Raw genomic sequence first — 56,785 nt, 5'->3', positions numbered from 1 at the left:
TCCCCGGCGAGACCGTGGCGATCGTCGGGGAATCCGGCTCGGGCAAGTCGACGACGGCGACTGCCATCGTCGATCTGCTCCCCGGGACCGGCACGATCACCCACGGGTCGATCACTCTCGAAGGTCGCGAGCTCACCAAGCTCAGCCGTCGTGAGATGGAGCAGGTCCGTGGACGTGACGTCGGCTTCGTTCCGCAGGATCCGATGTCGAACCTCAACCCCGTCTGGAGCATCGGCTTCCAGGTGAAGGAGGCGGTCCGTGCGAACGGCATCGCGAAGGGGCGCCAGGCGGCCAACGATCGCACGGTGGAGGTCTTGAAGCAGGCCGGTCTCGCAGATGCAGAGCGCCGTCTCCACCAGTACCCGCATCAGTTCTCGGGAGGCATGCGCCAGCGTGCTCTCATCGGTATCGGACTCGCGGCCGACCCCAAGCTGCTGATCGCCGACGAGCCTACCTCGGCTCTCGACGTGACGGTGCAGCGCGTGATCCTCGATCACATGGCCTCGCTCACCCGCGACAAGGGCACCTCCGTGCTGCTGATCACCCACGACCTCGGTCTTGCGGCCGAACGTGCGGAGAAGATCATCGTCATGAGCGGCGGGAGCATCGTCGAGGCTGGCCCGAGCAGGCAGATCCTCGAGAATCCGCAGCATCCGTACACGAAGCGGCTCGTCGCTGCGGCTCCCAGCGTGGCCTCGCAGCGGATTCAGGCGGTTGTCGAGGACCGGGGCATCGAAACCCTCGAGGACCTCGCCGACATTCCGCCGGCGGTCCGTGTCGCGGGTCTCACGAAGGACTACAAGATCCGCCAGGGGAACTTCCGCAGCGAAGCGTTCCGCGCGGTGGACGATGTGTCGTTCGAGATCCCGAAGGGCAAGACGCTCGCTCTGGTCGGTGAGTCGGGCTCGGGGAAATCCACGGTCGCGAAGATGGTCTTGAAGCTCGAGGATCCGACGAGCGGCACCATCGAGATCGATGGGCAGGACGTCTCCGGTCTGTCGACCGCCCAGTCCTTCGGCCTGCGCCGCCGGATGCAGCCGGTCTTCCAGGATCCGTATGGTTCGCTCGACCCACTGCGCAACATCGGCAACACGATCGCGGAACCGCTGCAGATCCACGGTGTGGGAGACCGGGCGTCCCACCGTGAACGCGTCGAGGAGCTCCTCGATCAGGTGGCGCTTCCGCGCGCGCTCGCGACGCGGTATCCGAACGAGCTCTCGGGCGGTCAGCGGCAGCGTGTCGCGATCGCACGGGCGCTCGCGTTGAAGCCGGACATCGTCGTACTCGACGAGGCCGTCTCCGCTCTCGACGTGCTCGTTCAGGATCAGGTGCTGAAGCTCCTGGCCGATCTCCAATCGGAGCTCGACCTGACGTACTTGTTCATCACGCACGACCTCGCCGTCGTCCGCGTGTCGAGCGACCTCGTCTGTGTGATGGAGAGCGGAAAGATCGTCGAGCAGGGGACCGTCGACGAGATCTTTGCCAACCCGCAGCAGGAGTACACCGACCGCCTGCTCAAGGCGATCCCCGGGGCGTCGATCCCTCTCGGCGGTCGCTGACGGTGACCGAACCGCTGCATCCCGAGGGCGCGCGCACATATCGCGCGTCCTCGGGACTGGTCATCCTGATCCCGAGCACGCTACTCGCGCTCTTCCTTCTCGGCGACGCCGTCGTCCGGGGGAGTTGGGCGCAGATGCTGCTCCTCGCGCCTTGGGTGCTGCTCGCACTGTGGATCGTGTACGAGTTGAGCTACGTCTCCTCGGTCCGGGTGGAATCCGAGGGGGTCGTGGTGCAGAACATGCTGCGGCGGACCTGCTTCGGTTGGGCCAATGTGCGCGACATCGATCTTCGCTGGCAGCTCCAGTTCTCGCTCGACGACGGACGCGAGCTGACGTGCTACGGCGGCCCTGCTCGTGCACGGCCGCCGCGTCCGGCACGAGGCGATGAGGTCGAACCCAAGGCTCCGGCTGGCCTCCGCGCTCTCACGGACATTCGTGATCTCTGGGATGCGGCACCGCCCGCGCACACGTCGATCCGTCGCACCTGGGACGTCCCGGCGATCATCGCATTCGCCGTCATCGTGGTCTGGGCGGTCGGGGCGATCGTCGTCGTCAACGTCGGCTGAAGGGCATACGCGCCTGCCGTTCGAGGGTGCCTTTCCGCCATCGTGGACTTCCCTTTCGTGCGAACCGTTCACAGGTAGTCGGCGATATGGGTGGGTTCAATCGGTAACAAGTCCATCGGCGCCCGATTCCGTTGACTCGCTTCGACAGAATTGATACCCCTGAGAGACATCGATCAAAAGGGGGATTTTGCAATGAAGCAAAGAAAGTTCGTACTCGGTCTTGTCGCAGGCGCATCCGCGTTGGCGTTGGCATTGGGCGGCGCCAGTTCTGCCAGTGCGGCCGCCTTGGCCACGACGACCATCGGGACGAAGACTTCATCGACTTTGACGAACACTTTCGCGTCTACGCCCGCGCTTCCGGACAACTCCAAGATCACCGTGACGGCGAACTTCTCCAACCACGCTGCCAATAGTGTGAAGATCACCACTTACAGGATCTGCTATACGAGTGGCCCCGCGACGAGTATTACTGTCGCGCCCTACACCAGGAATTCGGGTGGCAATGCGGCCGGCGATACCACTCCGTGGCTCGTCGTCGCGAAGGGAAAGTGTCAGACGTGGACGGCGAACAAGGTGTACTACAAGCAGTCAGACGGCGAGGTCGTCCGCGTGGTTTCGCGAATCGGAACCACAATCGAGACCATCGCTGCGTGGTATCGCTGATCCTGGATCTGAACTGACCGGATGGCACCCGGAGAGGGCCGCCGTCAACCGGTGGGATGCCGAGAGCGGCATCCCACCGGTCCAACACTCAGCCCGGCAACCCGAACAACTCCGGCCACATCGACGCCGCCCACGGATACCCGACGAACGCGGCGGCGTCGATCACGAAGTGCGCCACGAGGAACGGCATCAGTCGGCCCGTGCGCTGGTACAGCCAGCCGAAGAGCAGCCCCATCACCAGATTCCCGATGAAGGCGGGGTATCCCTGGTAGAGGTGATAGCTCGCGCGGAGGATCGACGTGGAGATGATGATCGCCCACGGACTCCACCCGAGCTGCCGGAGCCGGGTGAAGAGATAGCCGAGCACGACGAACTCCTCCTGTAGGGAGGCTCGGGCGGCGGCCAGCAGCAAGACGGGAACGGTCCACCAGAAAGCGCCCACCCCTGCGGGGTCGATCGCGACCGTGAGCCCGAGGGCGCGGCCGGCGAGGTAGAGGCCGAGTCCGGGGACTCCGATGGCCAGGACGAGGAGCACCCCACGTCCGACATCCTTCGCGATCCCGGTGCCGTCCAGACCCAGTCGCGCCAGATGCGGGCGGCGGGACTGCCACAGCAGGAAGCACACCAGCAGCACGGGGACGAGCGAGAATCCGATGGCGAGCACCTGGTAGATCAGGTCGAAGATCTCCCTGTCGCTCCGCGAGGGATTGAGCTTCGCCACCTGATCGGCGATCGGCACATCGTCCGTGAGGCGGTACGCGAGCTGAACGATCGCGTAGACCGCGGACTGGCCGAGGCCCAGCGCCAGGACGATGGCGATCTCCCACCACAGTCGCGCGCGGGAGGGTGCGGGGGAGAGGTCGGGGAGGTCCCACGGAGCCTGCGGTCGGGTCACGATCTCGATGCTACGACCTGCTTTTCAGGAACAAGCCCTGAGCTTGCGTTATCCTGGAACGTCGGCTTCCCGGCGAAACCCCACATCTTTTAGGACACCTGCATGGCGCACGCCCTCCGTTCTGACCTCCGCAACGTCGCGATCGTCGCGCACGTCGACCACGGCAAGACCACTCTCGTCGACGCCATGCTGCGTCAGACGGGCTCCTTCGGCGAACACGCCCACGTCGATGAGCGCGCCATGGATTCGAACGACCTGGAACGTGAGAAGGGCATCACGATCCTCGCCAAGAACACGGCGATCACATACAAGGGCAAGCACGCCCAGGGCAAGGAGATCACGATCAACGTGATCGACACCCCCGGTCACGCCGACTTCGGTGGCGAGGTCGAGCGCGGCCTGTCCATGGTCGACGGTGTCGTGCTGCTGGTCGACGCGAGCGAGGGTCCGCTGCCGCAGACCCGCTTCGTGCTGCGCAAGGCGCTCGAGGCGAAGCTCCCCGTCATCCTGCTGGTCAACAAGACCGACCGTCCGGACGCCCGCATCGCGGAGGTCGAGGAAGAGGCGCACGACCTGCTGCTGGGTCTCGCCTCCGACCTGGTCGACGATGTGCCCGACCTCGATGTCGACGCGCTCCTCGACGTGCCGGTGGTCTACGCCTCCGGTCGTGCCGGTGCGGCATCGCAGAACCGTCCCGCCGACGGCTCGCTGCCGGACAACGACGACCTCGAGCCGCTGTTCGAGGCGATCCTCGAGCACGTTCCCGCTCCGGAGTACGACGACGAGCACCCGCTGCAGGCCTGGGTCACGAACCTCGACTCCAGCCCCTTCCTCGGCCGTCTGGCGCTGCTGCGCGTCTTCAACGGCACGCTGAAGAAGGGCCAGACCGTGGCCTGGGTCCGTTCCGACGGCACGCACCAGAACGCGCGTATCACCGAGCTCCTGAAGACCCGCGCGCTCGAGCGCTACCCCGCCGATTCCGCCGGTCCCGGCGACATCGTCGCCATCGCCGGCTTCGAGAACATCACGATCGGCGAGACCATCGCCGACCCCGAGGACGTGCGCCCGCTGCCGGCCATCACGGTCGACGACCCCGCCATCTCGATGACGATCGGCACCAACACCTCGCCCCTCATGGGCAAGGTCAAGGGGCACAAGCTCACTGCTCGCATGGTCAAGGACCGTCTCGACAAGGAGCTCATCGGAAACGTCTCGCTCAAGGTCGTCGACATCGGGCGTCCGGATGCGTGGGAGGTGCAGGGCCGTGGAGAGCTGGCCCTCGCCATCCTCGTCGAGAACATGCGTCGCGAAGGTTTCGAGCTCACCGTCGGCAAGCCGCAGGTGGTCACAAAGAAGATCGACGGCAAGACCTACGAGCCGTTCGAGCACCTCACGATCGACACTCCGGAGGAGCACCTCGGGGCGATCACCCAGCTGCTCGCGAACCGCAAGGGTCGCATGGAGAACATGACCAACCACGGCACCGGCTGGGTGCGCATGGAGTTCATCGTCCCGTCGCGCGGCCTCATCGGCTTCCGTAGCGAGTTCCTCACCACCACGCGTGGTACCGGAATCGCGAACGCGATCTCGCACGGGTACGAGCCGTGGGCCGGTTCCATCACGACGCGTCAGAACGGCTCCATCGTCGCCGACCGCCAGGGCGTCGTCACCCCGTTCGCGATGATCGCCCTGCAGGAGCGCATGTCGTTCTTCGTGCAGCCCACGCAGGAGGTCTACGAGGGAATGGTCATCGGCGAGAACTCCCGCGCCGACGACATGGACGTGAACATCACCAAGGAGAAGAAGCTCACCAACATGCGTGCGGCGAGCTCCGACACCTTCGAGTCGATGACGCCTCCGCGCCAGCTGACGCTGGAGGAGAGCCTCGAGTTCGCCCGCGACGACGAGTGCGTCGAGGTGACCCCCGAGGTCGTCCGCATCCGCAAGGTGAACCTCGACGCGAACACCCGCGCGCGGGAGACCGCTCGTCTGAAGCGTCAGGACGCGAACGTCTGAGACCACACTCGGCGAAGCTCCGAGTGAGAGGGCCTCGTGCCGCCGAAAGGCGTGCACGAGGCCCTCTTCTCATGTAAATCCCAGGTGAGGGATGGTTTTCGCTCAGGTTCGTGGTTCAGAGTGGATGACTTGCGCCTGGGACGAGCTCCCGATGAGTCTCCTGCAAGGGCGTACGACCACCCGAAAGTCGAACCCATGCTTCAGAAGACCCGTGCGCTTCGGCGCGCCTCTGCGGCGGCGTCCGCCCGTTCCGCCGCCCACCGCCCCATGACCCTCCTCGGCCTCGCCTCCGCCACCCTGGTCGGCATCACCCTCAGCGTCGGCCTCGCGTCCGCGCCGGCGGTCGGAGCCATCAACCCCGCGGTGGCCGTCACCGCCCCCGCGCTGGCCGGTGCAGAACCCCTCGCGCAGATCACCGAGGATGCGGCCGCCACGCTGGCGAAGGCGAAGGATGCCGCGACGGCGGCATCCACGCTGGAATCCGAGGTCGTCGCGTCCGGGCTCGACGTCGGCGCGGTGACGTCCGTCGACACCACCGACCTGCAGAAGGACATCGACAAACTCGACGACATCGACGTGACGCCGGTGCTCCTGGTGGGGGTCCTCGCCGACGAGGTCGAAGAGGAGACGGCGAACGTCGTCTCCGATACCGACGAGCTTCGGAGCGCGCTCACCGCTGCGCAGCAGAAGCAGGCCGAGGAGGAGGCAGCCAGGGTCGCGGCGGAGCAGGCCGCTGCGCAGGCCGCGGCGGAACAGCAGGCCGCAGCTGCTCTGGCCGCAGCCAACACTCCGGAAGGCGCCAAGGCAGCCGCGCAGCAGATCATGTCGAGCACCTACGGATGGGGCGGCGATCAGTTCTCCTGCCTGAACTCGCTGTGGAACAAGGAGTCCCGTTGGAACTACCAGGCGTACAACCCGAGCGGCGCCACCGGCATCCCGCAGGCCCTTCCCGGCAGCAAGATGTCGTCCGCGGGCTCCGACTGGCAGACGAACGCCGCCACCCAGGTCGCCTGGGGTCTCGGATACATCTCGTCGGTGTACGGAACGCCGTGCAGTGCGTGGTCGCATTCCCAGGCCATGAACTGGTACTGATCCCGGGTCATCCCGCCGAGGATTCTCTAGCCGAAGGCGGCCGTCGAGCGCTACGGTGACTCTGACGGCTGGGGGCGTCACGGATCCGAGGAGGAGAAGTGCTCGACCCGACGGCGTGGCGCGGCGTTCCGCAGGAGGTGTCCACCGGCATCCTGCCGGGATGGGATCGCGTCGAGGAGCTCCTACGCGAGGCGCACTCCCGCTACGCGGGCGAGCACTCGGGCGGCGTCGCCGACTACATCCCCGTGCTCGCGGAGGTGGATCCGGAACTGTTCGGGCTGGTGGTGATCGATGTCGGCGGCGGGCGGCACGACGCCGGCGATGCCCTGCACCCGTTCTCCATCCAGTCGATCTCGAAGATGTTCGTCTACGCACTGGCGATCCAGGAGCACGGCCACGAACGTGTGCGCGACATCGTCGGCGTGAACAACACCGGACTCGCGTTCAACTCCGTGATGGCGGTCGAGCTCAACGATGGGCACCCGATGAATCCGATGGTCAACGCGGGTGCCATCGCGACGACCGCGCTCATGCCGGGTCGGACAGCCGTCGAGCAGTGGGAGCGCGTGCGGGAAGGGCTCTCCGCCTTCGCCGGGCGACCGCTGAGCCTGGACGGCGTCGTGTACGCCTCGGAAGCGCAGACGAACGATCGCAATCGCGCGCTGGGGCGTCTGCTGCGCAGCTACGGTCGGCTCGAGGGGGATCCCGATGAGGTGGTCGACGTATATACGCGTCAGTGTGCTCTGGCCGTGACGGCTCACGATCTGGCGGTGATGGGGGCGACGCTCGCCGACGGGGGAGTCAACCCCGTCAGCGGTGAGCGGGTCGTCTCGGAAGAGGTGTGCCGAGACACCCTGGCCGTGGTCGCGTCGACAGGGCTGTACGAACGCTCCGGCGACTGGCTGTTCGAGATCGGGCTCCCGGCGAAGTCCGGCGTCTCCGGAGGCGTCGTCGCGGTCGCCCCCGGGAAGGGCGCGGTGGCCGGCTTCTCGCCACGGCTCGACGAGGCCGGAAACTCGATCCGATCGCAGATGGCGATCGGCTATCTGTCGCGCGTCCTGGGGTTGAACCTGTTCGCCTCCGCCCCGGCGCGCAGAGATCCACCCGCACCCTCGGCCGCACCGCAGGAGCACTCATGATCCAGCCGGTGCAGAGCCCGACCAAGACCTCGTGGCTGCCGATGGTCAGCCTGTTCCTCGCTCAGGTGCTGATGTCGTTCAACGTGGCGGCGCTGCCGATCTCGCTCGGCGGCATGGTGAGCGAATTCGGTGTTCCGCCCACGGTCGCGAGCACCACCATCGTCATGTACGGCCTCGCGGTGGCCGCCCTCGTGATGACCGGAGCGAAACTCGGCCAGCGGATCGGCTGGGTCGTCATCTTCCGGATCGTGATCGCGCTGTTCGCAGGCTCCTCGGTCATGATGATCTTCGCTCCCACCGTGTGGTGGGCGATCGCCGGCCAGGCGGTCGCGGGAGCAGCCGCGGCGATCATCGTGCCGTCGATCGTCGCACTCATCGCCGAGAACTACCGCGGACCGCAGCAGGCGACCGCCATCGGCGCGATCGGTTCGGCCCGCGCGATCTCGGGGGTGAGTGCCTTCCTCATCGGCGGCACCCTGGGAACGCTGGTCGGCTGGCGCCCGATGTTCTTCATCGTTCTGGGGATCGCCGTGGTGGTCTTCGCGCTGAGCTTCACCCTGCGCGGTGATCGCGGTGACGCCTCGATCCGCATCGACCTCGTGGCGTCGCTGCTGATCGGAGCGGCGATCGTGCTGCTGACGCTGGGTTTCAACAACCTGAACTCCTGGGGTGCCGTGGCGGCGACGACCGACGCTCCCTTCAACATCCTCGGCCTCTCGCCCGCTCCCGTGTTCATCGTCGTCGGCCTCGTGCTCGGCCAGGCGTTCTTCCTGTGGACGAGGAAGCGGATGGCGGAGGGGAAGGTGCCCCTGATCGACCTGAGCGTCCTCGGCTCTTCGCGGGAGCGGGCCGCCGTGTACGCCATGTTCATCGTGGTCGCGCTGGAGGCGTGCGTGAACTTCACGATCCCGCTCTACATCCAGATCGTGCAGGGCCGTACGCCGTTCGACACCTCCATGGCGATGATGCCGTTCAACCTCACCGTCTTCGTGACGGCCACCCTGGTGGTGCGACTGTACCGGCGCTTCCCTCCACGCACGATCGGTGTCGTGGGGTTCATCCTCACCACGGTCGCCCTGGTGTGGTTGTCGTTCGTCGTGAACAACAACTGGGAGACGATCCCGACCATCGTCGGGCTCATCGTGTTCGGCATCGGTCAGGGCGCGCTCGTCACGCTGGTGTTCAACGTGCTCGTGACCGCGGCCCCCGCCGAGCTCGCCGGTGACGTCGGGTCGCTGCGCGGCACCACCCAGAACCTCGCATCGGCGGTCGGCACCGCGCTGGCGGGCGCACTTCTGGTGTCGCTCCTCGGACTCAGTGTCGGTCGTGCCGTGGTCGAGCACCCCGAGCTGCCCCCGTCGCTCGTCGCCCAGGTCGACATGGACAATCTCAACTTCATCAGCAACGACGACCTGCGCGTCGCGCTCGAAGCGACCGACGCGACGCCCGCGCAGATCGACGCGGCGGTCGTAGTGAACGAGGAATCGCGTCTCGGCACGCTCAAGCTCGGCCTGCTGCTGCTGGCGGGGGTCAGCGCGCTGGCGATCCTCCCGGCCTCGCGGCTGCCGCAATACCGGCCGCACGAGATCCCCGACCCGTCTCCGGCCGCCGGTCCGGAATGACGGTCAGCGGAGCTCGGATACGAGCACGGCGCTGGTTCCCGATGCGGTCGCCTCGAAGATGTGCGGGGCATCGCCGGGGTACGTGAGATAGTCGCCGGGGTTCAGCAGCACCGGTTCACCCGCCGGGCCGATCCGCGCCTGCCCGGCCATCAGGATCACGTGCTCGATCGTCCCGGGGTGATGAGGATCGGAACGGCGGGCATCGCCGGGCTCGGCCTGGATCAGGTAGACGTCACGGCGGGCTCCCGGCGGGCTCGCCGACAGCAGTGTCGCACTGTACGCCGCGGCGGAGGAGGGGACGCCGGCGAGATCGTCGGCGCGGATGAGCGTCGGTGCGTTCGCCTGCTGATCGACCAGCACGGCGAAGGGCACGCCCAGCGCGACGCCGAGAGCCCACAGCGTCTCGACGCTGGGGTTGCCGGCGCCGCTCTCGAGCTGGGAGACGGTCGCCTTGGAGATGCCGGCGCGTCGAGCGAGCTCGGAGACCGACAGGCCTGCGGTCTCTCGCTCCCGGCGCAGGGTGCGGGCGATACGTGTGCGAAGTTCCTCCATGTGTTCATCATGTCAAACGTTCGTTCGCTTGACTATCCGATCTCGACTGTTCAGAATTATGATCATGTGTTCAGCGAAGCGAACGACAATGCGCGGGATGCCTGATGACCGCGGAGCGTGAGGTCTGGCGCGAAGCGCTCGGGGTCGTCATCGCGACCAGTGCGTACGGTGTCTCGTTCGGTGCGCTCGCCGTGGCATCGGGCCTCGACGTCTGGCAGACCTGTGTGCTGAGTCTGCTGATGTTCACGGGCGGATCGCAGTTCGCCTTCGTGGGCGTCTTCACGGCCGGGGGGCTTGCGGCCCTGCCATCGGCGGTCGCTTCGGCGGCACTCCTCGGCGTCCGCAACGTCGCCTACGGCATGCGGATGTCACCGATCGTCGGGGGAGGTCCCGTCCGTAAGGCGGCGGCCGCCCATTTCACGATCGACGAGTCGACGGCGGTGGCGATATCGCAGGGCGACCCACGGCTGCGACAGGTCGGCTTCTGGGTGACCGGGATCGGCATCTTCGTCGGCTGGAACATCACCACCCTCATCGGAGCGCTGGTGGGGGATGTGCTCGGAGATCCTCGGACATGGGGGCTGGATGCGGCGGCAGCCGCCGCCTTTCTGGCCCTGCTCTGGCCTCGTCTCCAGCAGCGCCAGGCCATCGCGGTCGGCATCGCCGCGGCGGTCGTCGCCGCGGCCCTCACTCCGTTCCTGATGCCCGGCCTGCCCGTGCTCGTCGCCGCGGTCGTCGCTATCGCGGTCGGCTGGTTCAACTGGATGGGGCGTCCGACCGCGCCGGGCCGCCCATCGTCGGGTGCGGGGTCGGAGGTGAGCTCATGAGCCTGTGGAGCGCGATCCTCCTCGCAGCGTTGATCTGTCTGGCGCTGAAGGCCGCCGGCTACCTCGTTCCTCCCCGGGTGCTCGAGGCGCCACGCACGGCCCGCATCTCGGATCTTCTGACGGTCGCGCTGCTGGCCGCCCTCGTGGCCGTCCAGACCCTCGGCGATGGGCAGGCGATCATCGTGGATGCACGTGTGCCCGCACTGCTGGTCGCCGGTGGGCTCCTGTGGTTGCGGCAGTCGTTCCTCGTGGTCGTCGTGGCGGCCGCGCTGGTCGCCGCCCTGCTGCGCCTGTTCGGCCTCGCCGGCTGATGCTGCGCCCCTCCGCCTGTTCGGCGGGGCCTCGTCGGTAAGATCGACAGGTGCGCGTGAGCTGGATGTCGAGAGTGTTGTCATGGATCGCTGCCGCCCTCGTGGGCGGTGTCTACGGCATCGCCGGCGCCATCAGCCACAGTGTGATGTGGGGCCCGATCCCGATCGGCATGATCGTGGCCGCCATCGCCTGCGCGGCCATCCTCATCGCCGTCCGCGCTCTGACCCACGACAGGGGCGCGGCCGTGGCCGCCGGTCTCGGGATGATCGGCATGCTGGTGCTGATCTCCGGCGAAGGGCCCGGAGGGTCCGTCGTGGTCCCGGCCTCGTTCGCCGGACAGATCTGGACCTATCTGGTCGCCGGAATCGTGCTGCTGGTCGTCGCGTGGCCGTCCGTTCGGCGTCTTCCCGTTCGCACCGAGGGGCCAGCCGCGCAGGAACCCGAGCCCCGCGAGTCGTAGACTGAGGGGGTGACGTATGTGATCGCCCTCCCGTGCGTCGATGTCAAGGATCGCGCCTGCATCGACGAGTGCCCCGTTGACTGCATCTACGAGGGCGAACGCTCGCTCTACATCCACCCTGACGAGTGCGTCGACTGCGGTGCCTGCGAGCCGGTGTGCCCGGTCGAAGCCATCTACTACGAAGACGACCTTCCCGACGAGTGGCAGGACTACTACAAGGCCAACGTCGAGTTCTTCGACGAGATCGGGTCGCCCGGAGGTGCAGCCAAGGTCGGCGTGTACGCGTTCGACCACCCGATCATCGCCGCTCTCCCGCCGCAGGGCGAGTAGGCGCATTCCGTGAGCGTCCGCGACCTCGCCGACTACCCGTGGGATGCCGTCATCCCGTTCCGTGAGCGTGCCGCGCGGCATCCGGACGGTCTGATCGACCTCTCGGTCGGTTCTCCCGTCGACCCGACTCCCGAGATCATCCGGCGCGCACTGGCGGAAGCCACGGACGCCCATGCCTACCCGCAGACGGTCGGAACGCCGAGCCTGCGCGAAGCCATCGTCGAGTGGTACGCGCGACGCCGGGGGGTGCCCGACCTCCGTGTCGACAACGTTCTTCCCACGATCGGCTCGAAGGAGCTCGTCGCACTGCTGCCGACCCTGCTCGGTCTCGGCGACGGCGACATCGTCGTCCACCCCCGCGTGGCCTACCCGACCTATGAGGTGGGCGCCCGCGTCGTGGGGGCGACGCCGCTGCCCGCGGATGATCCGGAGGAGTGGCCGGAGGGTACGAAGCTCATCTGGATCAACACCCCGGGCAATCCGGACGGGCGCACCTGGACCGTGAGCGAACTCGCCGCCGCCGTGCGTCGTGCCCGTGAACTCGGTGCCGTGCTCGCGAGCGATGAATGCTACGCGGAACTCGGCTGGGACGGCGAGTGGGCGACCGAGCCGATCCCCTCCATCCTCGACCCGCGGGTGACGGACGGGAGTCGAGCGAACCTGCTCAGCGTGTACTCCTTGAGCAAGCAATCGAACCTCGCCGGGTACCGCGCAGCCTTCGTGGCCGGATGCGCACGCATCGTCGGCGAGCTTCTCACAGCGCGCAAGCACCTCGGTCTCATGCCGCCGGCGCCGGTGCAGCACGCGATGGCGGTCGCCCTCGGCGACGACGAACACGTGGCGGAGCAGAAGGAGCTCTACCGCGTCAGGCGCGACGCCCTGCGTCCTGCTCTGGAGGCGGCGGGCTTCCGCATCGACGGCTCCGAAGCAGGACTCTATCTCTGGGTGACGGAGGGGCGCGATGCCTGGGAGTCGATGGAGCGACTCGCCGCTCTCGGCATCCTCGCCGGTCCCGGGCCCTTCTACGGCGCCGACTCCGGGGAGCACGTCCGGCTGGCGCTCACGGCGCCGACCGCGCACGTCAGAGAGGCGGCGCGCCGACTCTCTGACGGCGATATATAGGTTCTCTCCCTGAAATGGGCTTCCCTTTGGCGGATGTCACAGTAGGCCTGCGCGACTACTAGGCTGTAAAGGCGATTCGGTCGTGACCCGACCTGGCGCTTCAGCGCCGTGAGATCGCCAGTTCAGGCTTGATCAAGATCTTGTCCGACAGCACCGCGACGAGCGGGCTCGGACACTACGAGGAGGTCCGCGTGAGTGCAGCGGCAGACCAGACGGCGAAGCTGACGATCGGCGACACGACCGCCGAATTCCCGGTGCTGCGCGGCACGGCGGGGCACGACAGCATCGATTTCTCCACGCTGACGCGGCAGACGGGGTACACGGGCCTGGACTACGGGTTCGTGAACACGGCCTCCACGAAGTCCGAGATCACGTTCATCGACGGCGACAAGGGCATCCTGCGGTATCGCGGGTATCCGATCGAGCAGCTCGCGGGCTCCACCAGCTACCTCGAGGTGGCCTGGCTGCTCATCTACGGCGAGCTGCCGTCCGCCTCCGAACTCGCGGAGTTCGACGAGAAGATCCGTCGCCACACTCTGCTGCACGAAGACCTCAAGCGCTTCTTCTCGGCGCTGCCGCACACGGCGCACCCGATGTCCGTGCTGTCTTCGGCGGTCGCCGCGCTGTCGACGTACTACGAAGGTCAGACCGACCCGCACAACCCGGAGCACGTCGAGCTGAACATGGTGCGCATGCTCGCCAAGCTCCCCGTGATCGCGGCGTACGCGCACAAGAAGAGCGTGGGCCAGGCCTTCCTCTACCCGGACAACTCGCTGAGCTTCGTCGACAACTTCCTGAAGCTGAACTTCGGCGTGCACAGCGAGGAGTACGAGGTCAACCCGGTGATGTCGAAGGCTCTCGAGCTGCTCCTCATCCTGCACGAAGACCACGAGCAGAATGCCTCGACGTCGACCGTCCGCCTGGTCGGATCCACCGGTGCGAACCAGTTCGCCTCGGTCTCCGCCGGCATCCAGGCGCTCTCCGGCCCGCTGCACGGCGGCGCGAACGAGGCCGTGCTGACGATGCTCGGTCAGATCCGCGACTCCGGCCAGAGTGTCTCGCGCTTCGTCGAGCGGGTGAAGAACAAGGAAGAAGGCGTGAAGCTGATGGGCTTCGGGCACCGGGTGTACAAGAACTACGACCCGCGCGCCAAGCTCGTCAAGGACGCGGCCGACGAGGTGCTCTCGTCGCTCGGAGTGACCGACCCGCTGCTCGATCTCGCGAAGGAGCTCGAAGAGCTCGCGCTGGCCGACGACTACTTCCGCGAGCGTCGCCTGTACCCGAACGTCGACTTCTACACCGGTGTCATCTACAAGGCCATGGGCTTCCCGACCCGTATGTTCACGGTGCTGTTCGCCATCGGGCGCCTGCCCGGTTGGCTCGCGCAGTGGCGTGAGCTGCAGCTCGACCCCCAGACCAAGATCGGCCGCCCCCAGCAGCTGTACACAGGATCGCCGGAACGTCAGTTCCCCACGCGCTGAGCGCGTGACGAGAAAGCGCCCCCTCCGTCGAGACGGAGGGGGCGCTTTTCTGCGTGAGTGCTGCCGGTCGGTATCAGCGGCCCTGTGAACTGCGGCCGCCCTGGCGGGACTGGTTGCTCTGCGTGGAGTACCCGCCGCCCTGACCATTGCCGGATGCGCCGGAGCGGGGACGACGACGGCGACGCGACGGCGGGTTCGCCGCACCGTTCCTCTCGCCGCCCGCGGGGCGCTGCTTCGACGACTGGCGCTGCTGCTGCGGAGCCTGGACGGGCGCCGGACGCACGTGAGGTGCGCGCTCGGGAACCAGCGCGGTGACGGCAGCGGCCGTGACATCCTCCAGCGGGGCCGAGATGGCTGCCTTGCGCAGCAGATCCTTGACATCACGACGCTGCTCGGGGAGCACGACCGTCACCACGGTGCCGGCAGCCCCGGCGCGGGCGGTGCGGCCGGAACGGTGCAGGTACGCCTTGTGCTCGACGGGCGGGTCGACGTGGACGACGAGATCGACGTTGTCGACGTGCACGCCACGGGCGGCGACATCGGTCGCGACGAGCACGCGCACACCGCCGTCTTCCGGGGCCGCGGAGAACGCACCGAGGTTGCGCTCGCGGGCGTTCTGCGAGAGGTTGCCGTGCAGGTCGACCGCGGGGATCCCCGCGGCGGTGAGCTGCTTCGCGAGCTTCTTCGCCTGGTGCTTGGTGCGGGTGAAGAGGATGCGACGACCGGTGCCCGAGGCGAGCTCACGCACGAGGGCCGTCTTGTTGTCGGCCGAGTCGACGACCAGGACGCGGTGCGTCATCTCGCCGACGGGCACGCTCTCCTCGTCGACCTCATGGCTGACGGCGTTCGAGAGGAAGCGGCGGGCGAGGGTGTCGATGCCGCGGTCCAGCGTGGCGCTGAACAGCAGGCGCTGCCCACCGGCCGGCGTGGCCGTGAGGATGCGGGTGACGCCGGGGAGGAAGCCGAGGTCGGCCATGTGGTCGGCCTCGTCGAGCACGGTGACCTCGATCGCACTCAGGCGCACGACCTGCTGCTTCATGAGGTCTTCGAGTCGACCGGGGCAGGCCACGACGATGTCGACGCCGCCGCGAAGCGCCTGCTCCTGCGGGCGCTGGCTGACCCCGCCGAAGACGGTCGTGACGCGCAGGCCTGCGGCCTCCGCGAGAGGCGCGATGGTCGCGGCGATCTGGGTCGCGAGTTCACGGGTGGGCGCGAGGACGAGTCCGCGCGGAAGGCCGGCGCGACGCTGACCGCCCGAGGCGGCAAGGCGTGCGACGAGCGGCAGGGCGAAGGCGATGGTCTTGCCGCTGCCCGTGCGTCCGCGGCCCAGGAGGTCGCGTCCGGCGAGGGAGTCGGGAAGGGTGTCGCGCTGGATGGCGAATGCCTCGGTCTTGCCGGAATCGGCGAGAACGGCGGCGAGCTCGGCAGGAACGCCGAGTTCAAGGAAAGTAGACATGCAGAAACTCCGTCAGCGCACGAGTGAACGGCGCGAGATAGGGGGTGAGGTGGGCGACGGCGCAGGAATTGCGCATCGGTTCGCCGTTCGAAAGGCCAGCTCATGCTGGTGGTGGGAGCAGTTCCGCTCGCTTCGGTCCTCGGAGACCCCGTGACGACGACGATGTTGCGGGACCGGCGGTACGCGCAACGATGTCAGTCTACCAGTGCACGCATGCCGTCGGCTGCATGTCGCCTCCCGCGCGGGTCGTCGGCTCCGCGGAGACGGGCCGGAAGGCTGCTCTCAGGCGTGCAGAGCCTCGTTCAGGGTCACTCCGACACCGGCGCGACGGACGGCTTCCACCGCACCGCTGAGCGAGTTGCGGCGGAAGAGCAGGCCGTCCTGACCGGAGAGCTCCGCACCCTTGACGGTCTTGCGCCCGCCGTCGGCGGTCACGGGTCCGTCGACGAGGACGATCTTGGTGCCTGCGGTGACGTAGAGCCCCGCTTCGACGACACAGTCGTCACCGAGCGAGATGCCGATGCCCGCATTCGCGCCGAGCAGGGTGCGGGCACCGATCGACACCCGATGCGTTCCGCCACCCGAGAGGGTGCCCATGATGGAGGACCCTCCGCCGATGTCGCTGCCGTCTCCGACGACCACACCCTGCGAGATGCGGCCCTCGACCATCGATGCGCCGAGTGTGCCGGCATTGAAGTTGACGAATCCCTCGTGCATGACGGTCGTGCCGGGGGAGAGGTACGCCCCCAGGCGCACGCGGGAGGCATCGGCGATGCGGACGCCCGCCGGCTGCACATAGTCGGTCAGGCGGGGGAACTTGTCGAGCCCCTGCACCTGGATGCCCGCGCGCTGGAGCTGCGGGCGCAGGCGGGCGGCGTCAACGGGGAGGACGGGCCCGGCGTTGGTCCAGGCGACATTCGGAAGGTGTCCGAAGATGCCGTCGAGGTTCAGCTCGTTCGGGCGCACGACGAGATGCGACAGGGCATGCAGGCGCAGATAGGCGTCGGCGGTGGAGGCCGGTGCCGTGTCGAGGTCGATCTGCAGCTGCACCACCTCGATCGTGACGTCGCGTCGTTCGTCGCTCCCCGCGAGGGGTTCGAGCGCAGCGACAGCCACCTCGTCGGTCGTGACCGCACCGGTGTGCACCTCGGGGTACCAGGCGTCGAGAACCGTGCCGTCCCCGGCGATGGTGGTCAGGCCGATACCCCATACGGTGCGTGCGTCGCTCATCCCTCCACGCTATCGCGCTCCCGGGGCGACGACCGCACTCATGACGGGGTAAGTAGGCTGGACCCATGGTGCTCGATCTGACCGCGTCCTCCGTCGACCTCACCCGTGCGATCTGCGACATCCCGAGCGTCTCCGGCGACGAGAAGACACTCGCCGATGCGATCGAGGCCGCAGTGTCCCCGCTCGACCATCTGGAGGTCTTCCGCCACGGGAACACGATCGTCGCTCGTACCGACCGTGGCCGGGCACAGCGCGTCGCCATCGCCGGTCACATCGACACCGTGCCGATCAATGCGAACCTGCCCACGCGCGACATCGAGATCGACGGAGTCCCCTATCTCTGGGGCCGCGGCACGGTCGACATGAAGGCGGGCACCGCCGTGCAGCTGAAGCTCGCGGCCGAGCTGACCGACCCCGCGATCGACATCACGTGGATGTGGTACGACAACGAGGAGATCGAGGCGTCGAAGAACGGTCTCGGTCTGCTCGCCGCCGTGCGTCCCGACCTGTTCGAGGCGGACTTCGCGATCCTCGGCGAGCCGTCCAACGGTGAGGTGGAAGGCGGTTGCAACGGAACGCTCCGTGCGATCGTGCGCACCACCGGCGTGCGTGCTCACAGCGCGCGTGCCTGGATCGGCGAGAACGCGATCCACCGCGCGGCGCCCGTCCTCACGCGTCTGGCGGAGTACCGCGCCAAGGAGGTGCTGGTCGAGGGGCTGCTGTACCGCGAGAGCTTGAGCGCCGTGCGCATCGCGGGCGGCGTCGCGGGGAACGTCATCCCCGACGCCTGCGAGGTGGAGGTCAACTACCGGTTCGCGCCGAGCAAGTCTGCGGCCGATGCCGAGGCTCACCTCCGCGCAGTCCTCGCCGGCTTCGACGTCGAGATCACGGATGCCGCCGAGGGGGCGCGTCCCGGCCTCGACGCCGAGATCGCGAAGCAGTTCGTGGCGGCGGTCGGCGCCGAGCCGCGCCCGAAGTACGGGTGGACCGACGTCGCGCGATTCTCCGCGCTCGGGATCCCGGCTGTGAACTACGGGCCCGGCGACCCGCACCTCGCCCACCACGATGAGGAGCGTGTACCCCTCGCGCAGATCGACGCCGTGGAGCGGGGCCTGCGCGCATGGCTCACCTCGCACTGAGCGCAACGCGCCGCTGGGCGAAGGCGCCGGTCGCCGTGCGCGTGGCAGTCGTCTACCTCGGAGCCCGGGTCGTCACGACGGTGTTCCTGGTCATCGCCGCCTCACTGTCGACCTCGTCCTCGCGGTTCGGCGCGGAGGCGGGGATCATCGATTTCGTCCTCGGCTGGGACGCGCAATGGTACTGGTTGGTCGCCGAGAACGGCTACCCGACGGATCTGCCCCTCACCGACTCGGGTGACGTCGCCGAGAACGCCTGGGCGTTCATGCCGGTGTTCGCATATGCGGCCAAGGGGATCGGCATACTGCTCGGGTCCTGGGGTGCCGGTGCGCTCCTGCTCTCGCTCGTCGCCGGCTACCTGGCCTGTCTCGCGCTTCACCGCCTGCTTCGTGATCGCATCGGCAACTCCGCGGCGACGTGGGCCGTCGTGTTCTTCGCGGCGGGACCGATCGCGGCGATGTTCCAGGTGGGGTACGCCGAGACGCTGTTCCTGCTGCTGCTGTTCCTCGCCCTCGATGCGACGACGCGGCGCACCTATGCCTGGCTGTACATCCTGATCCCCGTGATGGCGTTCACACGACCCGGTGTCCTGGCCTTCGCCCTGTTCCTCGGGCTGCACGGACTGCTGCGGTGGATCCGACGTCGGCAGGATCCGCTCACCGGGCGCGAGATCGCACACATCCTCGCGCTCGGCGCGCTCGCGACTCTGTCCGGTTTCGCCTGGCAGGTGATCGCCGGCATCGCGACGGGGGATCCCGGTGCGTATCTCGCGACCGAGCTCGCGTGGCGCCAGCACTGGATCACCGGCGGAGTCGACGGTTTCATCCCGTTCGAAGGGTGGATCCAGGCATCGCAGTTCTGGTTCGCCCTCTGGGGGATGCCGCAGTGGTGGGGGCCGATCGTGCTGGTGCTGTCGGTCGTCGGCGCTGCTGCCGCACTCCTCTTCTCTTCGCAGGTGCGCGCTCTGGGCGCCGACATCCGTCTGTGGAGTGCGAGCTACCTGCTGTATCTGCTCGCGGTGTTCTTCCCGCAATCGAGCACGTTCCGCCTGCTTCTCCCCCTGAGCCCGCTCTGGGGAGCGGTCGCGGTGCCGCGATCACGGCTCTGGCGTGTCGGCGTGCTGGCCGCATGTCTCCTCGGGCAATGGTTCTGGATCTACCACGTGTATGCGCTCGGAAGCACGTTCTGGCAGGTGCCGTGAGGGTGAAGCTCGACCCAATTGTTGCTCCGTGACCTCCAGGTCCCGGTGACACCCGATAAACTCATCCCATACCACCGGAGGAAAGGGAGCCACGATGGCAGCGATGAAGCCGAGGACCGGAGACGGACCTATGGAAGCCGTGAAAGAAGGACGACTCATCATCGTGCGCGTTCCACTCGAAGGCGGCGGCCGCCTGGTCGTCTCCGTGAACGACGCCGAGGCCAAGGAGCTTCACGACGTGCTTGCCGCCGTCGTGGCACCGGCCTGATCGACCTGGGGTCCGCGTCGGCGGATCCGAAAGGGCGATGGATCCTCGGATCCATCGCCCTTTTCGCACGGTCTCGAGCCGCGCGGTCAGCCGCGTTCGGCGAGACTGATCAGCTGCAGCAGACCTTCGCCGGCGGGGGAGACCGTGGCGAGGACCGCCGAGGATTCCTGCGTCTCCTGCACGAGGGACCGGTAGGCGGAAGTGATCTCGTCGCGCTGGACCGGATCGGCGACGCGACCGCCGGCGAGCACGCGGGGCACGAGCACGAGTCCGCCGGTGCGCGCGAGACGCAGACCGTGTTCGACGTACTCGATGACATGCTCGGGGTCGGCGTCGACCAGCACGATGTCGTAGGAGTTCTCGTTCATGCGGGGGAGAACGTCGATCGCGCGGCCCGTGATGAAGCGGGCTCGGGTGGACGGCACCTTGGCATCGGAGAAGGCCTGTCGCGCCGCGGCGAGGTGCTCCGGTTCGTTGTCGATCGAGGTGAGGACCGCCTGGGGTGCGCCGCGCAGGAGCCAGAGACCGGAGACTCCGGCGCCGGTGCCGATCTCGACGATGGAGCGTGCCGAGGTCGCGGCCGCGAGCACGGCGATCTGCGAACCCACGGCGGCGCTGATCGGCATCGCTCCCAGTTCGACCGCATGCGCGCGTGCGCGGCTGATGGCGTCGGGTTCCACGATGGACTCGCGCAGGAAACGCGCGTTCGCGTCATGCTCGCTCATGGCCTGTTTCTCCCTGCCTGACTGTGATCCTCTCCAGAGTATTCGGTCGGCGAGTGCGGGGACCGCAGGCGCGGCGGTAGCCTGTAGAGATGACGTTCGGGCTCACCTTCGAGAAGCTGTTGCTGATCGGCCTCATCGCGGTTCTGATCATCGGCCCCGAACGTCTCCCGCGAGCCGCGGAGAGCTTCTCGCGCATGGTCCGCAAGGCCGGCGAGTATCTGCGCGCGACCAAGTCGAGGGTGCGCGAGGAGATGGGGCCGGAGATCGACGACGTCGACTGGCGCAAGCTCGACCCGCGCCAGTACGACCCGCGCCGGATCATCCGCGATGCGCTCATGGAAGAGCCCCAGCCGGCGACCCCGCTGCAGGCGGCCCAGACCATCGCGGAGCCGATCGCCGGAGCTGCGGCCGCGGCGACAACGGCTCCCGCGACCCGAGCCGTTCCGCAGGAGTTCAGTGCGTCGAACCGCCCTCCCTTCGACGCCGAAGCCACCTGACGGGAACGCTCGCCGATCGAGCGCGCAGGGCTCTGCGCGCTCGGCGCCTAGGAGATCTTCGAGCGGAGGGTGGCGATTTCGTCGTCCGTGAGCAGGCCCCGAGGGATCGCGGTCGCGGCCGAGGTGTCTCGCAGCTTCAACAGCACGGCGTCCTTGCCCACTCGCATCCTCTGGAAGGTGCGGTAGGCGATGTCGGAGCGACGACGGCCGCTGCCCATCTGCAGGCTGTCCTCTTCCAGCGATACCCACACGACGGTTCCGACGGGCATCGCGATCCGGACGGCGGTTCGCGCGCCCGATACGGACATCACGACGGCGAAACCCGCGAGCGCGACGATGATGACCGGCATCCATCCTGCTCCGAAGGGGCCCTGTTCCCCCGGACGGACGGGCGTGCCGAGGTTGAGGATGCTGAGCACGAGGGCTGCGGCGAGGGCGACCCACATGACGAGGGCTGCGGGTCGGGTCAGCGAGTAGATCGCTGCGTCCCGAGCCATTCGTCGCAGCAGACCCTCATCGACGGTCAGAGAGCGGGGAGGCATCGGTCCATCTTCCCACGCGTTCAGGTGAGCGACATCGGCAGCGATCGACCGGAGAGGCCCCTGCCCCGCCGCGCCAGGGTACTCGCGAGGTCGCGGATGGTCGTCGCCGCGACATCGTCGCTCTCGGTGGAGACGATCGGCTCGCCCGCGTCTCCGCCCTCGCGCAGAGCGGGGCTCAGGGGGATCGAGGCTAACAGTGGCACAGGGACTCCCGGTTCGGAGAGAGCCTCCGATACGGCGGCGCCTCCGCCCGAGCCGAACATGTCGATGACCGTTCCATCGGGCAGTGTGTACGGCGCCATGTTCTCGATGACGCCGATCACGCGCTGACCCGTCTGACGCGCGACGAGACCGCTGCGGATCGCCACCTCGGCGGCAGCGGTCTGCGGGGTGGTCACGACGAGAACTTCCGCATGGGGGAGGAGCTGGCCGATCGAGATCGCGATGTCGCCCGTCCCCGGCGGCATGTCGATGAGCAGGACGTCGAGGTCGCCGAAGAAGACGTCGGTGAGGAACTGCGAGACCGTGCGGTGCAGCATCGGCCCACGCCACGCCACCACCGATTCGCCGTCGCGGAGGAACATCCCGATCGAGATCGTCTTCACGCCGTGCGCGACCGGGGGGAGCATCAGGTCGTCGATGCGTGTCGGCTGCGTGCCCGCAGGGATGCCGAGGAGCCCGGGGATCGAGAACCCGTGCACGTCGGCGTCGACGAGACCGATGGACAGACCCTGCGCGGCGAGTGCGACGGCAAGGTTCGCGGTGACGGTGGACTTGCCCACACCCCCCTTGCCGCTGGAGACGAGGATCACACGGGTGAGGGAATCGGGCCCGAACGGCATGTGGCGTGCGGGCCTCCCGGCGCGGAGTTTCTCGGTGAGAACCTTGCGTTCTGCCGGCGTCATCACGCCGACCTCGACGTCCACCTCCGCGATGCCCGGAACGGACGCCGCGGCATCGCGGACGTCCGACTCGATCCGCGCCGCCGCTGGGCAGCCGACGATCGTGAGGACGATGCCGACGCGGGCTCGACCGCCGTCGACGGAGATGTCCCGGACCATGTCGAGATCCCCGATGGGTCGACGGAGCTCGGGATCCGTCACCGCGGCGACAGCCGCGCGGACACGCTCCGCCGCGGTCACGACGCGGCGCCGGATCGGGGCTTCTCCGGCGCGTCTTCGAGCTCGGCGAGAAGGGCTTTGAGCTCCTGGCGCAGCACGTCGCGCGTGACGACCTGCGAATTGCGTTCTTCGAGCGACATGCGCAGAGCCACGATCTCGCGGGCCAGGTACTCGGTGTCGGCCAGGTTGCGCTCCGCACGCTGGCGGTCCTGCTCGATCTGAACCCGGTCGCGGTCGTCCTGACGATTCTGCGCGAGCAGGATGAGCGGTGCGGCGTATGAGGCCTGCAGGGAGAGCATCAGGGTCAGTGCCGTGAAGCCGAGGGCGGCGTCGTCGAAGCGCAGCTCGTCCGGCATCAGCGTGTTCCAGACGATCCAGACCACACAGAACAGGCTGAGGATCAGCAGGAACGCGGGGGTCCCCATCGCGCGAGCCACCCACTCCGTGAAGCGCCCGAAGCGGTCGCGAGACGTCGCCCGGGGCCGTGTCGTGGTGCGGCCCGGCGCATCGAGGCGCGGAGAGCGGGGCATCAGCGCGTCTCCTTCGTCGGGGCGGCGGGGGTGGATCCAGGGACGGTGCTCGCAGCGGGGGAGGTGTCCTCGCTGTCATGCGAACGCCAGTCGTCCGGAAGGAGGTAGTCGAGGACGTCGTCGATGCTGATCGCTCCGACGAGGCGATGCGCCGCATCGATCACGGGGAGCGAGACGAGGTCGTAGCTCGCCAGCAGCCGTGCCACCTCGGCGGCGGAAGCGGTCACGGGCACGGGCTCGAGGCTGTCGTCGAGGATCGCGCCGAGTCGCTCATGCGGCGGGTAGCGCAGCATCCGCTGGAAGTGCACGAGCCCGAGCAGGCGCCCGGTCGGAGTCTCGAACGGCGGGAGGGTGACGAACACCGCGGCGGCCAGCGCGGGGTGCAGTTCGTGGCGGCGGATCAGCGCGAGCGCCTCGGCGACTGTGGCGTCGGCCGAGAGGATGATCGGCTCAGGCGTCATCAGACCGCCGGCGGTGTCCGGGCCGTAGCGCAGCAGCATCCTGACGTCTTCGGCTTCTTCCGGCTCCATGAGCTCCAGGAGCTGCTCCAGGCGGTCAGGCGCCAGCTGGGCGAGCAGGTCGGCCGCGTCGTCCGGTTCCATCTGGTCGAGGATGTCGGCGGCGCGTTCGTCTCCCAGACGGTCGAGGATGTGCACCTGTTCGTCTTCGGGCATCTCCTCGAGGGCATCGGCGAGGCGGTCGTCCGACAGCTCTTCGGCCACCTCGATCATGCGCTGCTGCGGAAGGTCGAGAAGCGTGTTGGCGAGATCGGCGGCATGCAGCTCGGAGTACGAGGCGACGAGCTGCTCAGCCGACTGCGACTCGCCGGGAGCGCGTTGCTCGGCGACCTCGCTCCATGCCGCGAACGTCGTCGGACCCTTCGCGAACGGGGAGGCACTGGTCTTCGGTCGGCGGAGGAAGAGCTGGCTGATCGCCCATTCGCCGAGGCGGTTCGGTTCGATCGCGATGTCCTCGATGACCGCGGTACCGCTGCCATCGACGAAGCTCACGCGTCGTCCCAGCATTTCGGCGAGCACGCGCACCTCGCCGGCCCGCGGGGAGAACCGCCGCACGTTGATCAGGCCCGTGGTGATGACCTGGCCGGAACGGATCGAGGTGACGCGTCCGATCGAGAGGAACACGTGGCGTCGTCCCGGGATCTCCACGACCAGGCCGATGACGCGGGGCGCCGCGGTACTTCGATACACGACGACGACATCTCGGACCTTGCCGAGCCGGTCGCCGACGGGATCGAAGACGGCGCACCCGGCAAGGCGCGCGGCGAAAACCCGTTGTGTGCTCACTTCTCCAGCGTAGTCGGCGGCTCGCGTCTCCGGCGGGTCGGCCGTGCCTCGGGCCGTCCGACGGCACGCGTGGAAGAATAGCCGGATGAGCATGCTGAACCGGCCCGCGAGCGGCACAGACACCGGCGAGATCGTCGCGTCGATGCGCGACTACGAGAGCGCGCAGAAGACGGTCTCGAAGCTGATCGCGGGGGAGGTGCCGGCGCGCGACATCGCCATCGTCGGTCAGAGCGTGCGCACGGTCGAACGCGTGACCGGCAAGCTCGGCTACGCCGCCGCCGCGCGCTCCGGGGCGATCAACGGTGTGTTGATCGGGCTCTTCCTCGCCGCCATCCTCGTGCTCGGCAACCCGGAGGTGCCGATCCAGCTCTTCCTCGGCTTCGTCCTCATCGGTGTCGCGGTCGGGATGATCCTCAGCCTGGTCACCTACGCGATCGTCCGTCGCCGGCGCGACTTCGCCAGCGTCACGCAGTTCGCGGCCGATCACTACGAGGTCACCGTGCTGTCCTCGTCGCTGGGCAAGGCCCGGCAGGTCCTCGGCGCGAACAAAGTGGCGCCCGTGCGACCGGCGGTCAACCTCGACGAGCCGCCGCGCTACGGCGAGCGGATCACGCCCGGCGCGACCTCGCCTGAGCCCGCCCCGGCACCCGGGGATCCCGTGATCCCGCCGCGCCCGGCCGACCCCGTCGCACCGCCGGTCGCCGACCCCGAACCCGAGACGACGCCCGAGCCCGGGTCCGCATCGGCGGGGACCGCCGCTCCGTCGACCGTGACCCCGGTCGAGCCGGACGCTGCTCCCGGCACTGACGGCATCCAGGGCGAACGGGCATGACGGCGACCTCCACGCTCTCCGTCTGATGGTCGAGATCCAGGTCGCGCTCCCGGCGGGACTCACCGCCGTGTCCGCCGACTGGACAGCCGGTGACAACGGGGCGACGGTGATCGTGGCCCACGGTGCAGGGACCGGCAAGGACCATCCGTTCCTCACCGGCTACGTCGATGCGCTGAGCGCGACGGGCTTCTCGACCCTCCGCTTCAACTTCCCGTATGTGGAGCAGGGGCGACGGATGCCGGGACCCGCCGCGCATGCGATCGCCACATGGAACGCCGTCGCGGCCTTCGCACGCGAGTCCGATCCCTCGGCGACCCTGTGGGCGACGGGCAAATCGTACGGCGGACGCATGGCGTCGATGGCGGTCGCCGAGGGCATGCGTGTCGACGGTCTCGTCTACCTCGGGTACCCGTTGCATCCGCCCGGACGTCCGGAGAAGCCACGGGTCGAGCATCTGCCGGGGATCACGGTCCCGCAGCTGTTCGTGGAGGGGACGAACGATCCCTTCATCCAGCCGATCTCGCAGTTCGAGGAGGCGATCGCGACCTGTCGGGATGCGCGCGTCGTCTGGATCGACGGAGGAGGACACACCTTCGAGGTGAAGGGCCGCAAGCGCCCCGCCGCGGAGATCGGGGCCGCACTCGCCCCGATCGTGGCGGAGTTCGCCCTCGGCGGCGCGGAGGAGTGAGGACCCTCGGTCGGACGCCCCCTCAGTCGATGAGCCTCGACAGCTCCTCGTCCGCGAGCACGCGCCCCACGGTCGAGATTCCCAGTGCGCTCATCCGCGGGTTCGATTCCGCGTAATACCATCCGAGCCCGAGCGCCTGCTGCAGCGCCCATCCCGCGCCGCGCCGCCACTCGAGGTCGTCGACAGCCAGGCCTTCGCGGAGCAGGTGTCGTCCCGGCGCGTCGAAGAGGTGCCAGGCGGCGACCAGGTCGAGTGCGGGATCCGCGGGACCGAAGTCTCCGCCGTCGAGCACACCGGCCAGGCGGGTATCGCCCTCGTGCTCCGCGACGAGGAGATTGAACGGCGTGAGGTCCCGGTGGCTCATCACCGGAGCGCTGGCGGACGGGAGCTCGCGCAGCACCGACCAGAGCCGCCCTGCGCGGGCCGCATCGAAGAGATGCGCACTCCGCCTCAGGCACGTCGCGACCCATTCGTCGTGGTCGCTGAGGACTCCGCCCCGGCCCCTGCCGTCGAACACACGGTCGCGCACGTCGACGGTGCGCAGCGCCCGGATGAGGGCGACCAGGTCGTGCGCGAGCGTCTCGGACGTGGAGGAGAGCACAGGATCCGCCGGGTCACCCTCGATCCACGTCTGCACAGCCCAGGCCGAGGCGAACTCCTCCGACGCGGAGGCGGTGCCGTAGGAGCGCGGCGCGGGGAACGGGCTCGACGCCGTGAACTCCTCGAGTGCTGCGGCCTCGCGGACGAGCTCGTGCGCCGCTGCACCGAGGAGGGGGAAGCGGGCGACGAGTCCGTCGCCCACCCGGATGATCCTGTTCACCGTGCCCGTCATGGGGACCGGTCGCAGGGTCTCGCCACGGAGCTCGGGGAAGCGGCGCGCGATCAGGTGCGCCGCGACCTCGGTCTCGAGTGCGAGCTCGCCCTCATGCATCCGTCGGTGTCAGCTCTGCAGTCGCGCCATCCACGCCTCGACCTCGTCGGCCGTGCGGGGGATGCCGGCCGAGAGGTTCACGGGGCCGTCGTCGGTCATCACGATGTCGTCCTCGATGCGCACGCCGATGCCACGGAGCTCGGCCGGCACGGTGAGGTCGTCGATCTGGAAGTAGAGTCCGGGTTCGATCGTGAACACCATGCCCGGGGCGAGGATGCCGTCGTAGTACATCTCGCGACGGGCCTGGGCGCAGTCGTGCACGTCGATGCCGAGGTGGTGCGAGGTGCCGTGCACCATGTACCGACGGTGCTGGCCGCCCTTGTCGGCATCCAGAGCCTCTTCGGCGGTGACGGGCAGCAGACCCCACTCGGCCGTCCGCTCGGCGATGACCTTCATGGCGGCTCCGTGCACGTCGCGGAAGCGTACGCCGACCTGAGCGGCGGCGAATGCCGCGTCGGCGGCCTCGCGCACCGTCTCGTAGACGCGCCGCTGCACGTCGGTGAACGTGCCGGAGACGGGCAGCGTGCGCGTGATGTCGGCGGTGTAGAGGCTGTCGGCCTCCACACCCGCATCCACCAGGATCAGGTCACCGGGAACCACGGTTCCGTCGTTGCGCGTCCAGTGCAGGTAGCAGGCGTGCGGGCCGGAGGCGGCGATCGTGTCGTAGCCCTCGCCGTTGCCGTCCTCGCGTGCGCGGCGGTGGAAGACGCCTTCCACGACGCGCTCGCCGCGTGCATGAGCCGTCGCGGCAGGAAGCTCGCGGATGATGTCGTCGAAGCCGTTCGCCGTGATCTCGACGGCGCGGCGCATCTCGGCGATCTCGAACTCGTCCTTGATGAGCCGCAGCTCCGAGACGAAGCGGGTGAGGGTCTCGTCCTCGTCGAGCACCAGCTCGCCCTCGACGGCTTCCCTGTCGTCCAGATGGGCGGTGGCGATGTCGAGGTCGGCGGCGACGCCGGCGAGGGACGGTCGCGGACCGATCCAGAACTCTCCGACCGTGGCGTCGGCGTAGAACTCCGTCGTCGTGCGGTCGGCGCGCTCGCGGAAGAAGAGGGTGATGTCGTGGCCGGTCTCGGTCGGTGCGAAGACGAGGACCGAGTCGGGCTCGGCATCCGATGCCCACCCGGTGAGGTGTGCGAAGGCGGAATGCGCGCGGAAGACGTAGTCGGTGTCGTTGCTGCGCTGCTTGAGAGAGCCGGCAGGGATCACGAGGTGCTTGCCGGGGAAGGCCGCGGAGACGGCGGCACGACGCGTGGCCGCGTACGACGCCTGGGCGCGCGGCGCGGGAAGCGTCTCCGGGCGTTCGGCCCAACCGGTCGAGATCGTGTCGAGGAAGCCCTGGGGGAAGGGCTGCTTGCGGTTGGTGGTGCCGTTGTCGACAGACGCTTCGACGGTGGGTTCTGCGATCGTGTCGCGCTCTCCTGTGCTCATCCCTCCAGTCTGTCACCTGGCGGGCGGGTGCGGGAGTCAGCCGGCGGGCTCGAGCTGCACGACCAGAGCGCGGTGGTCGCTGCCACCGGCATCGTCCAGCACGACCGACCCCGTCGGAGACCAGTTCTGCGACGCCATCACATGATCGATCGGGGCGCCGGCGAGGGCAGGGAGAGAGCTCGGCCAGGTACCCGTGAGGCCGTTGCCGGTGCGGGACGCGACATCGCGGCAGTAGCCGATATCTCCGCCCTCGACTCCGAGAGGGGCCATGTGGTCGATCGTCGCGTTGAAGTCACCGGCCAGGATGAAGTCGCCCTGGGGGCACTGATCCGCGATCCACTGCAGGTCGCTGCGCCACTGCTGCATCTCCTCCATGCGCGGCGCGACCGCGTGCACGGCGACGATGGTGGGGCCGGAGCCGTCGATCGGCATGAGCACGACGCTGGGCACCGAGCCGGTGTTGCTGGTGCCGTCCTTCGCCGACTCGATCACGGAGTACTCGCTGAGGTCCGGGGCGACCAGCACGGTCGTCTGCCACGACTGCGGCCCGTCCTGCACATCCGGGCGGAACTGCACGTGGTGCACCCACATCGGGTGTCCCTGCTCGCGGAGCATGATCGCGATGCGCTCGCCGACCGCCTCGGTCGTCTCGGGAAGGGCGACGATGTCGGCCCCCTGATCGAGGATCTGCTGGGCGATCACCTCGGCAGACACCGCTTCTCCCGCCGTGTTCCAGGTGAGCACGCGGACACTGTCCTCGGTCTTCTCCGGGAGTGGTGATCCCCCGAAACCGCGAACGGCACCGATCGCCGCGGTCGCGCCGGCGCCGAGCAGCGCAACGATCAGGACGGAGGCGGCGAATCCGCGGAGCGGACGGGCGAACAGGAGCAGGAGCGCGAGCACCGCGACGACGAGGAATCCGCCGAGCACGATGCCGCGCGCGGACACGAGCTGCGCGAACGGGTAGGTCTGCTCGAGACGGAAGAACTGCGGCCACACCACGACCGCCGTCGCGATCGCGAGCAGCACGGTGAAGAGGATCCCCAGGAGACGAAACATCCCCACCAGCCTAGGAGCGTCGCCTGTGAAGTCCCTGCCTCGACATCCGCTTCCGTGCGCCTCCGCGTCCGCGCGGGTCGCCGCTCGGTACGCTCGGAGGATGGCCACTTCGTCCCACGGATTCGCCGGTCCCGCCGACCTGCACCTGCACTCCAACCATTCCGATGGCACGGAGTCGCCGGCCGAGGTCGTCCGGCAGGCGCACGCGCACGGGGTGCGCACGCTCGCGCTGACCGATCACGACCGCTCGACCGGTTGGGGCGAGGCGGGAGACGCCGCCGTCGCACGGGGGATGACCTTCATCCCGGGGATGGAGCTCTCCGCGAAGCACGAGTGGCGCAGCGTGCATGTTCTCGGCTACCTCTTCGATCCGGAGGATGACGCGCTGCGGGCCGAGACCGATCGCATCCGCGGTGATCGGATCGGCCGTGCCGAGCGGATCGTCCGCAACATCGGGCGAGACTACGACCTGCAGTGGGACGACGTGGTGGCGCAGACGGCACTCGACGCGACGGTGGGGCGTCCGCACATCGCCGACGCCCTCGTCGCCCGGGGCATCGTGCGGGATCGGACCGAGGCGTTCGACGGCATCCTGCATCCACGGGAGGGGTACTACGAGCCGCACTACGCGCCCGATCCGCTGACCGCTGTGCGTCTGATCACCGAGGCGGGCGGAGTGGCGATCATCGCCCACCCCGTGACGGCGGGACGCGACCGCATGATGCCCGTGGCGTTCATCGAGCGCCTTGTCGATGCAGGCCTCGGCGGGTTCGAGATCGAGCATCGCGAGAACACGGAGGCAGGCAAGCGGCTGCTGCGAGAGATCGCCGCGAAGCACGACCTCATCATCACGGGCTCGAGCGACTATCACGGCGACGGCAAGCCCAACCGTCCCGGCGAGAACACCACCTCTGACGAGATGGTGGCCAGGCTCATAGCACGCGGCACGGGCACCGCCCCGCGTTTTCCCTGATCCTCGGCATTCTGGCGGTCATCTCCCGGCGACCTGTCGAGCGGGACCGATACCGTCCGAGGCATGCAGCGAGCGACTTCCCTCGAGCGACGCGTCGACGCGTGGGCTCATCGCCTCCTCCGCGATTCCCCGTCGAACGGCATCCGCGCCGGCCTGATCGAGTTCGCGGTGTTCGTCGTCAAGCAGGCGTGGGCGTGCATCTTCGGGGCGGCGCTGCTGGTCCTGATCGTCGCCGCGCGTCTGTGGTACCCCGACGATGCGGTGCTCGCCCGCAACGACGCACTCACCATCGCCGCTGTGCTCATCCAGGTGGCGATGCTCGTCTTCCGCCTGGAGAGCGGGCGTGAGCTGTGGGTCATCGTCCTGTTCCACATCACCGGCACCGCCATGGAGCTCTTCAAGACCGACGTGGGGTCGTGGGCGTATGCCGCGGACGGGATCCTCCGCATCGGCGGTGTCCCGCTGTTCAGCGGTTTCATGTATGCGGCGGTCGGGTCGTACATGGTGCGCGTCTATCGGCTGTTCGACCTCGGGTTCACGCGGTATCCGCGGCGATGGATGACGGCCGTCCTCGCAGCGGCGATCTACCTCAACTTCTTCACCCACCACTGGTGGTGGGATGCCCGCTGGGTGCTCCTGGCGGGAGTCGTGGCGCTCTGGCTGCCCACAGTGATGCACGCGCGGGTGTGGCGGCGCACGATCCGTCTGCCGCTCCTGGCCGTCTTCGGCGGGGTCGCGGTGTTCATCTATCTCGCGGAGAACATCGGCACGTGGGCGGGCGCATGGGCCTACCCGGATCAGGCCGGAGGCTGGCAGCCGGTCTCGTTGAGCAAGCTGAGCTCGTGGTTCCTGCTGATGATCATCTCGGTCGTGCTGGTCGCCTGGGTGTATCCGCCGCAGGTGCCGGCAGCCGTGCTGCGCACGGCCGACGAGGCACGCGCACAGGAGCCGGATGTCGGCGACCGACGGTGAACCCGCCGCAACCGGCTCTCGGCTTCCGCGTCCACACATGCGAGAGGGCGCATACGCCGGAGTGAACCCGGTGGATGCGCCCTCTCGGTGACGTGCTCAGGCCCCGGTGACGGGAGCCGCGCCGGCGCCGGAACCGCCACGGCGACGACGGCGACGACGTGCCGGAGCCGGCTTGCCGTCGTGGTGCTCCTTGCCCGCACCGTCATGCGTGCCCGCGCCCTCGGCACCGCGATCGGCGGCCGGTGCGGACTGCCCCTCGCCGGACGTCGACTCCGCAGCGCCTTCGGTGAAGGTCGAACCGACCGGAGTCGTGCTGTTGCGACGGCGACGACGGCGGCGGGTGCCGCTCTCATCGGTCCCCTCGGCGGCGGCGTCGGCCGCGCGCTCGGGGCGACGGGTGCGCTCGGTCTTCACGGACTCCGTCTTGGGCGCTGACACCAGGCGGCCCTTCGTGCCCTGGGGGATGTTGAGGTCCTCGTACAGATGCGGGCTGGACGAGTAGGTCTCGATGGGCTCGGGCTGGCCGAACTCGAGGGCGCGGTTGATCAGGGCCCACTTGTGCAGGTCTTCCCAGTCGACGAAGGTGACCGCGATGCCGGTCTTGCCCGCGCGGCCCGTACGGCCTGCGCGGTGCAGGTACGTCTTGTCCTCATCCGGGATCGTGTGGTTAATGACGTGCGTCACGTCATCGACGTCGATGCCTCGGGCGGCCACGTCGGTCGCGACCAGGACGTCGCGCTTGCCCGCCTTGAAGGCGGCCATCGAGCGCTCGCGCTGATCCTGACCCATGTCACCGTGCACGCCGCCCACATTGAAGCCGCGGTCGCTCAGCTCGTCGACGAGGCGCTGCGCCGCACGCTTGGTGCGGGTGAAGATCACGGTCTTTCCGCGACCCTCGGCCTGCAGGATGCGGGCGATGACCTCGTCCTTGTCCATCGAATGCGCACGGTAGACGAGGTGCTTGATGTTCGCCTGCGTGAGGCCCTCGTCGGGGTCGTTCGCACGGATGTGGATCGGGTTCGACATGAAGCGACGTGCGAGGGCGACGATCGGGCCGGGCATCGTCGCGGAGAACAGCTGCGTGTGACGGACGGCCGGGACTTTCTGGAAGATCTTCTCGATGTCGGCGAGGAAGCCGAGGTCGAGCATCTTGTCGGCCTCGTCGAGCACGACCTCGGTGGCGTGCGAGAGGTCGAGCAGGCGCTGACCGGCGAGGTCGATCAGTCGACCGGGCGTGCCGACCACGATCTGCGCGCCGGCCTTGAGCTGGTCGATCTGACCCTCGTAGGCCTTGCCGCCGTAGATGGCGACGACGCTGGTCGAGCGGTTGCTGGTGAGCAGGTCGATGTCTTCGTACACCTGCACCGCGAGCTCACGCGTCGGCACCACGATGAGTGCCTTGACGCCGTGCTCCGGGTCCTTGCCGAGGCGCTGGACGACGGGGATGCCGAAGCCGAAGGTCTTGCCTGTTCCCGTCTTGGCCTGACCGATGATGTCCTGGCCGGGAAGGCCGAGGGGGATGGTCTGCTCCTGGATGGGGAACGCGTCGACGATGCCCTTGGCGGCGAGTGCGTCGACGATGTCCTGATCGATGCCGAGATCGGCGAAAGTTGTCACTTTATTCAGATTGCCTGTCCGGCGAGCCTGCGGGATCGCCACGTTAACGGATCCACGCCGTCTCTTGTGCCACAGGCGCGGGGCCCCGCTCCGACGGCGGGGACACGCCCAGCCTACCCGAGGGGCGCCTCCGGCCAGGAAGGAGCGTTCGGCACGAGTATTGTGAACGTCGTGGTGGACTCGGGAGGACGACCTCGTGGTTAAGTGGTTCTGGCAGCGCGACGACGCGCCGCGACGCACCCTCGCGCTGCGCGGCAGAGGCGAGCAGGGGGATGCGACGCGCATCGATTTCGCCGAACTCGCCCCCGAGCTCAATCGGTTCCTCGGGCAGGCCGCCTATCTGCAACTGGGCTACTTCGAGACGCTGACGCGTCTCATCCGCGCCACGACCGCGCTCTCCGAGAAGGAGTCGCTGTCTCGTGCGGCAGGGGCCGCCTTGACCAAGCATCGGGGGATCGTGGAGCTCATCGCCGAGCACGGGGACGACCCCACGCAGCTGATGCTCCCGTTCCGGGAGAACCTCGACGCGTTCCGTCGAAAGACCATCGGCGCGCGCCCACGGGAGACGCTTCTCGCCGTGTACATCACCGCCGGAATGCTCGACGACTTCTATCTCGCGCTGGCGTCCAGCTACGGAGACACCGGGCGGCGCGTGGCGGAGATCCTCCGCGAGGACGACGCTCGACACGAGATCGTCGCCATCATCCAGGAGACGATCGAGAGCGACGAGGAGTGGCGTTCGCTGCTGTCGATGTGGGCGCGCCGCCTGGTCGGCGACACGATCCTCGTCTGCCGCTCTGCGCTGCGGCCCGAGCGTCTCGAGATCGACGAGGAGCGCATCGAACCGGTATACACCGAGCTCATGGGTGCGCACGCTCGTCGCATGGACGCGATGGGACTGGCGTCCTAGGCGACGCAGTTCGACGGGTCAGATGCCCAGCGCCGCCCTGCTCTGGGCGTCGGAGCGCTTGCGCATCCCGGTGATCGCCATGGTCGCCAGTGCGGCGACGACGGGAGCGCCGAGGACGCTCGCGAGCCACAGCCAGATACTGTCCTCGCCTACACCGGCCCACTGCAGGCCCGTGTAGGTGAGCGCCGATACGGCGGTGGCGATCGCCGGGGTCAGGGCGACGCCGCGCAGCTCGCGATCGCGGATCAGGAAGTGCGCGGCGATTCCCAGAGCGCACGCGCCGATGAGTGCGAGGAGGATGTACATCGCGCGGTCAGGCGACGAAGCCGACGCGGCGCGATTCTTCGGTGCCCAGCTCGATGTAGGCGAGGTTCGCGGTCGGGACGATGTAGGAGTTGCCCTTCACGTCGGCGAAGCTCACGTGCGACGCGCTCTGCTCGAGCGCCGCGGCGACCTGGGTGCGGACCTCTTCAGCGCTGGCGCCGGTGTCGAAGCTCAGTTCACGGCCGGTGTTGATGATGCCGATGCGGATTTCCACGCGTGCTCCTTGAAGTTCGGGGACTGCGCCAACTCTACCCCGCGGGCACCGGGCAGGATCGGCCGCGGGGACCGGTTTCGCCGTGAGCGCACAGCGCGGACGACTGCGACCCCGGACGTGCCTGGCGGGTGCGGGCTGCGATGTCCGCACGTCCGGATAGCGTGGAGGTCATGACACCCGATACCGCTCAGCGCGCTGTGATCGCCGCAGAGCCGTCGGCATCCGGCGTCGTCATCGGCGCGCCGGGAACGGGCAAGACGCGCACCCTCATCGAGCGTGTCGTGCACCTGCTCGACGTCGAGGGGCTGCGCCCCGAACAGGTTCTCGCCCTCACCCCGAACCGCCAGGCGGCGACGGCTCTGCGCGATCGGATCGGCGTGCGCATCGGTCAGGCGACGCCGGGACCGTTGGCCAGATCGCTCGGTTCCTTCGCCTTCCAGCTCGTCCGTGGAGCGATGGTGCGAGAAGGAGCCGAACCGCCGGCGCTGCTGACCGGTGCCGATCAGGACCGCATCATCGCCGAACTGCTCGCCGGAGATGCGGAAGACGGGCGCATCCGGTGGCCCGACGCGCTGAGCCCTTCCGTGCGCGCCTCGAAGGGGTTCCGCTCCGAGCTGCGTGCCTTCCTCGCCGAGTGCACCGAGATCGGCGTCGACGCCGCGGAACTCCGGGCCTCGGGAAACGAGGTGTGGGTGGCGACGGCGGAGTTCCTCGTCGAGTACCGCATGGTCCTCGACGCGCTCCGCTCGGCGCACCGCGACGCCGCTGATCTGCTCAGCGAGGCGAGCACCATCCTGCATACGGCAGACACGAACACCCTCGGCCCGCTCGCTCCCTTGCGCGTGGTGCTCATCGATGACGCGCAGGAGCTCACCCGCGGTGGGATCGCCGTCGTGACGGCCTTGCGCAGCCGCGGGATCGCCGTGCACGCCTTCGGCGATCCCGACATCTCATCCGGGTCGTTCCGTGGAGCCAGCCCCGAGCTGTTCGCGCAGCTGGCCGGCGTGCTGGGAGACGTGCACGTGCTCGACGGGCCGCACCGCCAGCGTCCGGCGCTCACGGCGCTCACCCGCACCGTGACGCAGGCGATCGGCGTGTCCGGACGGGTCGAGCACCGGCGCGCTCCGGTGCCGGTGACCGCCGAAGAGGTCGAAGCCGGAGTCGCGACGTTCGTTGCTCCTTCCCCCTATGAGGAGCTCGATCGCATCGCCGGCGTCATGCGCGAGTGGCACCTCTCCGACGGCATCCGCTGGGACCGGATGGCGGTCATCGCCCACGACACCCGGCAGGTCACCGCACTCGAGACCGAACTCGCCGCCAGGGAGATCCCGACACGAGCGGCCGGTGTGCAGCGCCCGCTCGGCAGCGAGGGGATCGTACGCGACATCGTCGGCATCGTGCGTCTGGCACTCACCCCGGTCGAAGAGCGCACGTCGCCCGCACTCGAGGAGGCGCTGCGCACCCCCTTCGGAGGGATGGACGCGATCGGGCTGCGGCGACTGCGTGCGCGCCTCCGACACGTCGAACTCGAGCAGGGAGGATCGACGCCTGCACGCGAACTGCTGCGCCGGGCGATGGCGAATCCTGCGCACCTCACGCTGATCGACGCTCCGGAATCGCGCACGGCCGAACGGTTCGCCGAGACGATCGAAGCGCTCTCCCGCGGCGCGGCGGCGGGGGAGACGATCCACGACCTGCTGTGGCGGGTCTGGGATCAGGCTCGGGCCGTCGACGGCCGGCGGCTGCAGGTCGCCTGGCGCGAGATCTCGCTGCTGCCGACGGGAGCGGAGACGGCTCGTTCGCTCGATGCGCTGGTCTCTCTGTTCGACGCCGCGAAGCGCTTCGTCGAGCGCACGCCGAACGAGAGGCCCGAGGTCTTCGTGCGCGACATCCTCGACAGCGAGGTTCCGGAGGATTCGCTGTCGACTCCCGACCGGCCGGGGAAGGTCACGCTGCTGACCCCCGCCACCGCCCTCGGCACGGAGTTCGACGCGGTCGTGGTCGCCGGCGTGCAGGACGGCATCTGGCCGAACGTGCGGCTGCGTGGCGGTCTGCTGCAGACCTGGCGTCTGCCGGATGCGATCCAGGCCGCCCGCACGGGGATCTCCATCGAGGCGCCAGGGGTCCTCGACCGTCGACGTGCGGCACTGCACGATGAGCTCCGGCTCTTCGTGCGCGCTGTGTCGCGTGCACGCGGTCGTCTCCTGATCACGGCGGTGGACGACGACGACCTCACGCCCAGCCCGTTCTTCGGCTTCCTGCCTGCGCCGGAACCACCCGAGCGGCATGCCTCGGCGGAGCACCCGCTCACCCTGCGCGGACTCGTCGCGCGGCACCGACGCATGCTCACGACGACGGTCTCCGAGCCCGTGCGCCGTGCCGCCGCGGCACAGCTCGCCGTCCTCGCTCGCGAAGGCGTCCCTGGAGCCGACCCGGCGGAGTGGTACGGGATCACCCCGCCATCGACGCAGGCGCCGCTGCGCGATCTCGCCGTCACCGGAGCCCGGGTATCGCCCTCGAAGATGGAGTCCTACGAGGAATGCGGCCTCAACTGGGTCGTCTCGGCGCTCGGCGGCGACACCGTGATGCCGCCGACCGCCGGCATCGGCACGATCGTGCACGAGGCGATGGAGCGGGTACCCGAAGGAGATCTCGAGCGGATGCGGGAGATCGTGGCCGAGCACTGGCCGGAGCTCGATTTCGAGACCGAGTGGATCGGGCGCAAGGAACGACGTCGTGCCGATCTGCTCGTCGATCGGCTGCACACCTACCTGGGCGACGTGCGCCGGGAGGGAGGGCGCGTCATCGGCAGTGAGGTCGAGTTCCGCTTCGCCGTCGACGTGGCTCCCGCGACCGACGAGGAGATCGCGCCGACGGTGCACGCGGTGGGGGAGGACCGGGCGCACAAGGCGATCATCCACGGCTACATCGACCGTGTGGAAGCCTACCCGCCGGGCGCCGGCGAGCATCCGGCAGCTCGAGGCCGCGGCTGGGAGCCGATGTCGGGCGGTCCTGACGGCCCGACGGTCGTGGTCGATCTGAAGACGGGGAAGAATGATCCCGAATCCGACTCCGGTGTGATCGAGCACGCGCAGCTGGCCGCCTATCAGGTGGCGGTCCAGCAGGGACTGATCGAGGGGGCGCCGTCGTCGTCGCTGGCCGGCGCTCGACTCGTGATCGTCTCCAAGACACTCGCCAGGAGCGACTACCGCATCGCCCATCAGCACACGCTCGACGATGAGTCGCGAACGGCGTTCCTGAAGCGCGTGTCGGATGCGGCTCGCGGCATGTCGGCATCCAGCTTCACCGCGCAGGTCGAGTCGCACTGTGCGGACACGCAGCGCCGGGTGCACCCCTGCCGCATCCACACGGTGCCGGCGGTGAGCTCATGACGGGCGTGAGCGGACCGGAGCGGAGCGGAGCAGGGTGGAGCGGCGGTGCGGGCATCTCCGCCACAGACATCGCGGCTGCGCTGGGGCAACCGTCGCCGACACCCGCACAGCAGAGGGTGATCGAAGCGCCGCCGGAGCCTGCCCTGGTCGTCGCCGGAGCAGGAAGCGGTAAGACCGAGACGATGTCGGGGCGGGTGGTCTGGCTCGTGGCCAACGGGCACGTCCGCCGCGACGAGATCCTCGGCCTCACCTTCACGCGCAAAGCCGCAGGAGAGCTCGCGGAACGGATCGCCCATCGGCTCGCGGTCATCGACGAGTACGGACGCCGGGGGCTCCTCCCGCATCTGCCCGAGATCGTGGCGGACGGGTCACTTCGGAGGGTCGACGAGGCCGTGCCGGGCCGACAGCGTGAGCTGGTGCGCGCGCACGTGCTCGACGAACTCGCTGCGCACCGCGGAACGGGATGGGATCCGGTGACCCCTCGTGCTGCGGAAGACCTGATGATCCGGCCGCGCGTCTCGACCTACAACGCCTTCGCCGACGGCATCGTCCGTGAGCACGCGGCGCGCATCGGACGGGACCCCGACGTGGCGATGCTCAGCCAGGCCGCCTCCTGGATGCTGGCACGCGAAGTGGTGCTCCGCAGCGACCTCCCCGAGCTGGAGAACATCGATTTCGCGCTCGGCACGGTCATCGACGCTGTGCAGAGGCTCGCCGGCGATGCCCTCGACCACCGCGTCGACCTCGACCGTGCCGAGCACATCGCCCGCGATCAGGCACTCGCGTTCGAGCCCTATCGGGGCAACGCCGACGTCGAGAAGGCGGCGGTGAACCTGCTCAGTCTGCCGACGCTGACCCGCCTCGTGCGCGACTACATCGCCGAGAAACAGCGCCGAGGCGTGCTCGACTTCGCCGACCAGGTGGGCGGGGCCTACGACATCGTCGAATCGGCTCCCGACGTACGGGCCGAACTGCGCGAGCAGCACCGTGTCGTGCTGCTCGACGAGTACCAGGACACGTCGGTCATCCAGACCCGCTTCCTCGCCGAGCTGTTCCGCGACTCCGCGGTGATGGCCGTGGGCGACCCGCATCAGTCGATCTACGGTTGGCGAGGTGCGAGCGCCGACAACCTCTACGCCTTCTCCCGCACGTTCTCGAGCACCACAGCGGCGCAGACCTACAGCCTCATGACCAGCTGGCGCAATGATCGAGGCATCCTCGGGATCGCGAACCGCGTGCTCGAACCCCTGCAACGCCCGGGGCTCGACGTGCCGCCGCTCGAACCGCGCCCCGGCGCCGGGGAAGGCACCGTGACCATCGAGTACCCGTTCACGGTCGACGAAGAGGCATCCGCCGTGGCGGAATGGTTCGCCGAGCGCCGTGCCGCGCACGACGCCCGCAGCGCCGGTGAGTCCCCGGGCGCGAAGCCGCACACCGGAGCTATCCTGTTCCGTTCGAAACGCCACATGCAGACGTTCGCCGCCGCGCTCGCGGCGCGTGGCATCCCGCACCGCATCCTCGGCCTCGGCGGTCTGCTGGCGACGCCCGAGGTGGTCGACGTCGTGTCGACGCTGCGCGTGGTGCACGACCCCACCGCGGGGTCGGCGCTCATCCGCCTTCTCACGGGTCCTCGTTTCGGTGTCGGCGTTGCCGACATGGCGGCGCTCTACGACCTCGGGCGCACACTCTCCGAGCGCGACCCCGCCATGGCTCCGTTGCCCGAGGAGGTGCGCGCGCGGCTGCGTTCCTCGCGGGGTGCCGACGAGGCGGTCTCGATCATCGACGCGGTCGACGTGGTGCGGGCGGTGCGCGACGACTATCGGCTCCTCGAGTCCATCACGCCCGATGGCAGGGCGAGGGTGCGTGCGGCGGGGGAGATGCTCGAGCGACTGCGCCGCGCGTCCTCCCAGCCGATCCCCGAGCTGATCCGGCTGGTCGAGCTCGAACTGCGGCTGGACATCGAGTTGGCGGCCAACGAGACCAGAGGCCCGGCCCGTGTCGCCGCGACCCAGCTGCGGGCCTTCGCCGATGAGGTACGAGCCTTCCTCGCGGCGGACGAGCGGGGGAGCATCGGCAGTCTGCTCGCGTGGCTCGACAAGGCCGAGAGCACCGACGAGCTCATGCCCCGGCCCGAGCCGCCGGAGGCCGGAGTCGTGCAGCTGCTGACGATCCATGGGTCGAAGGGACTGGAATGGGACGCGGTCGCCGTGGTGCGGCTCGTGGTCGACGAGCTTCCCAGCCGGGTCTCCGACACCTCCGGCTGGTTCGGCTTCGGAGTTGTTCCGTTTGCTCTGCGCGGTGACCGCGACGCGCTGCCCCGATTCGAGTGGGATCCGGTCGAGGCGATGGGTGACGAGGCCGACCCCGTCAAGCGCCAGAAGCTCGCGCAGGCCTCACTGTCCGGTGGTGCGACGAAGGCGAATCCCCGGGGCGGCGCGATCAAACGCTTCAAGGATGCCTACCGGACCTATCAGCAGCAGGAGGAGCGGCGTCTGGCGTACGTCGCGGTCACCCGCGCGCGCACCGATCTGCTTCTCAGCGGTGCGCATTGGGCAGGACAGAAGTCTCCGCGCACCCCGAGCCCCTATCTGGTCGAGGCCATCGGGGTGCAGGGGCTCGACGAGGTCGAGGCGGTCGACCCCGACGACAACCCCTATGACGGCCCCGGTTCGACGCTGCGGTGGCCCCTCGACCCGTTGGGGGCACGACGAGAGGTCGTGTCCGCGGCGGCCGCGGCCGTGGATGACGCCGCCCGCAGCGGGACGGCGGAACCGTCGGTGGAGCTCGCCCGCCTGCTGGCCGAGCGTGCGGCGCGGCAGCGCGGAACCGACGCGGACGCCCCGACGCGCGTCCCGGCATCGCGATTCAAGGACTACGTCACCGACTTCTCCGGCACGCTCTCCTCGATCGTCAGACCCATGCCCGAGCGACCGTACCGGCAGACCCGGCTCGGCACGCTGTTCCACGCCTGGGTGGAACAGCGTTCGGAGCTGGTCGGTGTCGGCAGCCGCCCGGATGAGGCCCTCTGGGAGCTCGACGAGGATGAGATCGCGTCGGAACCCGCGCAGGCGACGGTGGAGACGCGGGAGGGGGCGGCAGCGACCGCAGATGCCGCCGATCTCGCCGCTCTGCAGGCGACCTTCGAGCGCAGCGAATGGGGAGGACTGCAGCCGATCGCCGTCGAGATCGAGATCGACTTCGCCCTCGGCGCCGGACTTCCCTCGTCGGAGGTGGCAGGATCGCACATCGTCATCTGCAAGCTCGATGCCGTCTACCGACGTGCCGACCGTGGTGGACGCATCGAGATCGTGGATTGGAAGACCGGGAAGGCTCCGCGAACGGCAGACGAGCGCGAGGAGCGGATGCTGCAGCTGGCGCTCTACCGTCTGGCGTACCATCGGCGCTTCGACGTGCCTCTGGAGGAGATCGACGTCGCGCTGTACTACGTCGCGGACGACCTGATCATCCGTGGCGACCGTGTCTACTCGGAGGAAGAGCTCTTCCAGCGCTGGAGCGCTGCCCGCGCCGCACGCTGAGCTTCGTCCGAGTCGGACTCGTCGTACTCGGCCGCAGCGTCCGATGCGGAAGGACGTGTCTGTTCGCGGGGCTCGGAACCACGGGTACCCGCGAAGATGCTCCGAGCCTCGGAGAGATCCTCGGTCTCGACACTGAGCATCTCGGTGCGGTGAGCGCTGTCGTCCTGGTCCCGGTCGGTCGTGCGTCCGGTGTCGATGGTGCGCACCGGTTCCAGTGACTCCGTGTCCTGCGGCGACGACTCCGCCTCCTCCGGGACTTCGATCCACAGTTCTTCGGGGTTGTAGGCATCGGTGTGCATGGAGGTGTCGACCTCGGCGACGGCATCCCGGGGCACGCGGTCGAGCGCGTCCATGGCGGAGTCGACGCCGGCAGCGCGGGCATCGATGATGCTGAGGTCGTCCGTTCGCAGGCCCTCGGCGAGAGCATCGAGCAGTGCGGCGGCATCGTCGACGATGTCCGGCCGATGCATGGAGTCGCCGTGCACGAGCCAGCGTGCGAACTCGAGTTCGGCGAGCAGGCGGGCTCGCACCTCGAGGCCGGGATCGGGGGCACGGTCGACGGCGCGGGCATACGCGGCGTGGACGTCGTCTGACGCATCGGGAGCTGCGGAGAGCCAGGAGAGGTCGACCGCCGGGTCTCCCACCGCGAGCCCATGCCAACCGACGAGGCCGACCACTTCGGGCCCGCGCTCCGGATCGTCGTCGAACAGGAACGAGGTCGACTGCACGCCTCCGAGGACCACGGTGGACTCGAAGCGCCAGAGGTCGTCGTCGGCGACGGCATCGCGCCACCGCACCGTGAGACGTGCCGGCACGCGCCCGGTGGCCGCCGCGGTGTCGATCAGGCGCTCCAATTCGGCGCGGCTCTCCTCGGCGGTGCGGGTTCCGAGTCCTGCGCCCCGGACGACCGAGGTGGGAAGGCCGTGCACGGCGGCGATCGCGGCTCCCATCGACGGCGCGGCACCGCGCCCCGCGGGCACCAGGGCCGCCTCGATCTGGAAGCCGGGGAGGAGCTCGGTGACGAGCGCGCGACCCTCGCCGATGCGCGTCTCCCCGATGTAGGCGGGCGCGCGGAACGGCAGCATGGCGCGGGCGCCGTCGGTGAGCGCGCGAAGAGCGAGGGCTTCGGCGGCGAGTTCGCGCGCCGTCTCGTCGTCGTCCGCGACGCGGATCGCGAGTTCACGGCCGTCCGCCAGCGAGGCGATGGCGGAGTCGAATCGACCGTCGCCGTCCGCGCTCAGACCGCGGGCACCCGTGACCTCCGCCCCGGGCAGTGCGGCGGTCACTGCCGCGGCTAGAGTGAAAGGAGAGCGTCCCATGCCCCCAGGGTAGGTCGGCTCAGGGGCGGTCCCGCCTCCGCCACGCCCGTGAAAGAGGGAGTCGATGACCATTCAGCGCCCGTCCCTCGACCGTGCAGCCGAACTCCGCGAGGAGCCGGATGTGCTCGATCGTCTGCGCGCCGACCCGGCGACCCGCGTCATCGTCGTGCGTGAGGGACGTGTCCGGGTCGTCGATTCCGCGCTGCTGCGCGTCGCACCGGATGCGGTCGTCGAGGCGACCTGGGCTCTCCTCGGCCGCGATGTCGACGGCACCGTGATGCTCCTCGCCGCCGCCCCGCCGGAGAACGACGCACTCGACACGGCCCCGGACGAGATCTGGCTCGGCCTCCGTGATCTCGGTGGACGCCTCGACGGGCAGGAGTCCGAGCTCCTGATCGGCGCGATCGCCCTCGCGGGATGGCTGCGCGATGCCCCGTTCTGCCCTGCGTGCGGTGGAGCGACGCGACTTCAGCAAGGCGGATGGTCGCGGCGCTGCCTCGTGTGCGGGCGCCAGCATTTCCCGCGCACGGACCCAGCGGTGATCGTCGCCGTCGAGAGCCGGGACGGCGAGCGCCTCCTGCTCGGCGCCAACGCGAACTGGGGCGGTCGGATGTTCTCGTGCTTCGCGGGCTTCACGGAGGCCGGGGAGTCCCTCGAATCGACCGCGTATCGCGAGATCGAGGAGGAGTCGGGCGTGCGGCTGTCCGCCCTGCGGTACGTCTCGTCCCAGGCCTGGCCGTTCCCGCGCTCGCTCATGGTGGGCTTCCGGGCCGTGGTCGACGACGAGTCCGCTGCACGCCCGGACGGGGAAGAGATCATCGAGGTGCGCTGGTTCACGCGCGCGGAGATCGGCTCCGCACTCGCCGGAGACGGGCCTGTGGGCCTTCCGGGCCCGGCATCCATCGCCCGTGCCCTGATCGTCGAATGGTACGAGGACCACGCGTGAGCGCACTCGATGCCCTCGATGAGCGGCAGCGGGCAGCGGCATCCGTGCTGCGGGGACCCGTCGCCGTGCTCGCCGGTGCCGGGACCGGAAAGACACGGGTGATCACGCATCGCATCGCGCACGGCGTCGACACCGGCGCCTATTCGCCTTCGCGTGTCATGGCCGTCACGTTCACCGCCAAGGCTGCGGGCGAGCTCCGCGGTCGCCTGCGTGCTCTCGGAGTCGAGGGTGTGGCTGCCCGCACCTTCCACGCGACAGCACTCGCTCAGCTGAACTTCTTCTGGCCCACGCTGGCCGGTTCCCCGGCGCCCTCGATCATCGACAACAAGGTGCGGATGCTGGGGCAGGCCGCCGACGCGATACGCCTCCGTCCCAGCACGGCCACGCTGCGCGACATCGCCTCCGAGATCGAGTGGCGCAAGGTCTCGATGCTGTCGATCGACCAGTACGCGGCACTCGGGCGTCCGATCAGCGGTGTCGATGCGGGCGAGCTCATCGAACTGATGCGGGGCTACGAAGCGCTGAAGGACGATCGTCGTCAGCTCGACTTCGAAGACGTGCTCCTCGCCTGCGCGGGCATGCTGGAGGCGGAGCCCCGGGTCGCCGCATCCGTCCACGAGCAGTACCGGCACTTCACGGTCGACGAGTTCCAAGACGTCTCGCCGTTGCAGAACCGGCTGCTCGAGCTCTGGCTGGGCGATCGCCACGACATCTGCGTGGTCGGTGATGCCAGCCAGACCATCTATTCGTTCGCGGGGGCCGAGCAGCGGTTCCTGCTCGAGTTCGAGCGCCGCCACCCGGACGCGACGGTCGTGCGGCTGGAGACGAACTACCGTTCGCAACCGCCGATCCTCACCGCAGCCAACGCCCTGATGCACGGCCGCCCCGGCGCGTTGGAGCTCGTGCCGGCCCGGGAGCAGTTCACCGCGGATGCGCCGACCATCACCGCCTACGACACCGAGGGTGAGGAGGCCGCGGGGATCGCTGCGGCCATCTCCGCCCGCATCGAGGCGGGTGCCTCCCCCTCGGAGATCGCAGTCCTCTACCGGGCGCACGTGCAGTCCGCGGTTCTGCAGCAGGCGCTCGCGGCCGAGGGCATCGCGACGTCGGTGCTGGGCGGCACACGCTTCTTCGCCATGCCGGAGGTTCGTCAGGCGATCCTCGCGCTCCGGGCCGCCGCCGTGGCTCCCAGCGAGCAGGGCTTCCTCCCCGGGGTGGAGCGGGTGCTTCGCGAGCTCGGTCTCACAGAGGAGCCGCCGGCGGCAGGGGGAGCGCAGCGCAGCGGATGGGAGGCGCGACGTGCCATCCTCCGGCTCGCGGAGGAGGCGGGGCCCGAGGCGGATCTGCGAAGCTTCAGCGACGCGCTGATGGCGCGGGCGAAGGACCAGCACGAGCCGACCATGCGCACCGTCACGCTGTCGACCCTGCATGCCGCCAAGGGGCTGGAGTGGCCGCACGTGTACCTCGCCGGATGGGCGGAGGGATCGCTGCCGATCTCGTATGCGACGACGTTCGAGGCGATCGACGAGGAGCGGCGACTGGCCTACGTGGGCGTCACGCGCGCCGCCCGTACGCTGGCGCTGTCGTGGTCGAGATCGGCGGGTCGGGGGGAACGCTCTCCGTCGCGGTTCCTCGCTGAGATGGGGACCACGGGCCGCGGCACCGGCATTCTTCGTGAAACGACACCGGACGCCACTCGCGGGAACCGTCCGCGCTGATCCGCACCATCCTCCCGGACGCACCTTCGTCGTCGGCGAGGAGCAGCGCGGCGAGCCGCCCGGCTTCAGCGACCTGCGCGGCGCGGATCGGGCCCGGATCACGACCGATCATCTGCGTGTGCAGCAGTGGCCAGGCCGGGTCGAGGTCTCGGGCATGGGCGTCGCGACACGCGAGACAGGCGGACACACCGGGGACCACGAGCGGCCCGACGGTCACGCGGCCGGGGTCGAACGCGACCGGTAGGTGCGCGACGTCCTCGCGCAGGTAGCGGGCGAACTGCAGTGCCGCGGACACGCCGTTCACGAGCACGATGGCCACGCCGGGCCGGTGACCGATCTCCACGAGTTCGATGCCTTCGTCGGAGAGCGCCTCGCGCATCCGGTACTCGCTCCGGCCGTCGGCGATGCCGATGTTCTCGACCCAGGCAGGGCGTGCCGCAGCGACATCGTCGAGGAGCACGTCGTCGAGACGCGCGAGGAGTGTGCGTGCCGCCTCCCGCGGAGCGCCGGCCGCGTGCGCGATCACGTCGAAGGAACCCCGCCGGAAACCGGAGCGCAACCGGCTGAGAAGCGGTTCCACCCAGGGGTCCTCCGCATCGATGCGCAGGCCGCCGTCATCTCCGAGCTGAAGGGTGTGCTCGTCGCGCCACAGCAGGGGAGAGCTCGGGTGCAGACGTGTGAGGAGCGGAGGGGTGAGCGGCATCTCTCCGATTGTGCAGAGGATGGCGGCATCGCGGGGCCGCAACCGGGCATCCGTGGACAACTCGCCGACGTTCGTCGAGCGGGGGAGGAGAGGTGCGGGCATCCTCGGACGCCCGCACCCTGCCTCAGACCGGTCGGTCGCCCTCCGGGGCCGCGTCGCCGTCTCCGTCCGCTTCATCCGTGGTTCCCGCTGCGGGCTCGTCGGCCGAGAAGTCGTCGCCGTCGAGCAGGCGGGCCAGTGCTTCATCGAACTCGTCGGCCACCGGCTGTTCGCCACGCTCAGCCGCCTGCAGCCGGGCGACGAGTCCGCTCGGGTCGTCGATGTCCTCGGCCGTCGGCATCAGGTCGGGGTAGTCCCACAGCGAGTCGCGTCCGCTGATGCCGACGGCGTCGGTCACCGCCTGCCACATCGCGGAGGCTTCGCGTATGCGTCGGGGGCGCAGCTTGAGCCCGACCAGTGCGCCGAGTGCGTCTTCCGCAGGACCGCCGACGGCGCGTCGGCGTCGAGCGGCTTCCGCGATGCGGGCACCGTCGGGCAGCCGCGAGGTCGCCTCGGCTGTCACCACGTCCACCCAGCCGTCGATCGTCGCGATGAGGTTCTCGAGTCGGGTGAGCGCCTCGCGCTGCGCCTCGCTCTGCACGGGGAGGAGAGCGCCGCCCTCGATCGCCGCGCGCAGTTCCTCGGGGTCGGAGGGATCGAGGCGGCTGGCCACGTCTTCCAGCGCGTCCACATCGACGGTGACTCCGCGCGCGAAGTCGGTGATCTGCGCCATCACGTGCAGGTGGAGCCACTTCGCGTGCCGGTAGAGCCGCGCGTACGCGAGCTCGCGGGTGGCGAGGTAGAGCGCGATCTGGTCTTCGGGGATCTCGAGACCTTCGCCGAACGCGGTGAGGTTCTGCGGGATGACGGCCGCCGTCCCCGCGGGGAGCACGGGGATGCCGACATCGCCTCCGGAGACCACCTCGAGCGAGAGGTTGCCGAGCACCTGACCGAACTGCGCGGCGAACACCGAGCCGCCCAGGCCTCGCATCAGCTTGCCTGCCCCCTGGACGACGTCGCGCATCTCCTCCGGCACCTGCGTGTCCAGGGCGGAGGTCAGCGCGTCCGCGATGCTCGTCGACACCGGGTCGGCGATCTCCTTCCACACCGGCAGCGTCTTCTCGACCCACTCGCCGCGGGTCATCGCTGTCGGTGTCTCGGAGAGCTCCGAGATCGTCGTCGCCTCGCCGAGCCACAGATTCGCCAGCGCGAAGGAATCGGCGAGCGAGGTGCGTGAACCGTCGGTCACACCCTGCCCGTCGCGGTTGGCGATGAACAGGGCCTGGCGCAGCGCGTTCTCCCAGGGATCGCCACCGAAGGCGCCCTGCAGCTGCGACATGATCGTCTGCATCATCGCGGGATCGAGTGTGAAGCCGTCCATCCCCTCGAAGGCGCCCCGGAGCGCTTCGGGGTCGATGTCCCCGCCGCCCTGATTCGAGAGCATCTTCCGCAGGAATTCCTGGAAGTCCTCGGGTGTCGGGTCGTTGTCTGCCATGTCGCTCGCCCTCTCAGCACTTCTGTTGCCGTGGCCTCTACGCTAGTCACAGGTTTCTGCGCGCGAACCCGATGCGGGCAGATCGGTGTACGCCGCTCGCGAACGACGGAGGAATGCAGTGGATCGAACGCGGTCTGGGAAGCTCGGACTCGGAGTCTGGGCGCTGATCGTCGCGCTCATCGCCCTGGTCGTGCTGACGTTCCTGCCGTCGCCCTACGTGATCCAGCGGCCGGGCCCGGTGTACGACACCCTCGGCACTGCGGAGGGAGCGGACGGCGAGCAGGTTCCGCTGATCAGCGTCGAGGGCGCCGAGACCTTCGAGACCGCGGGCACTCTGGACCTCACGACGGTCCAGGTCGTCGGCAACCGCGAGCGCACACCGAGCTGGTTCGAGCTGGCACTGGCGTGGATGGACTCGTCCAAGGCGGTCGTCCCGCTCGACACGGTGTTCCCGCAGGGGGTGACGAGTGAGCAGCGCGACGAGCGCAACGCCACGCTGATGGTGGACTCGCAGCACGAGGCGACGGCCGCTGCGCTGAACGAGCTCGGATACGACACCGGTGCTCAGGTCGTCGTCGTCGACGCCGTCGCCGACTCCCCGGCCGCCGGCATCCTCGAAGCCGACGATGTGATCACCGCGATCGACGGCACGCCGGTCACCTCTGCGACGCAGCTGCGCGAGGCGATCCAGGCCGCCGAGGGAGCCCCCGTGCAGCTCACCGTGCTGCGCGCCGGAGCCGAGCAGACCGTTGAGATCACTCCGGAGAGGCACACCGAGGGCGACGCGACCCTGTGGCTCATCGGCATCACGCTCCGCACCGACTACGACTTCGAGATCGACGTCACGATCCAGCTCGACAACGTCGGCGGCCCCAGCGCCGGGATGATGTTCGCGCTGGGCATCATCGACACGCTGACCGAGGGCGAGCTCAACGGCGGGAAGGACGTGGCCGGTACCGGCACGATCGACGCGGCCGGCACCGTCGGGCCTATCGGCGGCATCCGGCAGAAGCTCTACGGTGCCAGGGACGCGGGTGCCGAGTACTTCCTCGCTCCCGAGGCCAATTGCGATGAGGTCGTCGGGCATGTGCCGGACGGGCTCCAGGTCATCCGCACCGCGACGCTCGACGAGTCTCTCGCCGCGCTCGAGGTCATCGCGGACGACGGAGACGTCGCCGCTCTTCCGACCTGCGAACGCGCCGGGAGCTGAGCGCACACGTGCGGCCGTGACCTCGCCGTGACCGGGATGACAGCCTGCCCACAGTGAGCGATGCCTAGGATGGTGGGGTGACCTCCTCGCCTTCAGCTCCGAACCCGGCCACGCCTCGAACCTCACGACGCATTCTCGGCATCTCCCTGGTGATCATCGCCGCCTTGATCGCGGTGTTCTTCGTGTTCGCCTCCCTGTACACCGAGTTCCTCTGGTTCGACCAGGTGGGCTTCACCGGCGTCCTCACGACGCAGTGGATCGCCACGGCGGTGATGTTCGTGGTCGGCTTCCTCGGGATGGCCGTTCCGCTGTTCGTCGTCATCCAACTCGCGTATCGCCTGCGTCCGGTGTACGTGCGACTCAGCTCGCAGCTGGATCGGTACCAGGAGGTCATCGAACCGCTGCGTCGCCTGGCGATGTGGGGCATGCCCATCTTCTTCGGACTGTTCGCCGGCTTCGCGGCCGCGGGGCAGTGGAAGACCGTCTGGCTCTGGGCCAACGGTGTGGCGACGTCCGACGTCGACCCGCAGTTCGGCATCGACACCGGCTTCTACATGTTCGCGATGCCGTTCTACACGATCCTGCTCGCCTTCATCTCGGCCGTTCTGCTGCTCTCGCTCCTGGTCACCGCCCTCGTGTCGTACCTGTACGGCTCGGTGCGCATCGGCCAGGGTGAGCTGCGCATCTCGAAGCCCGCACGCATCCAGCTCGCGGTCATCGCGGGCCTCTACCTGCTGGTGCAGGCGGCGAGCCTCTGGCTCGATCAGTACAAGACGCTCGTCGAGCCCGACGACCGCATCACGGGCGCGGCGTACACGGGCGTGAACGCGACGATCCCGGGTCTTGCCATCCTCGCGATCATCGCCGCCGTCGTCGCGATCCTCTTCTTCGTCACCGCCGTCATCGGCCGCTGGCGCTTCCCGCTGGCCGCGACGGCGCTGCTCATCGTGGCGTCGCTCGTCGTCGGCGTGGGATACCCGTGGGTGGTCACCACCTTCCAGGTGAAGCCGAACCAGAACGCCTACCAGGCCGAGTACTACCAGCGGAACATCGACGGCACGAAGGAGGCGTACGGGGTCGCGGACCTCGAGACCACGCCCTTCGCCGCCAAGACCGACGCAGAGGCGGGGCAGCTGCGCGCCGACGCCGAGACCACCGCCTCGACGCGCATCATGGACCCGAAGGTCATCCCGCCGACGGTACGCCAGCTCGAGCAGTACCGCGGGTACTACCAGTTCCAGACGACGATGGACGTCGACCGGTACGAGATCGACGGGAAGATGCAGGACACCGTGGTTTCCGTGCGCGACCTCGACATGTCCGGACTCGGCGACGGCGACAACTGGAACAACCGCGTCGCGGTCTACACCCACGGCTACGGCCTCGTCGCAGCCGCCGGAAACCAGCGCACCACGGACGGCGAACCGGTGTTCCTCGAGCGCGGCATCCCCACCTCTGGGTTCCTGTCGGACCGCGAGAACTTCGAGCCGCGCGTGTACTTCGGCGAGAACTCGCCCGAGTACTCGATCGTCGGCGCCCCCGAGGGGTCGGAGCCTGCGGAGATCGACTACCCGCGCGGCAAGGACGGCTCGAGCGAGACGAAGACCACGTTCGAGGGGAACGGTGGTCCGAAGATCGGTGACACGTTCACGAAGCTCCTCTACGCGCTGAAGTTCCAGTCCGAGCAGATCCTGTTCTCGAACCTGGTGAACGAGGACTCGCAGATCCTCTACGACCGCGATCCCAAGACGCGCGTCCAGAAGGTGGCGCCGTACCTCGAGCTCGACAGCGACCCGTACCCGAGCGTGGTGGACGGCCGCATCGTCTGGATCGTCGACGGCTACACCACGAGTCAGACGTACCCGTACTCGACGAGCGTGAGCCTGTCGGATGCGATCGCCGACTCCAACATCCCGTCGCCGACGCTCGCCATCGACGACATCAACTACATCCGCAACTCGGTCAAGGCGACGGTCGACGCCTACGACGGCTCCGTGACGCTCTACGCGTGGGACGACGAGGACCCGGTGCTGAAGACCTGGCAGAAGGTCTACCCGTCGACGGTGAAGCCGATCAGCGAGATGTCCGGCGAGCTCATGAGCCACGTGCGCTACCCGACCGACCTGTTCAAGGTGCAGCGTGACATCCTCGGGGTCTACCACGTCGACAAGGCCGGATCGTTCGCACAGCAGGACAACCGGTGGCAGACGCCGAACGACCCGCGCAGCGAATCGATGCTGCAGCCGCCGTATTACCTGACCATGCAGATGCCGGGGCAGGACACTCCGAGATTCTCGATGTTCTCGACGTTCATCCCGAACTCGCAGGGCGCGGGTGGAAGCCGTGACGTGCTGATGGGCTACCTCGCGGTCGATTCGGACGCCGGCTCGGAGAAGGGCAAGAAGGCAGAGGGTTACGGCCAGCTGCGCATGCTCGAGATCGACACCGACACGACCGTCCCCGGCCCCGGTCAGGTGCAGAACACCTACAACTCGGACACGTCCGTGGTGCCTCAGCTCAACCTGCTGCAGCAGGGGGAGTCCGAGGTCATCTACGGCAACCTGCTGACACTGCCCGTCGGTGGTGGTCTGCTCTACGTGCAGCCCGTGTACGTGCAGTCGTCCGAGGGGACGCAGCTGCCTCGACTGCAGAAGGTGCTGGTCGCCTTCGGTGACCGCGTGGCTTTCGAGAACACGCTCACCGAAGCCCTCGATACCCTCTTCGGCGGTGACTCCGGTGCAACCGGCGGCGATGACACGGTCGAACCCGATCCGGACGCTCAAGTGCCCGATACCGGCGAGGTGCCGACGACGGAGCCCACGCAGCCCACGGGGGCCGAGGCGGAGGCGCTCGCGGCTGCGCAGTCTGCCTTGGTCGACCGTGAGACGGCACTGAAGGCGGGAGACCTCGCGAAGTTCGCCGAGGCGGACGAGCGTCTCACCGCAGCGGTGCAGAAGCTGATCGAGCTCGACTCCGCCGCAGGCAACTGATTCGAGACATCCGCATCGAATGGGCGTCCCTCCGGGGGCGCCCATTCGCGTCTCTCCGGTGGACCTTCCTCGGTCAGGCGGGCCGAAGTGCGGCGGAGGCGGCGTCGATGGCCTCGACGTCGAGGGAGTAGTACGCCCAACGTCCACGCTGCTCGCGCCTGACGAGTCCCGCGTCGGAGAGGAGCTTCATGTGGTGGGAAACGGTGCCCTGAGAGAGCCCGACGGGCTCCGTGAGATCGCAGATGCACGCCTCCCCGCCGTCACCGGCGGCGATGAGGGAGAGCAGACGCACGCGGGTCGGATCTCCCAGCGCCTTGAACACGCGCGCCACCTTCTCGGCCTCCTCGGTGCTGATGGTCGAGGTGATGCGCGGTACGCAGCAGGAGGTGCCGGCGTCGATCGTGGCAGGGATGGTCATAGGGCCATGCTACCCACGTATTGACAAACATCGATAGATCACGCACTGTGGTCATATCGAAGTTCATCAATGTAAGGAACGTGATGTCCGAGCTTCCCGTCGTCGTCATCGGCGCAGGCCCCCAGGGGCTGGCCGTCGCCGCACACCTCACCGAGCGCGGGTGCGATGTGATCGTGTTGGAACGTGGGTCGGGCCCCGCCACCGCGGTCTCCGAGTGGGGGCACGTGCGCTTGTTCTCCCGCTGGCCCGAGCTGACCGATGCGGCCTCCCGTCGCCTGCTGGAACCCTCGGGATGGACCGCTCCGACGGACGGGTATCCGACCGGCGCGGAGTGGATCGTGCGGTATCTCGCGCCCCTCGCTGAGGTGCTGGGGGAGCGGGTCCGCTACTCGACGACGGTCACCGGCGTCGCGCGCAAGGGGCGGGACCGTGTGGTCGAGAGCGGTCGCGCAGGACAGCCCTTCGTCGTTCATGCGATCGGCTCGGATGGCGAAGAACTCCGGATCGGTGCACGTGCCGTCGTCGATGCGAGCGGTACCTGGGGGCGCCCCAATCCGGCCGGAGCCGAGGGGCTCCCCGCGATCGGCGAGACAGGCTTCGCCTCGCATATCTCCTACCGGATTCCGGATGATGTCACGGCCCAGGCCGGGCGGCACGTGGTCGTCATCGGGTCCGGGCACTCGGCCACGCACACCGTGCTGCGTCTGACCGCGTTGGCGCGACGACACCCCGGTACACGGGTCTCGTGGCTGATGCGCCGGGGAAAGGCGGCGTCCCGCCTGCTCGGTGGCGCAACGGGCGATGCGCTTCCCGAGCGCGCGGCGTTGGGCGCGCGGGCTCGAAAAGTCATCGAGTCCGGTCTCGTCGATGTCATCCAGGGGTTCCGCGTCGCGGAGTTCCGCGCGGACGAAGAGGGTCTCACGATCATTGCGGACAGCGGAGGTGCGGTGAGGGGCGTCTCGCACGTGTTCGCCTTGACGGGATTCCGTCCCGACCTCGGCATGCTCTCGGAGGTGCGTGTGGCATGGGACCCCACTCTGGAGGCGGTGGCCGGCATCGCCGCGGACATCGACCCGAACCTCCACTCCTGCGGGTCGGTCGGGGCGACAGGGGCGGCCGAGCTCACCCAGCCGGAAGACGATTTCTACATCATCGGCGCGAAGAGCTACGGGCGTGCGCCCACATTCCTGGCGCTCACGGGATTCGAGCAGGCACGCAGCGTCGCCGCACAGCTCGCGGGCGACCTGATCGCCGCGCGGAGCACGCAGCTCACCCTGCCTGCGACGGGTGTCTGCGGGGGATCGGGTGACTTCGATGGCGAAGGCGGCAGCTGCTGTGGGAATCCCCTCGTCCAGGTCGGCACGGTTCGGGCGAGAATGGAGTTGATTCCGGCAACCGCCGATCACGCCGCAGAGAATTCCGACAGCACGCCCGCGAGGAGCATCCGATGACCGACGTACCCGTCAAGCCCTCCGTCCTCTTCGTCTGCGTGCACAACGCCGGCCGCTCGCAGATGGCCGCGGGTTTCCTGCGTGACATCGCGGGGGATCGGATCGACGTGCGCTCTGCCGGTTCCCTGCCCGCGGATCAGATCAACCCGGTCGCGGTGGAAGCCATGGCCGAGCTCGGTGTCGACATCACGGCGGAATCGCCCAAGGTGCTGACCACCGAAGCCGTGCAGGCCTCCGATGTCGTGATCACGATGGGCTGTGGCGATGCCTGCCCGTTCTTCCCGGGAAAGCGCTACGAGGACTGGGAGCTCGACGATCCTGCCGGACAGGGGATCGACGCCGTGCGACCGATCAGGGACGACATCCGCGCCCGGATCGAACGTCTGGTGGCCGACCTGATCTGAGCCGGGTGCGACGCACTCGATCGAATCCGATCGAGTGCGTCGCACGCGAAGCAAAGCGAAAGGCCCCCTGACCTGGATTTCTCCGAGTCAGAGGGCCTTTCATTTGTTGCGGGGACAGGATTTGAACCTGCGACCTCCGGGTTATGAGCCCGGCGAGCTACCGAACTGCTCCACCCCGCGGCACAAGAAGAAACTTATCACGGATTCCGGAGTCGGTCGAATCGAGAGGGCATCGGGGCGACGTCGCGGGCGTGTCGATGCGAGAGGATGGAGTCATGTCCGAGATCGCAGCCGTCCCCGTCGCCGTGTGCCAGTTCGCGCCCACCGCATCCCGAGCCGACAACCGCGAGCGGATCGCCGAATTGACGGCCGATGCCGCCGCACGTGGTGCGAAGCTGGTCGTGTTCCCGGAGTACTCGAGCTACTTCGTCGATCCTCTGGACGAGAGCCTCGCGGCGAACGCCGAGGACCTCGATGGGGAGTTCGTCGCGACCTTGGCCGCTCTGGCCGCCGAGTACGCCGTCGTGATCGTCGCCGGTCTCGCGGAGCGGGCCGCGGACGGTGAGCGGGTGCGGAACTCCGTCGTGGCGGTGCGCGGCGACGGCATACTCGCCGTGTACCGCAAGCAGCATCTGTACGACGCATTCGGGCAGCGGGAGTCCGACTGGGTCGAACCGGGTGAGCTGGGCCCAGCGGCCACCTTCGACCTCGGCGGTCTGCGCTTCGGACTCATGACCTGCTACGACCTCCGCTTCCCCGAGGTGGCCCGTTCGCTCGTCGATGCGCAGACCGACGCCCTCGTCGTGCCGGCGGAGTGGGTCAGAGGACCGCTCAAGGAGCATCACTGGACCACGCTGCTCGCCGCCCGTGCGATCGAGAACACCGTCTATGTGATCGCCGCGGACCACCCGACTCCGATCGGCGTTGGACATTCGCAGGTCATCGATCCGCAGGGCGTGATCCTCGCCGGTGTGGGCACTGCTCCCGGGATCGCGGTCGCCGTGGTGGAGGGGGAGACGATCGCGCGCGTGCGGGCGACCAACCCGTCGCTGCGGGTGCGGCGCTACGCGGTCGTGCCGCATGACACCGTCCCCGGCGGAGCGGTCGCCCCCGGGGCTCCCTCCTGATCCGCGGTCAGGCGGAGAAGCCTGCGAGACGCGCAGCTGCCTCTTCGAGCACGTCGACGCGCTTGCAGGCCGCGAAGCGCACCAGGCCCGAGTACTCGCCCCGGTGCGCCTCGGAGACGAAGGCCGTGAGCGGGATCGCGACGACGCCCGCGCGTTCGGGCAGAGTGCGGCAGAACGCTGCGGCGTCCGCGCCGCCCAGTGCGGTCGCATCGGCGACGGTGAAGTAGCCGCCCTGCGGGGCGTGCACGGTGAATCCGGCCTCCCTCAACCCGGCTCCGAGGATCTCGTGCTTTCGCGCGAGCGCGGCGGCCGCATCCGCGAAGTACGCGTCGTCCATCCGCAGCCCCACAGCGATGGCAGGCTGGAACGGGGAGCCGTTCACGTACGTGAGGTACTGCTTCACCGTCAGCACGGCCGTGATGAGCGCGGCCGGCCCGTGCACCCAGCCGATCTTCCATCCCGTCGTGGAGAAGGTCTTGCCGGCGGACGAGATGGTCAGTGTGCGCTCGGCCGCTCCGGGGAGGGTCGCGATCGGCGTGTGCGGCGCATGGAAGGCCAGGTGCTCGTACACCTCGTCGGTGACGATGATCGCGTCGTGCCTCTCCGCCAGACGCACCACCTCGCTGAGAACCTCGCGTCCGAACACCGCGCCCGTGGGGTTGTGCGGGTCGTTGACCAGGATGATCCTGGTGCGGTCGGTCACCGCTGCCGCGAGTCGGTCGAGGTCGGGCTGGAAGTCCGGGGCCCGCAGCGGGACGGTGCGAAGGCGCGCCCCCGCGAGAGCCACGGCCGCGGCGTAGGAGTCGTAGTACGGCTCGAACACGACCACCTCGTCGTCCGGGCCGTCGATCAGCGCCAGCAGGGTCGCGGTCAGCGCTTCGGTCGCCCCGGCCGTCACGATCACCTCGCGTGTGGGATCGACGGTCAACCCGTAGAAGCGACGCTGATGAGTGCTGATGGCGTCGAGGAGATCCGAGGTTCCGCGTCCGGGAGGATATTGGTTCGCTCCATCTGCGATGGCCTGTCGCGCCGCCTCCAGCACCGCTGCGGGACCGTCCTCGTCGGGGAAACCCTGACCGAGATTGATCGCTCCGGTTCGGGCCGCTGCTGCCGACATCTCTGCGAAGATGGTGGGCGCGACGGTTCCGTCCGCAGCGAGCAGACCTGCACCCGCTGCTGTACGACGCCATGCGCCGGGAATGACACTCATGAAGAACAGGCTAAGGCCATAGCTGAAACTCATCTTCGGCATAAGGAACGCACAGATACAGGCGTCATTCTGAAATGGTCGTCGAAGGAGCACACACCATGAACGAAGACAACCCCCAGGACCAGTCGGCACCCGCGTCGAACGACGCCGTGCCGTCCACCGAGGCCGCAGAGGTCGCCGCTCAGTCGGCGACGGATGCCGCCGCTGACAACGCCACACCGGCGCCCGC

At 68.7% G+C, this 56,785-nt stretch carries 50 protein-coding genes and 1 tRNA gene (1 of these 51 cut by a window edge); 30 read left to right on the top strand and 21 right to left on the bottom strand.

All coding sequences use genetic code 11. The annotated features are described in order from the left end of the window. Positions 1–1,559: the 3' portion of a dipeptide ABC transporter ATP-binding protein gene (locus MicroSTF_RS05455; RefSeq protein WP_297554856.1), read on the top strand. 115 nt of this gene lie to the left of the window's left edge; the window shows 1,559 of its 1,674 coding nt (coding positions 116–1,674); its start codon lies off the left edge, out of view; the stop codon is at positions 1,557–1,559. 2 nt (positions 1,560–1,561) lie between these two features. Beyond that, positions 1,562–2,125, top strand: coding sequence for a PH domain-containing protein (locus tag MicroSTF_RS05450; RefSeq protein ID WP_029266710.1), 564 nt, complete (start codon positions 1,562–1,564; stop codon positions 2,123–2,125). A gap of 173 nt (positions 2,126–2,298) precedes the next feature. On the opposite strand, the gene MicroSTF_RS05445 is transcribed toward MicroSTF_RS05450, so the two are convergent. Next, positions 2,299–2,550 (bottom strand): hypothetical protein, encoded by a 252-nt coding sequence (locus MicroSTF_RS05445; RefSeq protein ID WP_205817037.1) that lies wholly within the window; start codon positions 2,548–2,550, stop codon positions 2,299–2,301. 326 nt (positions 2,551–2,876) lie between these two features. Continuing rightward, positions 2,877–3,683, bottom strand: coding sequence for a type II CAAX endopeptidase family protein (locus MicroSTF_RS05440; RefSeq protein WP_322954127.1), 807 nt, complete (start codon positions 3,681–3,683; stop codon positions 2,877–2,879). Positions 3,684–3,785: 102 nt separating this feature from the next. On the opposite strand from MicroSTF_RS05440, the gene typA reads away from it, so the two are divergent. The 4 genes from typA (at position 3,786) to MicroSTF_RS05420 (ending at position 9,552) form a co-directional block, all read left to right on the top strand. Next, positions 3,786–5,699 carry a translational GTPase TypA gene (gene typA / locus MicroSTF_RS05435; RefSeq protein WP_029260346.1) on the top strand — a complete coding sequence of 638 codons (1,914 nt, stop codon included), beginning with the start codon at positions 3,786–3,788 and terminating at the stop codon, positions 5,697–5,699. A 195-nt stretch (positions 5,700–5,894) separates the two neighbouring features. Further along, entirely contained in the window at positions 5,895–6,791 is an 897-nt protein-coding gene (locus MicroSTF_RS05430; RefSeq protein ID WP_029260345.1) for a hypothetical protein, read from the top strand. Between the two features lie 98 nt (positions 6,792–6,889). Continuing rightward, the gene (gene glsA / locus MicroSTF_RS05425; RefSeq protein WP_029260344.1) at positions 6,890–7,930 is read left to right on the top strand and encodes a glutaminase A; all 1,041 of its coding nucleotides are present in this window, start codon (positions 6,890–6,892) and stop codon (positions 7,928–7,930) included. Continuing rightward, on the top strand, positions 7,927–9,552 hold the full coding sequence (locus MicroSTF_RS05420; protein WP_136025135.1) for an MFS transporter: 1,626 nt from the start codon (positions 7,927–7,929) through the stop codon (positions 9,550–9,552). Before glsA ends, MicroSTF_RS05420 begins: the two co-directional genes overlap by 4 nt. A gap of 3 nt (positions 9,553–9,555) precedes the next feature. Here MicroSTF_RS05420 and MicroSTF_RS05415 read toward each other — a convergent pair whose 3' ends face one another. Next, positions 9,556–10,104, bottom strand: coding sequence for an XRE family transcriptional regulator (locus MicroSTF_RS05415; RefSeq protein WP_322954122.1), 549 nt, complete (start codon positions 10,102–10,104; stop codon positions 9,556–9,558). A 104-nt stretch (positions 10,105–10,208) separates the two neighbouring features. On the opposite strand from MicroSTF_RS05415, the gene MicroSTF_RS05410 reads away from it, so the two are divergent. From MicroSTF_RS05410 to MicroSTF_RS05385, 6 genes are all read left to right on the top strand, one after another. Then, the gene (locus MicroSTF_RS05410) at positions 10,209–10,931 is read left to right on the top strand and encodes an AzlC family ABC transporter permease (RefSeq protein WP_021199607.1); all 723 of its coding nucleotides are present in this window, start codon (positions 10,209–10,211) and stop codon (positions 10,929–10,931) included. Continuing rightward, positions 10,928–11,242, top strand: coding sequence for an AzlD domain-containing protein (locus tag MicroSTF_RS05405; protein ID WP_021199608.1), 315 nt, complete (start codon positions 10,928–10,930; stop codon positions 11,240–11,242). Before MicroSTF_RS05410 ends, MicroSTF_RS05405 begins: the two co-directional genes overlap by 4 nt. 50 nt (positions 11,243–11,292) lie before the next feature. After that, positions 11,293–11,703, top strand: coding sequence for a histidinol dehydrogenase (locus tag MicroSTF_RS05400; protein ID WP_322954119.1), 411 nt, complete (start codon positions 11,293–11,295; stop codon positions 11,701–11,703). Between the two features lie 9 nt (positions 11,704–11,712). Next, positions 11,713–12,033, top strand: coding sequence for a ferredoxin (fdxA, locus tag MicroSTF_RS05395; RefSeq protein ID WP_021199610.1), 321 nt, complete (start codon positions 11,713–11,715; stop codon positions 12,031–12,033). Positions 12,034–12,042: 9 nt separating this feature from the next. After that, positions 12,043–13,155 carry a succinyldiaminopimelate transaminase gene (gene dapC / locus MicroSTF_RS05390; RefSeq protein WP_021199611.1) on the top strand — a complete coding sequence of 371 codons (1,113 nt, stop codon included), beginning with the start codon at positions 12,043–12,045 and terminating at the stop codon, positions 13,153–13,155. Positions 13,156–13,346: 191 nt separating this feature from the next. Continuing rightward, positions 13,347–14,636 (top strand): citrate synthase, encoded by a 1,290-nt coding sequence (locus MicroSTF_RS05385; protein WP_051671213.1) that lies wholly within the window; start codon positions 13,347–13,349, stop codon positions 14,634–14,636. Between the two features lie 73 nt (positions 14,637–14,709). Here the strand turns inward: MicroSTF_RS05385 and MicroSTF_RS05380 are convergent, their stop codons facing one another. Beyond that, positions 14,710–16,092 carry a DEAD/DEAH box helicase gene (locus MicroSTF_RS05380; protein ID WP_021199613.1) on the bottom strand — a complete coding sequence of 461 codons (1,383 nt, stop codon included), beginning with the start codon at positions 16,090–16,092 and terminating at the stop codon, positions 14,710–14,712. Positions 16,093–16,374: 282 nt separating this feature from the next. After that, a complete protein-coding gene (gene dapD, locus MicroSTF_RS05375) occupies positions 16,375–17,322 on the bottom strand; it encodes a 2,3,4,5-tetrahydropyridine-2,6-dicarboxylate N-succinyltransferase (RefSeq protein WP_029260336.1) in 948 nt (315 codons plus the stop codon). A 65-nt stretch (positions 17,323–17,387) separates the two neighbouring features. On the opposite strand from dapD, the gene dapE reads away from it, so the two are divergent. From dapE to MicroSTF_RS05360, 3 genes are all read left to right on the top strand, one after another. Then, a complete protein-coding gene (gene dapE, locus MicroSTF_RS05370) occupies positions 17,388–18,461 on the top strand; it encodes a succinyl-diaminopimelate desuccinylase (protein WP_029260335.1) in 1,074 nt (357 codons plus the stop codon). Continuing rightward, entirely contained in the window at positions 18,443–19,660 is a 1,218-nt protein-coding gene (locus MicroSTF_RS05365) for a hypothetical protein (protein WP_322954113.1), read from the top strand. The genes dapE and MicroSTF_RS05365 overlap by 19 nt, the downstream gene beginning before the upstream one ends. A gap of 94 nt (positions 19,661–19,754) precedes the next feature. After that, positions 19,755–19,928, top strand: coding sequence for a DUF3117 domain-containing protein (locus MicroSTF_RS05360; RefSeq protein ID WP_017203323.1), 174 nt, complete (start codon positions 19,755–19,757; stop codon positions 19,926–19,928). An 86-nt stretch (positions 19,929–20,014) separates the two neighbouring features. On the opposite strand, the gene MicroSTF_RS05355 is transcribed toward MicroSTF_RS05360, so the two are convergent. Beyond that, positions 20,015–20,653, bottom strand: a complete 639-nt coding sequence (locus MicroSTF_RS05355; protein ID WP_021199617.1) for an O-methyltransferase — start codon at positions 20,651–20,653, stop codon at positions 20,015–20,017. A gap of 89 nt (positions 20,654–20,742) precedes the next feature. On the opposite strand from MicroSTF_RS05355, the gene MicroSTF_RS05350 reads away from it, so the two are divergent. Then, a complete protein-coding gene (locus MicroSTF_RS05350; RefSeq protein ID WP_021199618.1) occupies positions 20,743–21,150 on the top strand; it encodes a twin-arginine translocase TatA/TatE family subunit in 408 nt (135 codons plus the stop codon). Between the two features lie 47 nt (positions 21,151–21,197). Here the strand turns inward: MicroSTF_RS05350 and MicroSTF_RS05345 are convergent, their stop codons facing one another. From MicroSTF_RS05345 to MicroSTF_RS05330, 4 genes are read right to left on the bottom strand one after another with little or no spacing between them, the layout of a single operon-like run. After that, complete coding sequence (locus tag MicroSTF_RS05345) at positions 21,198–21,692, bottom strand: YcxB family protein (RefSeq protein WP_322954103.1); 495 nt, start codon at positions 21,690–21,692, stop codon at positions 21,198–21,200. Between the two features lie 20 nt (positions 21,693–21,712). Further along, on the bottom strand, positions 21,713–22,834 hold the full coding sequence (locus MicroSTF_RS05340) for an Mrp/NBP35 family ATP-binding protein (RefSeq protein WP_322954101.1): 1,122 nt from the start codon (positions 22,832–22,834) through the stop codon (positions 21,713–21,715). Continuing rightward, a complete protein-coding gene (locus tag MicroSTF_RS05335) occupies positions 22,831–23,343 on the bottom strand; it encodes a DUF1003 domain-containing protein (protein WP_029260330.1) in 513 nt (170 codons plus the stop codon). The genes MicroSTF_RS05340 and MicroSTF_RS05335 overlap by 4 nt, the downstream gene beginning before the upstream one ends. Continuing rightward, a complete protein-coding gene (locus MicroSTF_RS05330; RefSeq protein WP_029266737.1) occupies positions 23,343–24,647 on the bottom strand; it encodes a magnesium transporter MgtE N-terminal domain-containing protein in 1,305 nt (434 codons plus the stop codon). Before MicroSTF_RS05330 ends, MicroSTF_RS05335 begins: the two co-directional genes overlap by 1 nt. Positions 24,648–24,732: 85 nt before the next feature. Between MicroSTF_RS05330 and MicroSTF_RS05325 the strand changes: the two genes are divergently transcribed. Both MicroSTF_RS05325 and MicroSTF_RS05320 read left to right on the top strand, forming a co-directional pair. Further along, positions 24,733–25,479, top strand: a complete 747-nt coding sequence (locus MicroSTF_RS05325) for a general stress protein (RefSeq protein WP_322954098.1) — start codon at positions 24,733–24,735, stop codon at positions 25,477–25,479. Between the two features lie 25 nt (positions 25,480–25,504). Beyond that, entirely contained in the window at positions 25,505–26,167 is a 663-nt protein-coding gene (locus MicroSTF_RS05320; RefSeq protein WP_136023671.1) for an alpha/beta family hydrolase, read from the top strand. A 22-nt stretch (positions 26,168–26,189) separates the two neighbouring features. On the opposite strand, the gene MicroSTF_RS05315 is transcribed toward MicroSTF_RS05320, so the two are convergent. From MicroSTF_RS05315 to MicroSTF_RS05305, 3 genes are read right to left on the bottom strand one after another with little or no spacing between them, the layout of a single operon-like run. Continuing rightward, entirely contained in the window at positions 26,190–27,098 is a 909-nt protein-coding gene (locus tag MicroSTF_RS05315; protein ID WP_322954094.1) for a phosphotransferase, read from the bottom strand. 9 nt (positions 27,099–27,107) lie between these two features. Then, a complete protein-coding gene (locus MicroSTF_RS05310) occupies positions 27,108–28,529 on the bottom strand; it encodes an aminopeptidase P family protein (RefSeq protein WP_029260325.1) in 1,422 nt (473 codons plus the stop codon). Positions 28,530–28,565: 36 nt separating this feature from the next. Beyond that, positions 28,566–29,588, bottom strand: a complete 1,023-nt coding sequence (locus MicroSTF_RS05305; protein ID WP_322954091.1) for an endonuclease/exonuclease/phosphatase family protein — start codon at positions 29,586–29,588, stop codon at positions 28,566–28,568. Positions 29,589–29,688: 100 nt separating this feature from the next. Between MicroSTF_RS05305 and MicroSTF_RS05300 the strand changes: the two genes are divergently transcribed. Together MicroSTF_RS05300 and MicroSTF_RS05295 are read left to right on the top strand one after the other, a co-directional pair. Beyond that, the gene (locus MicroSTF_RS05300) at positions 29,689–30,561 is read left to right on the top strand and encodes a PHP domain-containing protein (protein WP_029260323.1); all 873 of its coding nucleotides are present in this window, start codon (positions 29,689–29,691) and stop codon (positions 30,559–30,561) included. A gap of 63 nt (positions 30,562–30,624) precedes the next feature. Further along, complete coding sequence (locus MicroSTF_RS05295; protein WP_029266745.1) at positions 30,625–31,533, top strand: DUF817 domain-containing protein; 909 nt, start codon at positions 30,625–30,627, stop codon at positions 31,531–31,533. Between the two features lie 96 nt (positions 31,534–31,629). Here MicroSTF_RS05295 and MicroSTF_RS05290 read toward each other — a convergent pair whose 3' ends face one another. Further along, the gene (locus MicroSTF_RS05290; protein WP_029266747.1) at positions 31,630–33,150 is read right to left on the bottom strand and encodes a DEAD/DEAH box helicase; all 1,521 of its coding nucleotides are present in this window, start codon (positions 33,148–33,150) and stop codon (positions 31,630–31,632) included. A gap of 196 nt (positions 33,151–33,346) precedes the next feature. On the opposite strand from MicroSTF_RS05290, the gene MicroSTF_RS05285 reads away from it, so the two are divergent. Further along, positions 33,347–34,060, top strand: coding sequence for a ferritin-like fold-containing protein (locus MicroSTF_RS05285; RefSeq protein WP_021199631.1), 714 nt, complete (start codon positions 33,347–33,349; stop codon positions 34,058–34,060). Positions 34,061–34,078: 18 nt separating this feature from the next. Here MicroSTF_RS05285 and MicroSTF_RS05280 read toward each other — a convergent pair whose 3' ends face one another. Both MicroSTF_RS05280 and MicroSTF_RS05275 read right to left on the bottom strand, forming a co-directional pair. After that, a complete protein-coding gene (locus MicroSTF_RS05280) occupies positions 34,079–34,366 on the bottom strand; it encodes a hypothetical protein (RefSeq protein WP_029266749.1) in 288 nt (95 codons plus the stop codon). A 7-nt stretch (positions 34,367–34,373) separates the two neighbouring features. Further along, entirely contained in the window at positions 34,374–34,598 is a 225-nt protein-coding gene (locus MicroSTF_RS05275) for a DUF3107 domain-containing protein (RefSeq protein ID WP_017828623.1), read from the bottom strand. Positions 34,599–34,768: 170 nt separating this feature from the next. Here MicroSTF_RS05275 and MicroSTF_RS05270 point away from each other — a divergent pair, with 170 nt between their 5' ends. Together MicroSTF_RS05270 and MicroSTF_RS05265 are read left to right on the top strand one after the other, a co-directional pair. After that, the gene (locus MicroSTF_RS05270; RefSeq protein WP_322954082.1) at positions 34,769–37,990 is read left to right on the top strand and encodes an ATP-dependent DNA helicase; all 3,222 of its coding nucleotides are present in this window, start codon (positions 34,769–34,771) and stop codon (positions 37,988–37,990) included. Continuing rightward, a complete protein-coding gene (locus MicroSTF_RS05265; RefSeq protein WP_051668000.1) occupies positions 37,987–41,526 on the top strand; it encodes an ATP-dependent DNA helicase in 3,540 nt (1,179 codons plus the stop codon). Before MicroSTF_RS05270 ends, MicroSTF_RS05265 begins: the two co-directional genes overlap by 4 nt. On the opposite strand, the gene MicroSTF_RS05260 is transcribed toward MicroSTF_RS05265, so the two are convergent. Further along, positions 41,472–42,845, bottom strand: a complete 1,374-nt coding sequence (locus tag MicroSTF_RS05260; protein WP_036331448.1) for a hypothetical protein — start codon at positions 42,843–42,845, stop codon at positions 41,472–41,474. The two genes, MicroSTF_RS05265 and MicroSTF_RS05260, sit on opposite strands and share 55 nt — an antisense overlap. A 64-nt stretch (positions 42,846–42,909) precedes the next feature. On the opposite strand from MicroSTF_RS05260, the gene nudC reads away from it, so the two are divergent. Then, positions 42,910–43,791, top strand: coding sequence for an NAD(+) diphosphatase (gene nudC / locus MicroSTF_RS05255; RefSeq protein ID WP_322954078.1), 882 nt, complete (start codon positions 42,910–42,912; stop codon positions 43,789–43,791). Next, positions 43,788–45,509 carry an ATP-dependent helicase gene (locus MicroSTF_RS05250; RefSeq protein WP_322954076.1) on the top strand — a complete coding sequence of 574 codons (1,722 nt, stop codon included), beginning with the start codon at positions 43,788–43,790 and terminating at the stop codon, positions 45,507–45,509. Before nudC ends, MicroSTF_RS05250 begins: the two co-directional genes overlap by 4 nt. A gap of 827 nt (positions 45,510–46,336) precedes the next feature. On the opposite strand, the gene MicroSTF_RS05245 is transcribed toward MicroSTF_RS05250, so the two are convergent. Further along, the gene (locus MicroSTF_RS05245) at positions 46,337–47,746 is read right to left on the bottom strand and encodes a zinc-dependent metalloprotease (RefSeq protein WP_021199639.1); all 1,410 of its coding nucleotides are present in this window, start codon (positions 47,744–47,746) and stop codon (positions 46,337–46,339) included. Between the two features lie 118 nt (positions 47,747–47,864). On the opposite strand from MicroSTF_RS05245, the gene MicroSTF_RS05240 reads away from it, so the two are divergent. Both MicroSTF_RS05240 and MicroSTF_RS05235 read left to right on the top strand, forming a co-directional pair. Then, the gene (locus MicroSTF_RS05240) at positions 47,865–48,956 is read left to right on the top strand and encodes a PDZ domain-containing protein (protein WP_315069231.1); all 1,092 of its coding nucleotides are present in this window, start codon (positions 47,865–47,867) and stop codon (positions 48,954–48,956) included. Between the two features lie 77 nt (positions 48,957–49,033). Further along, positions 49,034–51,946, top strand: a complete 2,913-nt coding sequence (locus MicroSTF_RS05235; protein WP_029260315.1) for a UPF0182 family protein — start codon at positions 49,034–49,036, stop codon at positions 51,944–51,946. 73 nt (positions 51,947–52,019) lie between these two features. Here MicroSTF_RS05235 and MicroSTF_RS05230 read toward each other — a convergent pair whose 3' ends face one another. Further along, on the bottom strand, positions 52,020–52,364 hold the full coding sequence (locus MicroSTF_RS05230; protein ID WP_315069226.1) for an ArsR/SmtB family transcription factor: 345 nt from the start codon (positions 52,362–52,364) through the stop codon (positions 52,020–52,022). 83 nt (positions 52,365–52,447) lie between these two features. Here MicroSTF_RS05230 and MicroSTF_RS05225 point away from each other — a divergent pair, with 83 nt between their 5' ends. Both MicroSTF_RS05225 and MicroSTF_RS05220 read left to right on the top strand, forming a co-directional pair. Beyond that, a complete protein-coding gene (locus MicroSTF_RS05225; RefSeq protein ID WP_081859739.1) occupies positions 52,448–53,815 on the top strand; it encodes an FAD-dependent oxidoreductase in 1,368 nt (455 codons plus the stop codon). After that, the gene (locus MicroSTF_RS05220; RefSeq protein ID WP_021200357.1) at positions 53,812–54,219 is read left to right on the top strand and encodes an arsenate reductase ArsC; all 408 of its coding nucleotides are present in this window, start codon (positions 53,812–53,814) and stop codon (positions 54,217–54,219) included. The genes MicroSTF_RS05225 and MicroSTF_RS05220 overlap by 4 nt, the downstream gene beginning before the upstream one ends. Positions 54,220–54,325: 106 nt before the next feature. Here the strand turns inward: MicroSTF_RS05220 and MicroSTF_RS05215 are convergent. Continuing rightward, positions 54,326–54,399: transfer RNA gene (locus MicroSTF_RS05215), tRNA-Met, on the bottom strand. 95 nt (positions 54,400–54,494) lie between these two features. On the opposite strand from MicroSTF_RS05215, the gene MicroSTF_RS05210 reads away from it, so the two are divergent. After that, on the top strand, positions 54,495–55,346 hold the full coding sequence (locus tag MicroSTF_RS05210) for a carbon-nitrogen hydrolase family protein (protein WP_167254499.1): 852 nt from the start codon (positions 54,495–54,497) through the stop codon (positions 55,344–55,346). 7 nt (positions 55,347–55,353) lie between these two features. On the opposite strand, the gene MicroSTF_RS05205 is transcribed toward MicroSTF_RS05210, so the two are convergent. Continuing rightward, positions 55,354–56,556: an aminotransferase class I/II-fold pyridoxal phosphate-dependent enzyme gene (locus MicroSTF_RS05205; protein WP_322954070.1), complete on the bottom strand. Its 1,203-nt coding sequence runs from the start codon at positions 56,554–56,556 to the stop codon at positions 55,354–55,356. Between the last annotated feature and the right edge of the window lie 229 nt (positions 56,557–56,785).

Origin of the sequence: Microbacterium sp. STF-2, assembly GCF_034650155.1 — a bacterium.
Lineage (GTDB): Bacteria > Actinomycetota > Actinomycetes > Actinomycetales > Microbacteriaceae > Microbacterium > Microbacterium maritypicum_A.
This window is presented reverse-complemented; position numbering and strand designations above follow the sequence as displayed.

Coding starts and splice junctions, on each gene's coding strand:
- typA (WP_029260346.1), top strand. CDS start 3,786: ATGGCGCACGCCCTCCGTTCTGACCTCCGCAACGTCGCGATCGTCGCG.
- MicroSTF_RS05430 (WP_029260345.1), top strand. CDS start 5,895: ATGCTTCAGAAGACCCGTGCGCTTCGGCGCGCCTCTGCGGCGGCGTCC.
- MicroSTF_RS05420 (WP_136025135.1), top strand. CDS start 7,927: ATGATCCAGCCGGTGCAGAGCCCGACCAAGACCTCGTGGCTGCCGATG.
- MicroSTF_RS05415 (WP_322954122.1), bottom strand. CDS start 10,104: ATGGAGGAACTTCGCACACGTATCGCCCGCACCCTGCGCCGGGAGCGA.
- MicroSTF_RS05410 (WP_021199607.1), top strand. CDS start 10,209: ATGACCGCGGAGCGTGAGGTCTGGCGCGAAGCGCTCGGGGTCGTCATC.
- MicroSTF_RS05405 (WP_021199608.1), top strand. CDS start 10,928: ATGAGCCTGTGGAGCGCGATCCTCCTCGCAGCGTTGATCTGTCTGGCG.
- MicroSTF_RS05380 (WP_021199613.1), bottom strand. CDS start 16,092: ATGTCTACTTTCCTTGAACTCGGCGTTCCTGCCGAGCTCGCCGCCGTT.
- dapD (WP_029260336.1), bottom strand. CDS start 17,322: ATGAGCGACGCACGCACCGTATGGGGTATCGGCCTGACCACCATCGCC.
- dapE (WP_029260335.1), top strand. CDS start 17,388: ATGGTGCTCGATCTGACCGCGTCCTCCGTCGACCTCACCCGTGCGATC.
- MicroSTF_RS05365 (WP_322954113.1), top strand. CDS start 18,443: ATGGCTCACCTCGCACTGAGCGCAACGCGCCGCTGGGCGAAGGCGCCG.
- MicroSTF_RS05360 (WP_017203323.1), top strand. CDS start 19,755: ATGGCAGCGATGAAGCCGAGGACCGGAGACGGACCTATGGAAGCCGTG.
- MicroSTF_RS05355 (WP_021199617.1), bottom strand. CDS start 20,653: ATGAGCGAGCATGACGCGAACGCGCGTTTCCTGCGCGAGTCCATCGTG.
- MicroSTF_RS05350 (WP_021199618.1), top strand. CDS start 20,743: ATGACGTTCGGGCTCACCTTCGAGAAGCTGTTGCTGATCGGCCTCATC.
- MicroSTF_RS05345 (WP_322954103.1), bottom strand. CDS start 21,692: ATGCCTCCCCGCTCTCTGACCGTCGATGAGGGTCTGCTGCGACGAATG.
- MicroSTF_RS05335 (WP_029260330.1), bottom strand. CDS start 23,343: ATGCCCCGCTCTCCGCGCCTCGATGCGCCGGGCCGCACCACGACACGG.
- MicroSTF_RS05325 (WP_322954098.1), top strand. CDS start 24,733: ATGAGCATGCTGAACCGGCCCGCGAGCGGCACAGACACCGGCGAGATC.
- MicroSTF_RS05320 (WP_136023671.1), top strand. CDS start 25,505: ATGGTCGAGATCCAGGTCGCGCTCCCGGCGGGACTCACCGCCGTGTCC.
- MicroSTF_RS05315 (WP_322954094.1), bottom strand. CDS start 27,098: ATGCATGAGGGCGAGCTCGCACTCGAGACCGAGGTCGCGGCGCACCTG.
- MicroSTF_RS05310 (WP_029260325.1), bottom strand. CDS start 28,529: ATGAGCACAGGAGAGCGCGACACGATCGCAGAACCCACCGTCGAAGCG.
- MicroSTF_RS05305 (WP_322954091.1), bottom strand. CDS start 29,588: ATGTTTCGTCTCCTGGGGATCCTCTTCACCGTGCTGCTCGCGATCGCG.
- MicroSTF_RS05300 (WP_029260323.1), top strand. CDS start 29,689: ATGGCCACTTCGTCCCACGGATTCGCCGGTCCCGCCGACCTGCACCTG.
- MicroSTF_RS05295 (WP_029266745.1), top strand. CDS start 30,625: ATGCAGCGAGCGACTTCCCTCGAGCGACGCGTCGACGCGTGGGCTCAT.
- MicroSTF_RS05280 (WP_029266749.1), bottom strand. CDS start 34,366: ATGTACATCCTCCTCGCACTCATCGGCGCGTGCGCTCTGGGAATCGCC.
- MicroSTF_RS05270 (WP_322954082.1), top strand. CDS start 34,769: ATGACACCCGATACCGCTCAGCGCGCTGTGATCGCCGCAGAGCCGTCG.
- MicroSTF_RS05265 (WP_051668000.1), top strand. CDS start 37,987: ATGACGGGCGTGAGCGGACCGGAGCGGAGCGGAGCAGGGTGGAGCGGC.
- MicroSTF_RS05260 (WP_036331448.1), bottom strand. CDS start 42,845: ATGGGACGCTCTCCTTTCACTCTAGCCGCGGCAGTGACCGCCGCACTG.
- nudC (WP_322954078.1), top strand. CDS start 42,910: ATGACCATTCAGCGCCCGTCCCTCGACCGTGCAGCCGAACTCCGCGAG.
- MicroSTF_RS05245 (WP_021199639.1), bottom strand. CDS start 47,746: ATGGCAGACAACGACCCGACACCCGAGGACTTCCAGGAATTCCTGCGG.
- MicroSTF_RS05230 (WP_315069226.1), bottom strand. CDS start 52,364: ATGACCATCCCTGCCACGATCGACGCCGGCACCTCCTGCTGCGTACCG.
- MicroSTF_RS05225 (WP_081859739.1), top strand. CDS start 52,448: ATGTCCGAGCTTCCCGTCGTCGTCATCGGCGCAGGCCCCCAGGGGCTG.
- MicroSTF_RS05220 (WP_021200357.1), top strand. CDS start 53,812: ATGACCGACGTACCCGTCAAGCCCTCCGTCCTCTTCGTCTGCGTGCAC.
- MicroSTF_RS05210 (WP_167254499.1), top strand. CDS start 54,495: ATGTCCGAGATCGCAGCCGTCCCCGTCGCCGTGTGCCAGTTCGCGCCC.
- MicroSTF_RS05205 (WP_322954070.1), bottom strand. CDS start 56,556: ATGAGTGTCATTCCCGGCGCATGGCGTCGTACAGCAGCGGGTGCAGGT.